The sequence below is a fragment of the Burkholderia orbicola genome, assembly GCF_900100915.1.
Lineage (GTDB): Bacteria > Pseudomonadota > Gammaproteobacteria > Burkholderiales > Burkholderiaceae > Burkholderia > Burkholderia orbicola.
Genome location: NZ_FNKW01000003.1, coordinates 114285 through 170536 on the forward strand (window position 1 = coordinate 114285; position 56252 = coordinate 170536).

Sequence of the window (56252 nt, forward strand, 5' to 3'; positions counted from 1 at the left end):
AAAAGGCGACAAGGCATTCCAAATTCTGATGCCATGCGCACTCGATGAAATGCGTCAAGGAAAAGAACAATGCGTGTTGTCAAATTGCGTTTGAAAAATTTCCGTTCCTTCGTCGACTCAGGGCAGATCGAGCTAGGTGCGATGAATGTGCTTGTCGGCGCAAACAACGCCGGCAAGTCATCGGTATTGCGTGGGTTATACCTCATGCAGGACGGCGTGGGCCCAGCGTTCGGCGACGTGCGAGTGGGCGCTGGTACGGCGACTGTCGAAATCAGCGTAGCGGATGTGCAAGAGCCTGGCCCATTCGGCTTACCGCCCTATGGCGAAAATGGCCTGCGCATCAGTATCCAAAGCGCCGACCGCCGCACCGGGATCTTTCAGCTGCATTCGCGCATTGGAGTGGGGCTGATAGAAACGAATCCATTGCCGAGCTCGGACCCGAACCACTTCGTGGTGCCATACCTTTCGAAGCGTAAGACTGCAGGTTACAACGAAGACGTGCGTTACCAGACCGCAATGCAAGTATCTCCGAGCTTGGCAAACCTCGCGGCCAAGCTCTCGCGGATTTCGAGCCGGTCGTTTCCTGGAAGCGAGGCATACGCGACGGCTTGCGAAGCCATACTTGGTTTCGTGGTGACTGCAATTCCCTCAGATAACGGCCAACGACCCGGAATCTATTTACCCAGCCAGCACATGGTGCCCATCGATCAGATGGGCGAAGGTGTCCCCAACATTGTTGCGTTGTTAGCAGATCTCGTTGCTTCCAGCGGGAAGCTGTTCATAGTCGAGGAGCCGGAAAATGATTTGCATCCTGAAGCGCTTAAGGCGTTGCTCGAGCTAATGATCGAGAGCTCACAACGAAATCAGTTTGTGGTGTCGACCCACTCCAACATTGTTGTTCGCTACCTGGGGGCGCCGAAAGACAGTCGAGTCTTTTATGTTAGTGCCCCGAAGGGAGCGTTACCTACGACAGCGAAGATCGAAGAAGTGCCGAGCAGCGCTCAGGCCCGGCTAGAAATCCTGCGTGAGCTTGGTTACTCCTTCTCTGACTTCGATCTATGGGATGGATGGCTGATCCTTGAAGAGTCGTCGGCGGAACGCATTATCCGCGATTACCTGATCCCTTGGTTTGCGCCGAAGCTATCGCGCGTGCGGACACTGGCTGCGAATGGAACGAGCAAGGTAGAAGCGACATTTGCCGACTTCGATAGGCTGATGAAGTTTACCCACCTTGAGCCAATGTATTTCAAGGCCGCGTGGGTGAGAGTGGATGCGGACGCCTCAGGGCAGGCAGTCGTGCAAAAACTGCGGGACAGATACAAGACGTGGCCGCAGGATCATTTCGGCTGCTTCTCGCAGTCGCAATTCGAACGGTACTATCCGGAGCACTTTGCCGATCAGGTGACGCAGGCGCTTGCTGTCTCTGACCACCAAAAGAAACGGGAGGCAAAGCGCTTGTTGCTCGACGACGTGCGCAAATGGCTCGATGAAAACGAAGAGCGCGGCCGCGCTGCGCTCGAGCTCTCAGCGAAGGACATCATTGAAGAGCTTAAAAAGATCGAGGCTCAGTTGGCGGGGAGATAGGCGCCATTTCGGACTCCGGCGAGGCCTTTCGCAGTGACCCAATCGGTCGTTACTGGCTGAGGTAAAGCCGACGTTCAAGTGGCCGCGTGGGTGCCCACAGCAACGACGGTAGCTGGCCGATCGCCGACGTTTCTTGCCGGTTGTCGGCCGAGGACTCCGTGATTTTCCACGCAGGCGCCGATGAACGCATTCTTGCTCGATGCGTCAATGGCGGCGAAATGACTGCACGCGAGCGCACAGCCCTGCGCGTCGCGTCATCCCCCCGTCACCGGCGGAAAGAACGCGACCTCGCTGTCCTCCCGCACGATGAATTCTCCGGTCACCATTTCGAGGTTCACGGCCGCCCGCACGGGGCGGTCCATCCGCAACGCGTCCGCGCTGCGCGCGTCGCGCGCGGCCAGCGTGCCGCGCAACGCGTCGACGGTGAGTTCGCGGGCATCGATTTCGACGGTTTCTTCATCGAGCGCCAGTTGTTCGCGAATGCTCGCGAAGTATTTGATCGTCAGTTTCATTGGAATGTCTCGAGCAGGAGCGGCGGAATCGGAAAACACGAAGCGGGTGCGCTCAGCCCCAGCGCCGCATCGCCTGGTCGTCGTGCGCTTTCGCCTCGACCCAGCCGGATTCGCCGTCGTGCCGGATTTCCTTCTTCCAGAACGGCGCGTGGGTCTTCAGGAAATCCATCAGGAATTCGCACGCATCGAACGCGGACGCGCGATGCGCGGCGGCCACCACGACCAGCACGACCGGCTGGCCGAGCGGAATGCGGCCGACGCGGTGCACGATCCTGACCGCTTCGAGCCGCCAGCGCGCGGTGGCCTCCTCGACGATGCTCCACAGCGCCTGTTCGGTCATCGTCGGGTAGTGCTCGACTTCCAGCGCGACGACGTCGTCGACGTCGCCTTCCTTGCGCACGACCCCGAGAAAATTCACCACCGCACCGACATTCGGATTGCGAACGATCGGTGCAAGCTCCGCGCCCGCGTCGATCGGCGCATGCTGCACGCGCACTTCGAAGCCGGCGGCGATCGCGGGCGCCGATTCGGGGTGCGGGTCGGTCGCGTCGACGGGCGGCGGGGCGCTGCCGGCACGCGGCGGATCGTCCGGCAGCCCGGTGCGGGATTCGGTGAAGGTCGTCATGACAGGTTCTCCAGTGGGCGGCGCATCCTGTATCGCGGGGCGGCCCGTCAGCCGCCGACGAGCGACATGCGCACGGTCGGATAGGTCTTGCCCGGCGCGCGGGCCGGCCGTGCGGCCCGGCGCTCGGAATAGCGGTCGTCGCGCTGCGTCCAGCGTGCGCGCACGGCGGCGGCGAGGTCGGCGGTCGACGCGGCGTCGTCGAGCCACGGCCGCAGGTCGGTGCCTTGCGTCGCGAACAGGCACGTATAAAGCTGGCCGTCGGCCGACACGCGGGCGCGCGAGCAGGTGCCGCAGAACGGATGCGACACGCTCGCGATGAAGCCGACTTCGCCTGCGCCGTCGATGTGCGCGCAACGGATCGCGGTGGCGTCGTGCCCCGGTTCGCCGACGAGCACGAGCGGGTAGTGTTCGTCGATCAGCTCGCGCATCCGCACGGCCGGGACGACCTTGTCGCCGGACCAGAAGCTGGCGCCGCCGACATCCATGTATTCGATGAAGCGCACGGCCACGCCCGTATGCCGGAAGTGCCGCACGAGCGGCAGGATCTGGTCGTCGTTCACGCCGCGCTCGATCACTGCGTTGACCTTGACCGGCGCGAGCCCGGCCGCATGCGCGGCCTCGATGCCGGCCAGCACGCGCGCCACCGGCACGTCGGCGTCGCTCATCCGGCGGAATAGCGCGTCGTCGAGCGCATCGAGGCTCACGGTCACGCGCGACAGCCCCGCATCGCGCAACGCGCGTGCCTTCGCGGCGAGCAGCGAGCCGTTGGTCGTCAGCGCGATTTCGACGGGCTTGCCGTCGACGGTCGTCAGCGCGGCCAGCCGTTCGATCAGCGCTTCGAGATTGCGGCGCAGCAGCGGCTCGCCACCCGTGATGCGGATCTTCTCGACGCCGAGCGACGTAAAGGCGCGGGCGATCTTTTCCAGTTGCGCGAACGACAATCGCTCGGACGACGGCATGAACGCGTAGTCGGCGCCGAAGCTCTCGCGCGGCATGCAGTAGCCGCAGCGGAAATTGCACTGGTCGATGACGGACAGGCGCAGGTCGCGCAGCGGACGGCCGAGCGTGTCGGACGGGCGGGGGAAAGCGCCGGGCGATGCGTCGCCGGATGAGGCGGCGGCGGCCGGCGCGGCGGAAACGATGGCATTCACGATCGGGTCGTCGGCCTGCATGAAGTAAGCGAAGGGGCGTCGCCGCTCGGCCGTGCGGATGCCGACGTGTCGGCGCACAGGTCGTGACGAGCCTCATCGTGAGCATAGTCCGCGGGGTTTGGCCGGCAGAGACACAATCCCGCCCGAATTGCAGGAATACAGTTCGCCGCGCGGGAGGCGCGACAGGCGCGGCGAATCGGGCGAAGAAAGGGGCGAAGGCGCCGCATCGGGCGGCTATCCGGCGTCGCGCTCATGCGAGCCAGCGCGCGAATTCGTAGTACGGAACAGCGTCGCCGCGCGCGATGGTGCGCCCGGCCGGCAGCCGCGCGAGCCCGCTGGCCAGCACGAGCGACTGCAGCGTGCCGGCGCCTTGCTGGCGCAGCGTGTCGAGCACCGGCGCGCCGTCGGCGCCTACCGTACAGCGCACGCGCACGAAGCGCTCGCGCTGGGCATCCGGCTCGAAGCCGGTGTCGATCGGCAGCGACGGCACGCCCGGCAGGTACGCGTCGCGCCCCTGCAGGCGGCGGATCAGCGGCGCGACGAACAGCGCGAACGCCGTCATCGCGGCGCCCGGATTGCCGGGCAGCAGTACCACGGGCCGCGCATCGAGCGCCGCGAGCGCGACCGGCTTGCCTGGCTTCATGCGCACGCCTGTGACGATGAACGATGCGCCGAGCGCGGTCAGCGCCGGACGCAGCAGGTCCTTGTCGCCGACCGACGCCCCACCGACGCAGATCACGAGGTCGCACTGCGCGTGCAGGTCGCGCAACGCCCGATCGACGGCGGCCGCCGTATCGGCAGCGTGCAGGCTCAGCGCGACGTCGGCACCGGTTCCGGCGACCAGCGCGGCGAGCATCGGCGCGTTGCTGTTGTAGATCTGCTGCGGCGCGCGCGGCTGGCCGCATGCGACCAGCTCGTCGCCGGTCGTCAGGATGCCGACGCGCAGCGCCGCACGCACGTCGATCCGCGCGAACCCTTGCGCGGCGGCCACGCCGACGTGCATCGCGCGCAGGCGCACGCCGGCCGGCACGAGCAGATCGCCGGCGCGTACTTCCTCGCCGCGGCGGCGGATGTGCGACCCGCTGCGCTGGGGGGCGTCGAACGTGACGTCGCCCGCCTGTTCATGCGCATGCTCCTGCATCACCACCGTGTCGGCGCCGGGCGGAATCAGGCTGCCGGTGAAGATGCGTGCGGCCGTGCGCGGCGCGAGCGGCGCGGGCGTGTCGCCGGCATAGCAGCGCTGCGCGACGCGCAGCGGCGCGCCGTGCGCGAGGTCGGCGTGGCGCACGGCGTAGCCGTCCATCGCGCTCTGGTCCGCCGGCGGCTGGTCGAGCACCGCGGTCAGCGGCGCGGCCAGTACGTGGCCGGTCGCGTGCGCGACCGGCACGGACGCGGCGGCCTCGAGCGGTGCGAATGCGCGGGCGAATTGTTGCTGCGCGGTGTCGAAATCGAACAGGTGTTTCATGACGAGTGGGCCGGCTGCGCCGGTGCAGGCGATGGGTCGAGGTGAACGGCGGCGGGCGACACGTATTCGACGAAGCCGTCGTTGCGGCAGAAGCCGAGCAGCCGCACGCCGGCTTCGCGGGCGACCTCGATCGCGAGCGACGTCGGCGCCGAGATCGTCGCGATCATCGGGATGCCGACCCGCGCGGCCTTGCGCACCAGTTCGTAGCTCGCGCGGCTCGACAGGAACACGAAGCCCGCGCGCAGGCCGGCGCGGCGGCGTGCGAGCTGCCCGATCAGCTTGTCGAGCGCGTTGTGGCGGCCGACGTCCTCGAACACGTCGAGCACGGTGCCGTCGCGGTCGCACCACGCGGCCGCGTGGATGCCGCCCGTCTCGCGCATCAGCGTCTGCCGGGCCGGCAACGCATGCGCGGCGCGCGCGATCGCGTCGGCGCCGATGCCCGCGGCCGCGCCGGCGGCCGCGATACGTGGCGGGTGCAGGTCGAGCTGCGCGATGCTTTCGATGCCGCACACGCCGCAGCCCGTGCGGCCGGCCAGCGCGCGGCGGTGCGCCTTCAGCGCCATGAACGCCTGCTGCGACACGGTGAGCCGCACTTCGGCGCTGCCTGGCCGGTATTCGCTTTCGATGTCGAAGACGTCCGACGCGCGCTCGACGATGCCTTCGCTCAGCGCGAAGCCGAGGCCGAACGCGTCGAGGTCGATCGGCGTCGCCATCATGACCGTGTGCGAGATGCCGTTGAACACGAGTGCAACCGGGGTTTCGTCGACGACGCGATCGACGGTGTCGCGCGCGTCGCCGGCACGGTGGCGCGTCACCTGACACGCGGTGCTGCCGGTCGGATCGTCACGGCGAGTGCAGGACTCCATGCGGTTTTCTCCAGGCGGGGCGGCCGGCGGGCCGGCCGGGCTCGGCGCGCACGCCGAACGACGGGAATCGATGCCGCCGGGCGGGCGCCGAAGGGCGCACTACCGCCGCGGGCAGGCGTTGCATAAGATGTTAAGTGGAGTGAACAGTGCGCCGCAGACACAGCGCCGCCACGCGGAAAGCAGTACAGCTGAGCGTCCCGCCGGCGCCGAATATGTTTTCCGTGCACACATCTTCGGCGGCGCAAGCAGCACAGTTTCAGCGCACGTTCGAGTGATTGCGAGTATCGTGGCAAACGCGATATCGTCATTCACGCTTCGATGCCGTGCGAGCGATCGTTTGTGTTCGCATGTGTTGTCGCCAAGCCGTCGCGCGATTTCCTGCTTCGAGCGTACGTCCTCACAACCACGAGCAAATTACGGTCATGGAAATCTTCGATGCGTTCCATCTCGCCCGATTGCAATTCGCATTCACGGTGTCGTTCCACATCGTGTTCCCCGCGATCAGCATCGGCATGGCGAGCTTCCTGGCAGTGCTGGAATGGCGCTATCTCGTCACCGGCGACGCCGCCTACAAATCCATGTTTCAGTTCTGGTCGAAGATCTTCGCGATCGGCTTCGGGATGGGCGTGGTCTCCGGCGTCGTGATGGCGTACGAGTTCGGCACCAACTGGGCCGGGTTCTCGCGCGTCGCGGGCAACATCACGGGGCCGCTGCTCACGTATGAAGTGCTGACGGCGTTCTTCCTCGAAGCCGGCTTTCTCGGCGTGATGCTGTTCGGCTGGCAGCGCGTCAGCCCGCGCGCGCACTTCTTCGCGACGCTGATGGTCGCGGTCGGCACGCTGATCTCGACGTTCTGGATTCTCGCGTCGAACAGCTTCATGCAGACGCCGCAAGGCTACAAGATCGAGAACGGCCTCGTCGTGCCGGTCGACTGGTTCAAGATCGTCTTCAACCCGTCGTTTCCGTACCGTCTCGTGCACATGACGATCGCGGCGTTCATCGTCGCGGGCTTCATCGTCGCCGCGTGCGGCGCGTGGCACCTGCTGAAGGGGCGCCGCGACGAGCCGGTGAAGCGCAGCTTCTCGATGGCGCTGTGGATGCTGCTGGTGCTCGCGCCGATCCAGATCGTCGTCGGCGACGCGCACGGGCTGAACACGCGCGAATACCAGCCGGCGAAGATCGCGGCGATCGAAGGGCTGTGGGAAACCGAGAAGGGCGGCACCGCGCTGAACCTCGTCGGGCTGCCCGACATGCAGGCCGAAACCACGCGCTATGCGATCCAGGTGCCGCACCTCGGCAGCCTGATCCTCACGCACAGCTGGGACGGCGAGATCCGCGGGCTGAAGGAATTCCCGCCGCAGGACCGCCCGTATTCGCCGATCATCTTCTGGACGTTCCGGATCATGGCCGGCCTCGGGATGCTGATGCTGCTCACCGCGCTGCTCGGGCTGCTGCTGAGAAAGGGCGGGCGCCTGTATGAAACACGCTGGTTCCAGTGGTTCGTGGTGGCGATGGGGCCGTCGGGCATCGTCGCGCTGCTGGCCGGCTGGATCACGACCGAGGTCGGGCGGCAGCCGTGGACCGTGTACGGCGTGCTGCGCACCATCGACTCGGTCTCCCCGCTCACCGCCCAACAGGTCGGCGTGTCGCTGCTGGTCTTCGTGGTCGTGTATTTCCTGGTATTCGGAACGGGTATCTACTACATGATGAAACTGATGAAGCGCGGGCCGGCGGCCCAGGCCGGCTACATCGAACTGCACCGGCATCCGGGGCTGCGCAAGAGCGCGCTGTCCACGCCGCTGAACGTCACCGAGGCGGAGTAACCATGCATATCGATCTTCCTGTCGTCTGGGCCGCGATCATCGGCCTCGGCGTATTCATCTACGTGATGCTGGACGGCTTCGATCTCGGCATCGGTCTGCTGTTTCCGTTCTTCGATGCGAAGGCCGAGCGCCAGGTGATGCTCGACACCGTCGCGCCGGTGTGGGACGGCAACGAGACGTTCCTCGTGCTCGGCGGCGCGGGCCTCTATGGCGCGTTCCCGGTCGTGTATTCGACGCTGCTGCCGGCCAACTACCTGCCGCTGGTGCTGATGCTGGTCGGGCTGATCTTCCGGGGCGCGGCGTTCGAGCTGCGCGCGAAAGCCACCCGCACGCAGCACATGTGGGACCTCGCGTTCATCGGCGGCTCGGCGCTGGCGGCGTTCTGCCAGGGGATCGTGCTCGGTTCGCTGCTGCAGGGCATCAAGATCGAGAACAATCAGTTCGCGGGCGGGCCGTTCGACTGGCTGTCGCCGTTCAGCATGATGTGCGGGATCGGCGTGCTCGTCACCTATGCGACGCTCGGCTGCGGCTGGCTGATCCTGAAGGTCGACGGCGAACTGCAGCGCAAGATGCGGTTGCTGATGAAGCCGCTCACGGGCGTGCTGCTCGCGGTGATGGGCGTGGTGAGCCTGTGGACCGTGATCGGGCTGCCGGCCGTCGCGCACCGCTGGTTCGGCAGCGGCAACCTCGGCTGGTTCCTGCCGGTGCCGATTCTCGTTGTCGCGTGCGTGTGGGGCATCTTCCACACGGTGAAGCGTGCGCACGAGGCCACGCCGTTCCTGCTGACGCTCGCGCTCGTGTTCCTCGGCTACACGGGACTCGTGATCAGCATCTGGCCGAACATCGTGCCGCCGTCGCTGACGATCTGGGACGCGTCGTCGAGCCATTCGAGCCAGTTGTTCGCGCTGGTCGGCACCGTGATCGTGCTGCCGATCATCCTCGTGTACAACGCGATGCAGTACCGCGTGTTCCGCGGCAAGGTGCGCGAGGGCGATATCGGTTATCACTGAGCGGCTATCACTGAGCGGCAAGCGAGGTGACGGGGCGCGGCGCTCGCGTATCATCACGCGCAGCGCGGCGCCCGGCACGGCACCCGATAGAAAGCGGCCCGCCACGCGCGGGCCGTTGCACATCGGGTGAGCGCGCAACGGATTGCGCATTTCCTTGGCAGTCGAGAAAACATCATGATCGTCAGACCACGACAGAACTGGCTCAGGATGCTGTTCGTATGGAACGGCTCCGTGCTGCAATCCATCATTCCCCAGCTCGTGTTCATGGCGATCGTCAGCACGCTGGCGGTCTTCACGAACGGGCGCATCTTCGGCGAGAAGATTCCGCTGAACACCGCGCCGTTCACGCTGTTCGGGCTCGCGCTCGCGATCTTCCTCGGGTTTCGCAACAATGCGAGCTTCGAGCGCTTCAAGGAGGCGCGGCATCTATGGGGCAACCTGCTGATCGCCGCACGCGCCGTGACGTCGCAACTGCATCGCTACCTGCCCGACAGCGTGAGCGACGCCGAGCGCAACCGGCTCGCCGATCTGCTGATCGCGCTCGCGTATGCGCTGAAGCACCAACTGCGTCACACCGATCCCACCGACGACCTGGTGCGCATTCTCGGGGCGGAGCGCACGGCCGCGCTCGGCGGCAAATGCTACAAGCCGGTCGCGATCCTCGACGAACTGCGCGGCGGCATCGTTGGTGCGCTGGGGCGCGGGCCCGGCAGTGACGCGACGTGCTGGATGTTCGAGACGCAACTCGATGAACTCGGCAAGTCCGTCGGTGGTTGCGAGCGCATCCTGTCGACGCCGATTCCGTTTTCGTACAGCGTGCTGCTCCATCGCACCGTGTATGCGTATTGCGTGCTGCTGCCGTTCGGGCTCGTCGATTCGACGGAGTTCTTCACGCCGCTGATCTGCGTGTTCATTTCCTACACGCTGATCGCGCTCGAAGCGATCGCGAACGAAGTGGCCGAGCCGTTCGGCCTCGCGCCGAATGCGCTCGCGCTCGATGCGATCACGCGCACGATCGAACGGTCGGTGCTCGAACTCGGCGATCGGCCGCTGCCGGAGGAGTTCGTGCCGGCGTCGACGTATCAGATCACGTAGGCGGCGTGGCCGGTAGTGTAGTCGCCCGTAAGGTTGATCGGCCGGACCGGGGAGAGGTGTGTAGACTCGGGCTCGTTCAACGGAGCCCACACCATGCAATTGCTTGATCACGTGTCGATCGGCGTGCCGGATATCGACCAGGCACGCCCTTTCTACGATGCCGTCATGGCTGCGCTGGGCGCAGCGAAGGTCTACGACCGGCCCACTGCGCTCGGTTACGGCGAACGTTGCCATGCGAACGACGTCGCATCGACCTTTCTGGCGGTGTATCTGGATCCCGCCGAAGTCGGGACGAGCAAGCGGCACTGGTGTTTCAAGGCCGCATCGCGCGAGCAGGTGCATGCGTTTTTCGAGGCCGGCCTCGCGACGGGCGGCCAGTCCGACGGCGAGCCCGGATTGCGGCCGCAGTACCACGGCGACTACTACGCGGCTTTTCTGATCGATCCGGCCGGCAACCGGGTCGAGGCCGTGTGTCATGCGGCGGCGGCGGAGCGCGGGCGGCCGTGACGGTGGCGATGCCCTGCGGTCAGTGAATGTGTCAGGATTAACCGCGCCTGCGGATTCCCACCTTCTCAATCCCGATACGACGGCTCCTCGACGTCCAGGATGCGCTTCATCTCGTCGAAATGCGCGATCGAGAAGTCACGGAAGCCTTCCCAGTCACGCGCGGTCTTCTCGGCCACTTCGTCGGACAGCACGTTGAGCGGCTTGCCGGTCGCGTACGCGTTGACGAGAATCCGGCACGCGCGCTCGAGCGTGTACATGTCGTCGAACGCCTCGCCGATCGTCGGCGCGGTCACCAGCACGCCGTGATTGCCCATCAGCAGACGGGACTTGTCCTTGAGCAGCGACACGAGGCGGGCGCCTTCGTCTTCGGTATCCGCCATGCCGGAGAATGCGGTGTCCAGCGCGACACGCTTGAAATAGCGGGCGGTGTTCTGCTCGATGGGCGGGATGGTCGGATCGGACAACGTCGAGATCGCGGTGACATGGACGGGGTGCAGGTGCATGGCGACGCGCACGTGTGGCAGTTGCTGGTGCAACCGACCATGGATTGCCCACGCGGTCGGATCGATGCTGCCGTTTTCAAGGCTCGAGCGATCATCGGCATCCAGCAGCACCAGGTCGCTCGCGCGGATTCGCGAGAAGTGCATCCATTTGGGGTTCATCAGGAAGCGACGGCCGTCGTCGGAAACGGCGACGCTGAAGTGGTTCGCGACCGCTTCATGCATGCCGAGGCGGGCGAAGCAGCGGAAGGCGGCGGCGAGATCGGTGCGAAGCCGGGTTTCGTTCATATCGAAGTACGTGAGCGCAAGCGTTTCAAAAAGGGGCGCCGGCAGGGGCGCGGGCCGCAAGTTCATGGTTGGGTGCAGCGGAGTTGCCGAAAAGGTTCGACCGGTCGGGCGGCCGAGCGCCGGCCACGCCTCGATGCGTCGACCCGCTTGCTGTCTCAGGGCGGTCCTTCCGCGTCGGCCGTTGCGTCGTCCGATTTCCAGAACGCGTTGCGATCGCGATAGTTCTGCAGGAACTGCTGCAGCCGGGGGTTCGTGGAGCGGCGGAACACCTCGCCCGGCGCGCCGCTCACCGCGATCCGGCCATGGTCGAGAAACACGACGCGATCGGCCATCTGGGCGGCGAAGCCCATCTCGTGCGTGACGACGACCATCGTCATCCCGTCGCGCGCGAGCTGTTTCATGACCTGCAGCACTTCGCCGACGAGTTCCGGGTCCAGTGCGGAGGTCGGCTCGTCGAACAGCATCAGGTTCGGCTCCATCGCCAACGCGCGGGCGATCGCCACGCGCTGCTGCTGGCCACCGGACAGTTTCGACGGATGGGCATCCGCCTTGTGGGACATGCCGACCATTTCGAGCATGCGGCCGCCGATGGCGTTCGCCTCGGCAACCGGCAGGCGGCGCACCCGCCGCAGCGCTTCCGTGACGTTGCCGAGCACGCTCATGTGCGGCCACAGGTTGAACTGCTGAAATACCATGCCGATGTTGCGGCGCACGCGGTTGATCTCGGCGTTCGACGCGCGCACGCGCACGCCGTTGCGTTCGACGTAGCCGAGCATCTCGCCTCCGATCCGGATCTCGCCGTGATCGTAGGTTTCGAGGGCGGCCATGCAGCGCAGCAGCGTGCTCTTGCCGGACCCGGACGGGCCAATCAGGCAGACCACTTCGGATTGCGCGATCGACACATCGATTCCGCGCAGCACGTCGGTCTCGCCGAAACGTTTGTGCAGACCCTTGATTTCGACGAGCGGCATTGCGGACGCCCGGGCGAGCGTGGCGGCGGGTACGCTTGCGGGGATGTCGCTGACTGCGTTCATGATTGCCTCGATCGGTTCGGGTCGTCGCGCCGTATTCACTCGTGTCACGCGAAGGACGCAACGCAAGTTCGATGAGTGGACTTTACGTGGCCAATATTGAGCGGGAAAAACTCTTTTCGAATGTCATTCGCAGGTTTTTCCAATGCAGCGCGCCGGTGCCCGCCGGTGCGCTCGACGGAATCGAGATCAATCAGTCTCGCGATCGGTCGCTTCGGGCGGGGCGAGATGTTCGGCCAGCCGCCGCAGCATCGCGTCGCAACCCTGCAGTTGGTCGACGCTCACGAACTCGTCCGGCTTGTGCCCCTGGTCCATGCTGCCCGGTCCGCACACGACGGTCGGAATGCCCGCCTGCTCGAACAGTCCGCCTTCCGTGCCGAACGCAACGGTGCCGAACGCGCTCGATCCGCTGAGTATCGACAGCAGGCGGGCCGCGTCGCCATCGTCCGGTGTTGACAGGCCCGGGTAGGCGGACAGCGGCTGCATCCGGATATCGCAATCCGCGTGAACCGCGCGCATCTTCGGCGTCAGGTGTTGCTCCGCATAGGCCTGCAATTCGCTGGTCACTTCATCGGCGTCGAAGCCCGGCAGCGTGCGGACCTCGAAATCGAATTCGCATGCATCGGGAACGATGTTCAACGCCTTGCCGCCGTGGATCAGACCCGTCTGGACCGTCGAGAACGGCGGATCGAAGCGAGGGTCGTGATGCTCCGGTTGCGCGAGGCGCTCGCCAATTTCCTCCAGCCGGTTGATCAGACGCGAAGCATACTGAATCGCATTGACGCCATACGGCGCATACGCGGAATGACACGCGGCGCCTTTGACGTGGCAGCGCATCGCCAGTTTGCCCTTGTGGCCGAGCACCGGCTTCAATTCGGTCGGCTCGCCGATCACGCACAGCACCGGACGATGCGGGCGCTTCGCGAGTTCGGCCAGCATCGGCCGCACGCCGAGGCAGCCGATCTCCTCGTCGTACGAGAACGCGAGATGGATCGGCAACGACAGCCGACGCGCGACGAACATCGGTACCGCGGCCAGTACCGACGCGAGAAAGCCCTTCATGTCCGCGGTGCCGCGGCCATAAAGCCGGCCGTCGCGTTCGCTCATCCGAAACGGCTCGACGGTCCATGCCTGGCCGTCGGCGGGCACCACGTCCGTATGACCCGAGAGCACGATACCGCCGCGCTCGCGCGGTCCGATCGTGGCGAACAGGTTCGCTTTGCTGCGCGCGTCGTTGTAGAACAGTTCGCTGTCTACGCCGTAGCCCGCCAGATAGTCGCGGATGAACTCGATCATCGCGAGGTTCGAGTGCCGACTGACCGTATCGAAGCCGATCAGTTCGGCGAGCAGCGTGCGGCTGGTCGGGTCACTCATCGCCGGGTACGCCGTATTTCGGTGCGGTCGTCGGATCGAGTGCACGCGTCACGTAGTCCTGCATCTGTGGACGGTATGCATGCCACAGCGCGGCGAGCGCCGCGATTGGGGCGTCGTCGGTCCAGTCGATCCGCAGATCGACGAGCGGCCATACCTGCGTATCGACGATCTTCAACGCGGCCGAATGCACCGGGCCGGCTTCTCCGCCTGTGTCGATCGCCGCCTGCATCGCCGCGAGCAGACGGTCGGCGAGCGGGCCGGGCGTCGTCTCGAATGCAGGCACCATCGCGGAGATCACGTCCTGACTGGCGAGCATGTTGCCCGCGGCGACACACTGTCTGCCCGCCACCGCGTGATGCAGGCCCAGCGCCTGCGCGCCGGTCTGGAATGCCGTGCGGCCCTGCGCATCGACGACCGTGACCTGCCGATAGTCGCGCCAGCGATCGGTGGCGAGCGCGGCTTCGAGCGCCTGCGCGGGATCGGTCGCGCCGTCGCCGAGCAGGTTGAGCACCTGCGGGCCGAGCGACGGCAGCGTGACGTTCTGCGTCGCCACGGCGCCCGCCCCGGTGCGAACCCACGGGCAGCGTGCGCCCACTGCGATGCTCGAGGAGCTGATTGCGACGCCGAGTTGTCCGGTTTCGGCGCATCTTCCGACGATCGAGAATGTCATGTCAGGCTCCGGCAGCAGGGGTCGGCTGCCAGTTGTCGGGAATCACGGCGATGACGTCGATTTCCATCAGCCACTCCGGCTGGCCGAGCGCGCTGACCACGAGGCCGGTCGAGATCGGATAGACGCCCTTGAGCCACTTGCCGACGACCTGATAGACCGGCTCGCGATAACGCGGATCGATCAGATACGTGGTGGTCTTGACGATATGCGAGAGGTCGCTGCCGGCTTCCTCGAGCAGTTGCTTGACGTTCTTCATGGCCTCTTCGGTCTGCGCGCGCGGATCGCCCAGGCCGACCAGATTGCCGTCGAAGTCGGTGCCGATCTGGCCGCGCACATAGACCGTGTTGCCGGCCCGGACGGCCTGGCACAGATCGTTGTCCAGCGTCTGGTTCGGATAGGTATCTTTCGTGTTGAACATCCGGATACGGGTGTGGGGCGGCTGGCTCATCGTCATGCATTCCTGAAGGAGGGTTCGGTGGACGGTACGGTGCGCACCGGTCGGGCGTTCAGTGCGCGGCGGCGCTGGTCGGCATCGGGCTCGGGACTACCGGCTCGGCACCATGATCGCCGGCGAGCGGCGCGGCGGGGATGTTCCGGTGCGCGGCGGCCTCGTGATAGTGCTGGTAGCTGCGCTGCGTCGCGATATGTCCGGCCACATGTTTGGCGTCGTGCCAGACGCCCCAGATGAACGCGGAGCCGCGCCGCGATAACCACGGCAGACCGAGAAAATAGAGTCCGGGCTCGCTTGCGACGCCGCGCTGATGTTTCGGCTTGCCGTTCTCGTCGAAGGCGTCGACCTGCAGCCAGCCGAAGTCGTTCGCGTAGCCGGTCGCCCAGATGATCGACGTGACGCCTGCCGCGGCGAGGTCGAGCTGCGTGAGCGGTTCGGTGAGGCATGGCGGATCGGCGGGAATGCGACGGGCTTCGGGCTCCTCCGGTAGATCGAGACCGTTGCTGGCGGCGTACGCATCGGCGGCGTCCAGCAGCGACAGATAGTTTTCGTCGCCGGCCGCGATGTTGGCCGCGAGATCCGCTTCGAACGTGACGGTGCCCCGATCGAAGGCGCGGGTCACGCCGACCAGCGTCACACCGTCGTGCGCGAGACGGCGGAAGTCGACCGTGTGACCGCCGTCCGCGCCGCTCACGGCGATCGTCACGTGCGACCGGCCGGGGCGCATCGTTTCCATGTCCCACAGACCCAGTACGCCAAGCCACCAGCAGAAATCGCGACCGCGATACGCGCGCGGCGGACGGTCGTGAGGACCGACGGACAGATAGACCTGACGGCCCGAGCGTTGCAGTTCGGCCGCGATCTGGACGCCCGACGAACCCGCGCCGACGACGAGCACGTTGCCGGCGGGTAGTTGCGCGGGATTGCGGTAGTCGGCGGAATGAATCTGCGTCAGGCGCGCGTCGGTGGGTGCGATGGCCGGAATGACCGGGCACTGGAACGGGCCGGTCGCGACCACGACGCGGTTCGCATGGAAGGTGCCATCCGATGTCTCGACGACAAAGCCCTGCCGGCCGCTCTCGCGAACCACGCGCTTGACGTCGACGCCGGTGCGAATCGGCGCGTCGATCATGCGCGCGTAGTCGACGAAATACTCGGCCATCTGATCCTTCGTTGCGAACCCGTCCGCATCGACGCCGCGGATATGCATGTTGGGAAAGCGGTCATGCCATGCCGGGCCGTTGGCCACCAGCGAATCCCAGCGTGCGGTGCGCCAACGCTCGGCGATGCGATCGCGTTCCAGCACGAGATGCGGCACGCCGAGCGCACCGAGGTGTTCGCTCATCGCGACACCGGCCTGTCCGGCGCCGACCACCAGCGTATCGATTGATGTGACTTCGACGGTCATGTTGGTTCTTCCTGGTGCGTATCGATTTGGTATTCATGGACTGACAAGTCCGTTTCACCGCAATTTGCCGCAACGGTCGCGATACGATCGCGTGACGCAATCGCGCCGTTCAGGCGCAGAATCTGAAATGCCTCGGTAGTCCGAAGCGATGTGCGTCGTGTTGAAGAAAATCTACGCCGGTACACTGAATCTGAAAAATATATTTAAAAAATGAATTGCATCCGGTTTGCCTATGCAGATGCGTGCGTATCGACCGGTAATGAACGGAACGCAGGCGCGTGGCCGCGGCAAAAAGACGCCGGGGTCGCCATCGAATCAGGGAAAAGGAAGGAGGCGGACGCAACCCAACGTACGACACCGACGGCATTGGCTCAGGGTGACTTCCACCTGCGCGGCAGACGGCGGCTAGGCCGCTTCGCGCGCCGCGCTCGAGGCCTGCGCGCGGCCACGCAGCCAGTTGATGCTGGTGAAGAGCAGAATGGCGAACACGATCAACACGGTGGCGACGGCGAGGATCGACGGATCGATCTGGTCGCGAATGCCGCTCCACATCTGCCGGGGCACGGTGCGTTGATCGGGACCGCCGATGAAGAGGATCACGATCACTTCGTCGAACGACGTCGCGAATGCGAACACGGCGCCAGTGGCAACCGCCGGCAGGATCAGCGGCAGCGTCACGCGGCGAAAGGTCGTCCACGGTGCGGCCCCGAGATTGGCGGCGGCGCGCAGCAGGCTCTGGTCGAACGACAGCAACGACGCGGTCACGGTAATCACGACAAACGGTGTGCCGAGTGCCGCATGCGCAAGGATCACACCCGGGTAGGAGTTGACGAGCCCGAGCGGCGCGAAGATCAGATAGAAGCCGGCCGCGACCACGACGATCGGTATGATCATGGGCGAAATCAGGATCGGCATGATCAGTGAGCGGAACGGAAAGTTGTCGCGCGCGAGACCGATCGCGGCGAGCGTGCCGAGACTCGTTGCAATCGCGGTCGACGCCGCGCCGATGGCCATGCTGTTCAGAAATGCCCGCTGCCAGTCAGGGCTTCCGAATGCCTGCGCGTACCAGCGCAGCGAGAAGCCTTCCATCGGGTATGAAAAATACGAGCCCGAATTGAACGACAGCGGAATGATCACGAGGATCGGCGCAACCAGGAAGAACAGCACGATCGCGCAGTGGATGCGCACACCGGCAGTGGCAATGCGCGTCGACGGCAGGCTGTTGGGATTCACGGACACGATGCGGCTCCAGTGACGCCGGGCGTCAGCCGAACCGGAGCCGGTCGATGCCGACGAGCCGGTTGAAGATGAAATAGAACACGGCGGTGAAGATCACGAGATACGCGGACAGCGCACCGGCCAGCCCCCAGTTGAGCAGATCGTTGGTTTGCGACGCGATCAGCTGGCTGATCATCTCGTCGCCTGCACCGCCGAGCAGGGCGGGCGTAATGTAGTAACCGAGCGCCAGCACGAACACGAGAAAGCACCCGGCGCCGATGCCCGGCAGCGTCTGGGGCACGTACACGCGAAAGAACGCGACGACCGGGTGCGCCCCGAGCGATTGCGCGGCGCGCATGTAGATCGGCGGCACGCTTTTCATCACCGAGTAAATCGCGAGAATCATGTAGGGCAACAGCACGTGCGTCATGCCGATCAGCACCCCGGCGCGGTTGAAGATCAACGGCAGCGGATGGTCGACGACATGCAGCGCGAGCAGTACGCGGTTGACCACGCCGCCCGGTTGCAGCAGTACGTACCACGCGGTCGTGCGGACCAGCAGCGAGGTCCAGAACGGCACGATCACGAACAGCATCAGCAGGTTGCCCTGCTTCGCAGGGAGGTTGGCGAGCAGCCACGATACCGGGTACGCGAGCAGCAGGCACAGCAGCGTGACCGTGGCGCTGATCGACACCGTGCGCATGAACGCGGTGCGGTAGACCACGCTGTTCGCAGGCACCGAATGGACGGCGCCGTCGGGGGATACCTGTGCGTCGAGCCCGTTCAACAGATAGTCCGGCGTCCATGACGATGCCGCGCGTTTCAGCAGGCGCCAGGTTTCGGGCTGGTTCCAGCGCTCGTCGGCGGCCAGCAGGACGGGCTTCCATGCCGTGACCGCATCCTGAGCGCGTACCGTGCGTGCCGACTTCAGCAGCAGCGTGCGGAACTCGGGCTGGTAGAAGTTCATCCGGCGCGCCACGTCGCCGAGCGTGCCGGCGTCGCCGGCGCTTTTCAGTCCGCCGGCGAGGGCGGCGAACACCGGCTCGTCCGGCACGCCGTGGCCGTCCCAGTGTCGCAGCGTTTGCGCGAACGACGGCATCGCGCCGGACAGTTCCGGATTGCGCACGCTGCGGGCCAGCAGCGAAGCAATCGGCGCGATGAACGTGGCGAGCAGGAACACGAGCAGGGGCAGCGTCAGCAGCAGCGCGCGTAACGCCGCCTTGCGCCGCGCCTGCCGGTATTTGACGGCGTGCTCTGTCGCGAGCGCGGGGCCTGCCGCCGTCATGGGAAGCATTGACGAGTTGTTCATCGGGACTCCGGAGCGACGCGCCCGGCACGGGACGCGTCGCGTAATACCACTACGACGTCATGGAGCGGCGCATTACTGGCCGAGCCATGTCTGGAAGCGCTTGGTCAGCGCATCGCCGCTGTCGGCCCAGAAGTTCGCGTCGATCTGGATCGGTCGCTTGAAGTTGGCGGGCGCGGTCGGCAGGTCGGCAAGGCGGGCCTTGTCGATCAGCGGCAACGATGCCTTGCGCGGCGGCGCGTAAGCGATGTACTTCGACAGATCCGCGTATGCCTGCGGCTGCGCCGATGCAGCGATGAACTGCTTCGCGGCCGCGGCGTGCTTCGCACCCTTCGGCACACCCCACCATTCATAGTCGTACACCTGCGCGTCCCAGACGATCTTGAACGGCTTCTTGTCCTGGTGAACGGCGCTGTCGATGCGGCCGTTGTAGGCCTGTACCATCGTCACCGCGCCGTCCGCGAGCAACTGCGGGGCTTGCGCACCGGCTTCCCACCACACGATGTTCGACTTGATCGTATCGAGCTTCGCAAACGCACGGTCGACGCCGGCCGGGGTCGCGAGCACCTTGTAGACGTCGGCCGGGGCCACGCCGTCGGCGACCAGCGCCCATTCGAGCGTGACCTTCGGCGACTTTCTCAGGCCGCGCTTGCCCGGGAATTTCTTCAGGTCGAAGAAGTCCGCGATGCGGGTCGGGGCGGTCTTCAGCTTGGACGCATCGTACGCATACACGGTCGACCAGACCATCGCGGCCACCGAGCATTCGCGCAGCGCGCCCGGCAGGAAATCCGACGTGTTGCCGATCGTCTTGCTGTCCAGCTTGTCGAGCAGACCTTCGTCGCAGGCGTTGATCGCGTCGTTGGTCTCCATGTCGATCAGGTCCCAAGTCGGGTTCTTCGCCTGTTCCATGGCCTGCAGCTTGGCCAGGCCGCCGTCGTACGACTCGGTCTGGAACTGGGTGCCGGTCTTCGCGGTGAACGGCTCGAACCATGCGTGGCGAGCGGCCGTTTCATAGGCGCCGCCGAATGTCACGACGGACAGCGTATCCGCGGCGTGAGCGGCAGGCAGCGCGGAAAAGGCGCCGAGTGCGGCGACAGCCGCGATCGTGCGGCGCAGGGACGCGTAGCGAGGGTTTTGCATTATCAGGCTCCAGAGGCGATGGGCACGGCAACAGGCGGGATGGGTAAGCGAACGGCGGAGCTTGCGACGCGGGGGATGGCGGATGGCGACAGCACCTTGCAGTCGTCCGGGCGCCATACGATCGTCGCGGTTGCGCCGACCGGCGGCAGCGCGACGAGGCGCGTGTTGGGGACCTTGACGACCATCGTGTCGCCGCTGTCGAGTTGCAGCTGCACGCGATGATGATCGCCGCAATACACGATGTCGCGCACGGTCGCGGCGAGTGCGTTCGATCCCGCCGGCACGTTCGCGGTTTCGGCGATACCGAGGACCTGCGCGCGCTCGGGGCGCAGCGCGAGCGTGGCGTCGTCGCCTGCCTCGACCTGGTTGCCGCGGCGACCGCGGATCGTGATACCGCCACGAAGCTGAAGCACGGCCCATTCGCCATCGAGCGCGCTGATGCGCCCGGCGAGACCGTTGTTCTCGCCGACGAAGTTCGCGACGAAGGCGTTCTGCGCGTTTTCGTACAGCTCGGTCGGTGTCGCGGCCTGCTGGATGCGTCCGTCGGAGAACACGGCGACGCGATTCGACATGGTCAGCGCTTCGTTCTGATCGTGCGTCACATAGACGATCGTGAGCGACAGATCGCGATGCAGCCGCATGATTTCGTACTGCATCGTTTCGCGGAGCCGTTTGTCGAGCGCGCCGAGCGGCTCGTCCATCAGCACCACGCGAGGCTCGAATACCAGTGCGCGGGCCAGCGCGACGCGCTGCTGCTGGCCGCCCGACAACTGCGCGGGACGTCGCGATGCGAGATGCGACAACTCCACCATGTCGAGCGCGCGTTGCACGCGCTGCTTGCGCTCCTCGCGAGCAGTCTTGCGCACCGATAGCGGAAACGCGACGTTCTCGGCGATCGTCAGGTGCGGGAACAGCGCGTAGTTCTGGAACACCATGCCGATGTCGCGCTGGTGCGGCGGCTTGTCGTCGAGGCGATGACCGTCGAGCAGGATGGTGCCGTCGGTCGGGGTCTCGAAACCGGCGAGCATCATCAGCGTGGTGGTCTTGCCGGAGCCGGACGGTCCCAGCAGCGAGACGAATTCACCCCGGGCGATGTCGAGATCGAGACCGTCGACAACCGCATGCCGGCCGTCGTAGGACTTGCTGACGCCGACGAACGAAATGTAGGGTTGACTGGTCATCGTGAGCTTCAATGAGGTGACGTGGGTGGCGAGTCGTTTGCGTGCGGCTTCAGATGGCGACGTGCGACGCCAGATAGCGCGCGAAGTCGTAGTTCGGCCGTTCCAGATGACTCAGGTGACCGGGCTTCGCAAGCGGGGCATGCACGCCGCGGAACACGGCCTCGACGCCGCGCCGGTCTTCGAGATTGACTTCGTCGAGCAGCTTCTTCAGCGTCGCCATGTATTCGGCCGCCTTCGGGTCGTCGATGAATTCCGGCGACAGGCCGCCGCCGAAGCGGATATGCACGCGATCCACGCCCAGCGGCTGAAGCACGAGATACCAGAAATAGCCCGGCGTCAGCGTGACGAGATGGGTCGGGTAGATCGCGAGGAGCGCTGTCGTCTTGCGCCATTGGCCTTGCAGGCGCGTATTGTCCGGATGCGCATTGCCGATCGGCAGCGAGGCCTCTTTCGTGATCCAGTGATAGTTGAATGCAGGAAGTCCGGGCGGGCATTCCATCTCGTCGAGCCTCGAATGCGGGCCCACCGTCGCGCGATGCAGCATCGGCAGGTGATAGCTCTCCATGAAATTTTCCGCGAGGATCTTCCAGTTGGTGTCCCACACGTGTTCTTCGTGGAAGGTCTCGACATACGACGCCATGTCGTAATTGACGATCAATTCGTCGAGCTCCTTCAATCGGGCGGCGACAGGTGACGCCTCCTCATTGAGCGTGACGTAGACCCAGCCCTGCCAGATCTCGCAGCGAACCTGCGGAAGCTTGTAGCTGTCCTTACAGAAACCGTCCTGCCTGTCCATCATCGGGGCACCGCGCAGATCGCCGTCCAGCGAGTAATTCCACGCGTGATACGGACAGACGATCCGGCGCACATTGCCCCGGCCTTCGAGCAGGGTGGACATGCGGTGCAGGCATACGTTCGACATTGCACGTAGTGTGCCGTCGTCGCGGCGGATCACGATAATCGGCTGGCCGGCGATCTCCGCGGTCAGGTAGTCGCCCGGATTCGGCAGTGCGCTTGAGCGGCCCATGCACAGCCATTCGTTGCGAAAGAGGGTTTGCTGTTCCCGCTCGAGGAATTCGGGTGATGTGTAGACTCCCGGCGGCATCGCACGAGCGTCGCCGAAGTCGCGTTCACAATTGGTTTTCAGGTCGCGGACGATCACGTCGATAGACGGCGCTGCCGTAGGGATGGAACGCATCGCGCCTCCTGGAAACGTTGAAACCGATCACATTGGAGACCAATTTAACAAGTCCAATAAAGAGTCGAAATATTCTTTTCGGATGCAACAAGAAGTTTTTCCCTATGCAGTCGGCGTTGCCTGGACGTGCACCTGAGGGATGTAGGTTTCGCAGAATTGCGCGAAGCGCGTGACGAGCTGGCGGGGTTTCATGCTGCGCGACATCGCGATGCCGAGGGTGATCGCCGCGACCTCGTCGCGAAACGGACGGACCGCGAAAGTCGCGCCATCGACGGTGCGGGTCGAACGAAGCGGGAAGTTCAGGATGCTGTAGCCGAGGCCGTTGGCCACCATGCCGCGCACGACTTCCGGCTGCGACGAACGGAACGTCGGCGACGGGCGGCGGCCAAGCGGATCGAACAATCCGGCAAAGTACTCGCGACTGTGCGGCAGGTCGAGCAGAACATACGGTTCGTTGAGCAAATCGGCGAGGGCGACTTTCTTGCTGCGAGCGAGCTTGTGTTCGAGCGGCAGAATGGCATACGGCGGCAGCGTGACGAGCGGCGTGAACGAAATGTCGTCGGCAATATCGAGGCTATAAGTGAGCGCCATGTCCAGCGTGCCGTTGCTCAGTGCCGACAGCAGGTCGTCCTGGTTTGCCTCCATCGTGCGGAAGCCGATACCGCTGTGCTCGGAAACGAAGCGGCTCATCAATGCCGGCATCAACGGCGGCGCCAGCGAGACGAGGCAGCCTAGCGCGATCGTGCCGGACATGCCGCCATCCATCTCGCGTGCCATCGTCTGCAGTTCTTCCGCGTTCTTCAGCAGGTTGCGAACCTGACCGAGCACGTCGCGTCCCGCGGGCGTCAACGACACACCGCTCGCACGATGGCGGATAAAGAGCTGAATGCCGAATGAAGATTCCAGTTCGCCTATCGATGTGGAGATCGACGGCTGGGAGATGTGCAACTGGCGTGCGGCGGCGGTAAACGACAGTGTTTCCGCGGTGACCACGAAGTAGCGCAATTGGCGCAACGAATAGCGCAACGCAATGTTTTCCATGAAGCGTGGCTCGCAAAGTATCGGATCGGAAACGGCTCGCAACGCGAGGCGCGCTGCCATTTTGCATAGTCAAAAAGAGGCTTATCGAAAATCTGCATCATTTTTTCCCATGCGCATTGGTGCGGGCGTTCGAGGGGCGGCTGGATGCTTCTGTTCGTGCACCGTGTGATCAAAGGGATGAGTCGCGCTGGTGCATGGCGCGACAAAACCGTGCAAGCCGTTCACCACGCAATGAATCGGCAGACGATCGACGGTATGTGCGATACGCGTCGCCGACACCGCGAGGCGGCGCAGCGTCGCAGAAGACAGTGTGCATAGGGAAAAGCTTTTCGGTGGATCGGAAAACAATATTTCTGGCGATAAATTGACCGCATAAATTGCGTTGACGGCGGATGCGCCGGGCGATGACCAGGCAGGCGTCAATCCGGTCATCCAGTCACTTTTCGATTCGAACGGAACACGTCAGATGAAACGATCCAAGTCCTGTACTTCGCTGTTCGTGGCATTGATCCTCGCGGCAGCCAGCGTGGCCGCACATGCCGAGAGCCTGCTCGATCGCGTCAAGCAGCACGGCGAGCTGGTGGTGGGGACCGAAATGCAGTTCGCGCCGTTCGATTTTCTCGAAAACGGCCAGCAGGTCGGCTTCAACAAGGCGCTGTTCGCGGCCGTCGGTCAGATCATCGGCGTGAAGGTACGCTTCATCGATCTGCCGTGGGAAAGCGTGCTGCCCGGGCTCGACGCGGGCAAGTTCGACATGGTTGCAGGGCCGCTGACCGTCACGAAGGCGCGCATGGAACGCTATGCGTTCTCGTTGCCGATCGCGGAAGCCACCGATGCATTGCTCAAGCGAACCGGCGACGGCAGTCTCAAGACCTCTGCCGATATCGCGGGTAAAGTGGTTGGCGCAGGCAAGGGCAGCGCGCAACTCGAGCAGTTGAAGAGCTACGCGGCGACACTGCCGAAGCCGCCGACGATCCGCGAATACGTCGACAACAACCAGGCGTATGCAGACCTCGCAACCGGGCGCATCGTCGCCGTCGCCAACTCGCTGACCAACATCGCGTATGTCGCGAAGCAGCGCCCGGCGGTGTTCTCGGTGGTGCAACCCGCGTTCGGCGCAAAAGTCTACTTCGCCTATGCGCTGCGCAAGGATGCGGACAGCGCGTCGCTGGCCAATGCGTTCAACGCGGCGCTCGTCGCGTTGAACGAGAACGGCACGCTTGCGACACTGCAGCACAAGTGGCTCGGCGTCGCGACCGCAATGCCGGCCGAGATGCCCACGCCGAACTATTGAGCGCCACGTCCGGGCAGCAGCATCGATGCGCTACCGCCGGGCAACCCTACCGGGCAACCTGCCATGTTCAGCCTGAACACCTTCATCGACGGCCTGCCGTTGCTGTTCCACGCGGCGCTGATGACGCTCGAAGTCTCCGCAGCCGGGCTGGTGCTCGGCTTCTGCATCGGCCTCGTGGTCTGCTGCGGACGGCTTGCACCGCACGTTGCGATTCGTACCGCTGCCGGCGCGTATGTTCGGGTGTTTCGCGGGGTGCCGCTGCTCGTGCAACTGCTGCTCGTCTACTACTTCCTGCCGTTCGTGGGCCTCAATGTGCCGCCCGTGATGGCGGCTGTCAGTGCCGTGTCGCTGTGCTCTGCCGCGTATATCGCCGAAATTCTCCGTGGCGGATTCGCGAATCTCCCGAAGGGACAGCTCGAGGCGGCGACGATGCTCGGGTTCTCGGCAACAGATCGTCTGTGGAGGATCCAGGTGCCGCAGGCCGTGCGGATGACTCTGCCCTCGCTCGTCAACGAAATGGTGCTGCTGATCAAGGCGTCATCGCTCGTCTCCGTGGTCGGGGTGGCGGAGATCACGCGAACCGCGCAGAACATCGCCGCCAGCACGTATCAGCCGCTCGAGGCGTATGTTGCGGCCGGGATGATCTATTTTCTGCTCTGCGGTTCGTTGGCATTGATCGCGCATGGCGCGGAGCGACGCCTGCGCGCGGCATGACGCGTCAGTGACTTGCCGGAGACCCTCATGCTGACTTTCCATCCCGATGTGCTCGTGAACAACTTGCCGGAGATCGGCGCGGGTCTCGCGATGACCGTGGCGACCTGGGCGGCCAGTACGCTCGCCGGGGCGGCGATCGGTTTCGGTGCGGCGCTTGCGCAGCAGGCGGGCGGCCGCTTCGTACGCGCGGCGATTCGCGTCTATGTGGAGCTGTTTCGCGGCACGCCGTTTCTCGTGCAACTTTTTCTGCTGTACTACGGCGGCCCCGCATTCGGATTGACGTTCGATCCGTTGACGGCAGGTGTGGTCGGCCTTGCGCTCTATGCGGGTGCCTATTTCACCGAGGCATTTCGTTCCGGATTTTCAGCCGTGCCGCAGGGGCATGTCGAAGCGGCATCCTGTCTGGGCCTGAGCCGCTGGCAAACGACCTTTCGCGTGCAATTGCCGCAGATGATGGTGCTGATCCTGCCGGCGCTCACCAATCTGGCCATCGTGCTGAGCAAGGAAACCGCCGTCCTGTCGATCGTCACCGTACCGGAACTGACATTCGTACTGACCGGTATCGGCTCGGCGAGCTTCGCGTTCGTCGAGACATTGCTCGCACTATCCGTGTGCTACCTGTTGCTTGTCGAAATGGCGACGTGGGCCGGCACGGCCGTCGAGCGGCGGGTCGCGCGACGGCTTGCATGATGCGATACACCGCGTCGCTTTGCTTCCCCTGATCCGGGCCGATTGCAGCATCGCGCAGCCGATCTTTTGCTTCGACGGAATGCCCGCGACGGAAGGTGTTCGAATCGTTGCCGGTTACGCTCCCTGTCGATGTTCATGTCGGGCGTGCATGGCGCGGTGGGTGCAATGCACGCCGGCATCGCCGCTCAATCGAAATACGTCAACCCCATCGCCCCCTTCACCTCCGCGAGCGTCGCCCCCGCCACTTCCCGCGCATGCAGCGTGCCGCGCTTCAGGATCGCCATCACTTCGGCCTTGTCGGCTTCGAACTCACGGCGGCGCGCGCGGATCGGCTCGATCAGTGCCTGCAGCCGCTCGTTCAGCACGCGCTTGACGACGCTGTCGCCGAGGCCGCCGCGGCGATAGTGCGCCTTCAGCTCGTCGACCTTCGCCACGTCCGGCTCGAACGCATCGAGGAACGTGAACACCACGTTGCCCTCGACCTGACCCGGGTCGCTCAAGCGCAGGTGGTTCGGGTCCGTGTACATGTCCTTCACGGCCTGCGCGATCTCGTCCGGCGTCGAGCCGAGCGTGATCGCGTTGCCGAGCGACTTGCTCATCTTCGCCTTGCCGTCGATCCCCGGCAGCCGCGGGACCGCCGACAGCACGGCCTCGCACTCGACCAGCACCGGCTGCTCGACGGTCGCGTTGAAGCGGCGCACGAGTTCGTTGGTCTGCTCGATCATCGGCAGCTGATCGTCGCCGACCGGCACGTGGGTCGCCTTGAACGCGGTGATGTCGGCTGCCTGGCTCACCGGGTAGGTCAGGAAGCCGGCCGGGATGTCGCGTTCGAACCCGCGCAGGCGGATTTCTTCCTTGATGGTCGGATTGCGTTCGAGGCGCGCGACCGTGACGAGGTTGAGCAGGTATTGCGACAGTTCGGCGAGCTCGGGCACCTGCGACTGCACGACGATCGTCGAGATCGCCGGATCGATGCCGACGGCGAGATAGTCGAGCGCGACCTCGATCACGTTCTCGGTGACGCGCTGGCGGCGGCCCATGTTGTCGGTCAGCGCCTGCGTATCGGCGAGCAGCAGGAATTGCGTCGCCTCGTGCTGCATCTGCACGCGTGCGCGCAGCGAGCCGATGTAGTGGCCGAGGTGCAGCGGGCCGGTCGTGCGATCGCCGGTGAGGATGATCGGGCGGGTGGGTTGCGTCATGGTCGTCGTTGGCTCCGGGTTGTCGAAGCCGCCAGCCATGACGTCAGCGCAGAAACGCAAATGCCGCCATGGCTGGCGGCATCACGTTTGGGACATGCAAAAGGAAACGGGCCGCCTGGGTCAGGCGCGCCACCAGCAATGCACGATCGGCGAGGCGGGTCGGGTTTCCATCGCGGCAGTATAGCGTAGTGCGCGGTTGGCCGCGCGCGTCAGCGGATCACCGAGTCCACCGCGAGGTAGGCGGTTTCGGCGGACGGCCACAGCAAATACAGCAGGCCGGCCATCAGCAGCCACGCGCCGGCGCGTACGAGCGGCGTGCGGTCTTTGTCGCGTGGGGGACGGGTGGGCTGCTTCGATTTCTTCATGCTTGCAGGCGCGGGGTGCGCCACTCCAACGGTTACTGCAACGGGTCGCGCGGGGCGAGCCGGGGTGTTGCGGGGAAATGGGACATAAGTCCGTGGTTCGCCGTTTGACTGCAGTCGGTATGTGTGTCAGCCCGGCGCGCGACGATCCCGGTGGATCGGTCATGCGACACGCATGCTATCAGCTAGGCTGGCCGCGAACCGTAAAGAATTGTCCGGCAATGGCCTAGGCGCTTTGCGTTGAGATATGACGGCGTTTGCCGTCAATCATCCGAAAGAACATTAAAAGTTAATAAAATCAATGGATTGGTATTTATTTTATTGAAGGGGACGGATCAGCCGGCAACACATCGAGCATTCGTTGCACCTTCCATCGCGCTAACTAGCACGGCGCGATTGTTTTTGTGTGAACGTTGCACTTAAAATCGGTGACCAAATAATTAAGCGCAGGTGGCTTGGCGGTCTGAGAGCGCCGTTGCCGAATGCCCATTGACAAGTGAACGTGACCGAAATGCTGCGCGCCTTCGTTGGCGCGCTCGATCAGAACAATCGTGCGATCCGGTTTCATTGGGGCCGTCATCAGGATGCGCTGGCGCATGTCCTGGTGCCACAGAGCATCGATTTGACGGAAGGTCTCTGTGTCGGCATCGAAGGGCACCTGACCTGCCTGTCGTCACGCCCGGATCTGCCGCTCTCCGCCTTTCTGGGGTTGCCGCTTTCGGTGCAACTGATGACGGATCGAGGCAAGCCATATCCGATCAATGGGATCATCACAGATGTCCGCGCCGGTCAATCGGACGGCTCCCTCACGTGCGTACAACTGACATTGAGAGATGCGCTGAGTATTCTCGATCAGCGGATCAACAGCAGAACGTTCCGTTCGATGAGTGTTCCAGACATTCTGGAGACACTGCTGCACGAATGGCAGCAACGCAGTTCCGCGTTGGCGCAGGCTTTCGATTTCGAACTCGTGCTGGATCGCAACCAGTATCCAAAGCGCGAGCAGACGCGCCAGGCGGGTGAATCGGATGCGGCCTTCATTCGACGGCTGTGTCGACGCGACGGTATTTTCTGGTACACCCGGGCTGGCAAGCATGATGGTGCGGCCGCCGACACGCCGGTCCATACGCTCGTGTTCTGCGACGATCCGACGAAGCTGCCACAGGCGGCGGCAGGCCATGTGCCTTACCACCGGGGTACGCAGTCGCGGGAGCGTGACTCGGTCACGCTATGGTCCGCGGCCCGTGCGTTGACGCCCGGAAGTGTGCGGCGTGCCAGTTGGGATTACAAGACCGGCAGGATCGCGCAGTCTGAGCAGGAGACGATCGTCGATCAGGGCGAGGCGGGCAACGATCTTGCGAAGCTGCTGGCCGACTCGGTCATCGACGTTCCGCATGCGGCGGACTCGGATGCCGACCACGAGCGTTTGGCGAAGGCTCGGATTCTGGCACATGAGCATCGCGCCGAATGCGTGCATGCGTCGAGCGATGTCCGGGATGTCTCGCCGGGCTTCTGGTTCACGCTGGCTGGGCATCCGGAGGTCGATACCCGGCCCGAGGAGCAGCGGCAGTTCGTCGTTACCAGCTTGCACCACCGGGCGACCAACAATTTTTCGAAGGCGCTCGACGAGCGGGCCCAAGTGCTGTTTGCCGCGAGTCGCTGGAGTTTCGACGCGTTGCCGGTCGAAGAGGGGGCCGGGGTTCGCTACGAGAACACATTCGTTTGCGTGCGCCGCGGTGTGCCGCTGACACCTGCCTACGATCCGCGCGTCGATTTGCCGCCCGTGCATCCGTTTACCGCGAAAGTGGTTGGCCAGGACGGCGAGGAAGTGCATTGCGACGAATTGGGGCGCATCAAGGTGCAGATTCTCGGTTTGCGCGCCGACGATCATGCCCATGCGCAAGGTGCCGGCACCAGCGGAACCGAGCGGGACAGCGCGTGGGTGAGATGGGTCAGCCCCTGGGCCGGGCCGAACTACGGCATGGACATGCTGCCGCGCGCGGGAATGGAAGTGCTGATCGACCATTTGCACGGCGACCCCGACAAGATGGTCGTGACCGGGGTGCTGCACGGCGGTCCCAACATGCCGACCACGTTCAGCCATACCGGTTCGCTTCCGGGCAATCGATATCTTTCCGGCATCAAGACCAAGGAGGTCAAGGCGGATCGCTACAACCAGTTGCGTTTCGACGATACACCTGGCCAGATCAGCAGTCAGCTTGCTAGCGAACATACCTATACCCAACTGAACCTGGGCTACCTTACGGAGCCTCGAAACGATGGCAAGGGAGCGCCTCGCGGTGACGGTTTGGAGGCCAGAACCGATGCCCAGGCGGTCATTCGTGCCGCGAAGGGCGTCTACGTGACCGCGCAGCAGCAGGGGCGTGCCGAAGGCAAGATGCTCGAACGCACGGCATTGCAGACGTTGATCGAACAATTGCAGGAACTGGTACGAAACCTCGGTGATGCGTCCGCCGCGAACGACGCCGACAACACCGACCTCGCACGCATCGAGAAGATCACCTCGCAGATCAAAGGCTGGGATGCTGGCAGCAACGTTGATCAAGGTGGCGGCGGCTCCGGCGGTGCGCCGATGGTGGCAATCGAGGGGCCGGCCGGCGTGACCGTGGTTAGCCAGGACGCGATGGTGCTCGGGGCCCAGACCAACATCGATGCGGTGAGTGCCGGCAACACGCAGATCAGCGTGGGACGTCGTCTGTTGATGCGCGTCGGCGATTGGATGAGTGCTTTCGCGGCCAAGGGCATGACGCTGGTGACGGCAGACGGGAAGCTGCGTATCGAGGCGCACAAGGAGGACGTGGTTGTGAAGGCCGCCAAGCGCATCATCCTGGAGGCAGGCGAAGAGATCGTGTTCCGCTCGCCGAAGGTCAATACGCAGGCGAGCGACGAAGCGTCGATCAATGGCGGGTCGAGCTACAGCCAGTGGAATGGCGGCGGCGTCGTGCATGGCACGAGCGGCGTATGGCGCGAACACGCGGCGTCGCACAGTCTCGTCGGGCCGGACAACAAGCCTGTGAAAGCGCCCGACCCCCTGACGTTCAAGGAGCTGGAGCAACAAGACAGCCTCGCGGTGGTGCTCCGTTCCCATCCCAACGATGGGCGGCCGCTTGCTTACGAGCCGTACACCCTTTACAAGGGAGCGGCCAAGATTGCGGACGGCGTGACCGACGAGCATGGTCAACTGATCATTGCGAATCACCAGAAGGGCACGTCTTCCTATACGGTCAAGCTGCACAACGGGCACGAGATCGAGGTGCCCGTGATGGAGGGAGGGTTGAGCGACGATGATCAACTGGCCGCGCAGGGATGGCGGGCAGTCGACGGCGATCCGGAATCGCGCCAGCGCCACGCACAGGGCTGACCGGCGATTCGCTACAGTTTTCGACGAGAAACGTGATGTCCGATACCAATACTCAAAACAAAACGAAGGCGCCGGTCGATGTCGACAAGCGTCAGGCGGTCGCCAGTGCGCAGTGGTTTCTGGAAAAGCAGGCGGACTACTACGCGCCGCCGTATGAAAAGAACAATATCGACGTATTCATTTGCGGAGAGGACGCGTTTACGCAGATTGCGGCCGACTTGAAGGCGGCCAAGCATAGTGTCGAAATCATTTGCTGGGGCTTTGACCCCGGGATGGAACTGATCCGCAAGGGCACGGTCTGGCCGCGAGGAGATACCTGGGGCGGGCTGCTGCGCGATGTCGCGGCCGGGAAATTCAATAACGGCAAGCCGGTGCAGGTTCGCTTGCTCTCGTGGTATGGCGTGATCGGAAGTACCCTGTCGAACAACATGCCGGGCTACAGCGGCGGCCGCCTTACGTACGAGCAGAAGATGGCCAGGGAGGTCGGCAAGGCGGGCGGCATCTATGTGCAGTTGGGCAATGCGCCGCAGCCGCTGACCCCACAGGACCGGCGCGAGGACTTCAATGCGCGATGGTACGACGACGCGTTTGCCGGCCGCCTGCCCAACCTGTCTCTTCGTACGCGGGACGGCAGCAGCAAGGACGTTCACGAAAGCCTGGCGCACGAGCCGGGCAAGCGCGACAACCTGGAAGATTTCGGCCTGGAGAAATTGGCCACCGACCATCAGAAGACTATCCTGATCGACTACGACCACGAGGGCGGTACACAGGCGGTCGGCTACGTGATGGGGCTGAACAGCGTGACGGACTATTGGGATACGCAGCAGCATCTCTTCAATGATCCGCGTCGTGGTGAAGGATGGGAGGGCGCCAACGACTCGCAACCGGGGTTGAAGCCTTATCAGGACTACGCGAGTCGGATTCGGGGCGAAGCACTGGTGGCGGTAAGCAAAAACTTTACCGATGCGTGGAACCGGGCCAAGGGTCAGGGCGCGAACCTGTCGCGAACACACGATTTCAAGAAGGTGCCTCCGGGTTTGACGCAGAATCTCGGCACGCCGTGCCAGCGTGCGCAAATCGCTCGTACGCAGCCCGAAGAAAAGGACAAATCCATCAAGGCCTTGTATATCCAGGCGACGTCGTTTGCGCGCAACTATATCTACATCGAGAACCAGTATTTCCAATATACCGAGTGGCCGACGAAGCTGAAGGAATTGCGAACCGAGTTTCTGTCGTGCAGCCAGGCAGCGGGAAGGAGTCCTGCCGACGTACCGAATTTGCACGTGATGGCCGTCATCCCCACGCCCGAGCGGCCACAGATGGTGCCGCGCACGCACGATACCGTTAAGGTTCTGGGCTATGGCACCTCGATGCCCAATCAGGACAAGGCGGTCGAAGACGAACTCGCGCGCAATCGCCAGCAACAGGCGACCTGGGACGCCTACGTCAAGCGGCAGAAAGCGAGCGGCGCAAGGATCGACCCCGACTACTACCCAGCTCCGCTGTCGCCTGCGGCGCAAAGCGCCAAGGACCTTGGTGACAAGGCGTCGCTCACGAAATCGCTCGATCAGATGGGCATCCGTGCGCTGGTCGGCAGCCTGTGGTCCTTTGACTACAATTGGCGCAGCTCCAAGCTGAATACCGAGACGGAGAAGAAACAGGCCCGCTGGGATGACTACGTAAAAAAGCAGCAAGCCAAAGGCGAACTGCCCGACCCGGACTTGGCGCCGATGCTGCCGTTGCCGGCGCAATCGTTCGCGGCCCGGTACAGGGAAATCTACATCCACAGTAAATTGCTGATGATCGACGACAGTTTCTTCACGTTGGGCAGTGCCAATCTGAACTTGCGGAGCATGGCAGTGGATGCCGAGATCAACGTGGGAACCGACGACCGCGCCAAAAGCGAAGATCTGCGCAAACGGGTGTGGAAGCTTCACACAGGAAATGCAGCGGATTGCAACCCGTCTTCGCTGACTCCGCCGGCCATGTCGAAGGCGTTCCGCAACTGGGTGCAATTGCTGCGGGCCAACGAGCTTGCCCGAAAGAAGGGGGACGCGCCAACCGGCTTCCTGCATCCGTTCCACGATGACCGTGTGACAGGTATTCGCTTATCCTGAGTAGGCTCCCTAAATCGTGCTAAATCAATTGCGTTCGACCCTCGCCAACCGTATCGGCTTCGCCCGGTTAGTTTCTGCTTTCCTGTTCCTTGCATGTGCCGCCTGCTCAATGAACGATTCTCTTCCTCGCAACATGTCGCTGACCGCCTTCGATCCGCATCGCACAGCATTCGAGTGCAAGCACGAGGTTGACGCGGTTCCTCCGCTGGATCCGGAGGCCGATCGCTGGAATCAGCAGGCAATGGCGCTGACCAGTTCGCTGTTGTGGCCGAACCAGCGCGACTACAAGGGGGCTGTCGATTTGTGGACGAAGGCGGCCGAGCGTAAGCACTGGAAAGCCATGCTGAATCTGGCGAATGCCTACGCTCAGGGGCAAGGTGTGGAACGTGATTCGGAACATGCCGTTCAGATCACCGAACAGGCGATGAAACTGGGTATTCCGGCAGCCTACGATTTGATGGGCACGTACCACATGAACGGGATGGGGGTTAAGCAGGATGCAAGCCGCGCCTATGCGTTCTGGCAACTGGCCGCCGATATGGGTAGTCCAAGTGCGATGGCGTATCTGGGTGGCAAGATGGATGCGCTCTATGACGACCCGAAGGCAGGCTTCTGGGGTAACCGAAAGATCGCGCTCAAGATGCTTGAATGTGCGGTCGCGCAGGGCAACGGACTTGCTGCATATGAGTTGGGAACGACGATTGTGGGAGATCGAGCCGAGTTGAGCGAGAACAACGAACGCGCACTCAAGACCCTGCATGCGGGCGTGAAATTCGGCAGCGCCGAGAGCGCGGGGTGGTTGAGTGCGTCGTTTGGCAAGGGGGACGCCCTGGTCGGCCATGTCAAGGATGAAGCCCGCGCCGAACGCTACAGCGTCCTTGCCGACCGCCTCGAGCGCGACCCCGACCTGCGTCTGCCGAATCTGGACAAGGTCGTGCCGCTGCCGCCCGCCAAGCTGCCCAAGTGGGATGGCAACAAAGAGACGTTGATCGACGCGGCGAAAGCGGTGACGTCCGTGCCGGTATCGCCGGTCAAACCTGCGGCGCACCCCGTGTCGCTGCGTACGGGGCGCGCGCACGTGCCCGATGGCTACATGCTGCCGGAGAAGCCGCAGGTTGCCGTTCCTCCGCAGGCGGAAACGACGGCTGCTCCTGTCGGTGGTTACTGGCTCGCTCAGCTGAAGTATCCGAGCGCCGAACGTCACTTCGCATGGAATGCGGCTCAGGTACCGATGCATTACCGGAATGATGAACTGTTCGATCGGAGTCGCCCCGGCCTGATGCCCGAGGACGGTCGCATCTTCTTCCACTATGTCGGCGATGCGATTCCGATGCCCGTGCAATCGGCGGAATCGCATCCGCGTGTGACACAGGGCATTGCGCGCGCCGCCGAATTTCCCGACCCGGCTATCCGGTGTCGCGGCATCCGCGCGTGCCCGGTGACCGGTATTTGGCAGGCTGTGGTGGCGGACGATCATCCTCGGGCGGCCACGTTCAATCAGTGGTATCGCCAGGCCTATGTGTTGCAAGGTGATGCGTTTCCCGATCCACGGGTCATGCATCTGGACGTGTCGCCGGCGGACGTGACGTGGACGTGGTGGAACGAAGCCAATCACCTTGGATTTGCGAAGCTGCCTCAGGTCAGCCTCGGCAACCCTTCCGAGAACGCTTGACGGAGCAGAGATGCGCAAATCGACGATTGCCGCGACGGTGTGTGTCGGAGGGATGATCTTGGCTGCCTGGGGGGCGGTTGCAACAATGGGGGCCGTGGCCCAGATCAGCGGAGGTAGCTACGGTTCGCACGATGTAGGCGATTTCGCGATCGAGAATTTCCTGTTTCTCGGTCCGCTACTGGCGTTGGGGGGGCTGGTCGCATGGTTCGCCAGCCGGAGTTCGCCAACCTCCGACGACGAGGGCGGTGAACAGCCTTCGGGCAAGGATGAGCGCGATCCGGCTGCTCTCGCGCACCGGGACGCAGACCGATGAGCAGTGCTGAAATCATCTACAAGCACGATCAGTGGCGCAAGGGCGCGGGCGGTATACCCGCAGGACTGTCTGGTCAGGCAGACAGCTCGGCCTATGCCGGCCTCGATCTGGGTCTCGCGCAATTTGCCGATAGCAGTTTCAGCGGTAGCAGCTTCGCCGGAACGTCATTCCGGCAGGCCGGCTGGACGGGTTGCCGGTTCTCGGCATGCACGTTTACCGGTTGCGATTTTGCAGAGATTGCGATTTCCGGATGTACATTCATGGATTGTAGCTTCAATGACGCCGCTTTTCAGGGCAGCACTTTCAACGGTGTGAAATTTCTCGGATGCAAGTGGAACGGCGTCAGGTTCGACGGCAACACATGGCATTCGGTGCAGGTGCTGGACTGTACCGGCACCACGGTTGAAGCTCATGGCCTCAAGGGACTCGACGTCGACTTCACCGGAAGCTATTTCGAGCATCTGGCTTTCGAGGATACGGAAATCAACGGCGGACATTGAGTTGAGACGGCTACCGTTGCGGGGGGCGTCGACACAGTGGTGAGTCGGCCAGCAACGGTTACCTGCTCCATCTGGGCGGCGCGATAAGCCCGGCGCCGTCCGACGCGATCAAATGAAACGGCCGCCGCATCGGTTGCGATGCGACGGCCGCGAGCGCGAAGCGCAGGGTAGCAGGCGGGCCGAGGGCGCGGCGTGTGCCCGCCGCGCCCCGCCCGCCCGCGGATCACACCACCGCCGAGCGCGCGACGCGCACCGGCACCGACTTGTACGACGGCGTGCCGCTTTCCTTGTCGATGTAGTCCAGCGGCACGAGCACGTTCGCTTCCGGGTAGTACGCGCCGACCGAGCCCGGCGCGATGTCGTACTCGATCGCGGTGATCTTCTCGAGGCGCAGCGTGCGGCCCGACGCGGTGACCGTCTCGATGTCGACGAGGTCGCCGTGTTCGAGCCCGTACTTCTCGAGATCGGCCGCGTTCATGAACAGCACGTCACGCCGGCCGAACACGCCGCGATAGCGATCGTCGAGCCCGTAGATCGTCGTGTTGTACTGATCGTGGCTGCGCAGCGTGATCAGGCGCAGCACCTGCTCGGCGCCGAGCACGTCCGCGTCTTCCTTCACGCCCTTGTAGACCGAGAACATCGCCTTGCCGGTCGGCGTCGGCCACACGCGTTCGGTGGGCGGCAGCGGCAGGCGGAAGCCGCCCGGCGTGCGGATGCGCTCGTTGAACGCCTCGAAGCCGGATACGGTCTTGTCGATCAGGTCGCGGATGCGGTCGTAGTCGGCGATCAGGTCGAGCCACGCGATCTTGCTGTTCGGCAGCGTCGCATGCGCGATGCCGGCCACGATCGCGGGCTCCGAGCGCAACTGGTCCGACGCGGGCTTGAGCTTGCCGGCCGACGCATGGACCATCGACATCGAATCCTCGACGGTGATCGACTGCCGCCCGGTGGCCTGCATGTCGAGCTCGGTGCGGCCGAGCACCGGCAGGATGAAGGTTTCCTTGCCGACCAGCAGGTGCGAGCGGTTCAGCTTGGTGCCGAGATGCACGCTCAGGTCGAGCTTCGCCATCGCCGGGAACGACAGTTCCGGATCGGGCAGCGCGACCGCGAAGTTGCCGCCGAGGCACAGCAGCGCCTTCGCGGTGCCGTCGATCATCGCCTGCATGGCCTGCACCGCGTCGTGCCCGTGCTGCGCGGGCGGTGTGAAGCCGCACACGTCCTCGATCTTCTTCAGGAATTCGGCCGACGGCTTCTCGGTGATGCCGACCGTGCGGTTGCCCTGCACGTTCGAATGGCCGCGCAACGGGCACACGCCGGCGCCGGGCTTGCCGATGTTGCCGCGCATCAGCAGCAGGTCGGCGATCAGGCGCACGGTTGCCGTGCCCTTGTTGTGCTGCGTGACGCCCATCCCGTACGTGACGATCGTCGCGTTCGACTTCGCATACGCGATCGCGACCTGTTCGAGCTGTTCCTGGCTCAAGCCGCTCGCGCGCTCGATGTCGTCCCACGACGTGGCTTCGAGGTCGGCCGAGAACGCGTCGAAGCCGTTGGTGTGCTGCGCGATGAAGTCGCGGTCGAGCACGTTGCCTTGCTCGGCTTCGAGCTTCAGCAGCGCCTTCATGATGCCCTTCAGCGCGGCCGCGTCGCCGCCCGCGTCGACCTGGTAGTACGTCGACGCGATCCGCGTGGAGCCGAACGACGCCATTTCGATCATGTCCTGCGGATCGGCGAAGCGTTCGAGCGCGCGCTCGCGCAGCGGGTTGAACACGATGATCGGCACGTTGCGGCGTGCGCACTCGTGCAGCGTGCCCATCATCCGCGGATGGTTCGTGCCGGGATTGTGGCCGATCGAGATGATCAGCTCGCAGTGGTCGAAATCCTCCAGCGACACGGTGCCCTTGCCGATGCCGATCGACTGCGGCAGGCCGACGCTGGTCGGCTCGTGGCACATGTTCGAGCAATCCGGGAAGTTGTTGGTGCCGAGCTCGCGCGCGAACAGCTGGTACAGGTACGCGGCTTCGTTCGACGCGCGGCCCGACGTGTAGAACTCGACCTGCTCGGGCGGCAGCGCGCGCAGCACTTCGCCGATGCGCGCGAAGGCGTCGTCCCATTCGATCGCGCGGAACGTGTCGGTCGCGCGGTCGTAGACGAGCGGATGCGTGAGCCGGCCCATGTTCTCCAGTTCGTAGTCCGACATGCGCAGCAGCGACGACACGGTGTTCGCCGCGAAGAACTCGGGCGTCACGCGCTTGGTCGTCGCTTCCCACGTGACGGCCTTCGCGCCGTTCTCGCAGAACTGGAACGTCGACTTGTGTTCCTTGTCCGGCCACGCGCAGCCGGGGCAGTCGAAGCCGTCGGGCTGGTTGGTCCGCATCAGCACGATCGGCGCCTCGATGGTTTCCATCTGCGTGCGCACCGCATCGGCTGTCGCGCGAAGCGCGCCCCAACCGCCGGCGGGCCCATCGTATTTCCTGATGCCTGGCACTTCGCGTCGATTTGTCATGGTGAATCTCCAATAGCCGGGCCCGGTGCGGGTGGCTCGGTTGCGCCGTGTCGCGGCGTGGGGCGGCTCCGTCCGGCGGACGGAGCCGGTCATGCGTGCCCCGGGTTGCAGGGCAAGCGTTGTTTTAGTGTGCGTCCTTCTTCGTGCCGGACGACTTCTTGCCGGGCTTCGCCGCGGGCGGCGGGGCGTCGGCGGGCGTGTCGTCCTGCTTCGCGTCTGCTGCCGCCTTGGCGGCCTTGCCGTTGGGTTTGGGCTTGCCGTCGGCGTCCGGTTTCCCGTCCTTCGTATCCTTCGCTTCAGGCGCGGCGAGCGTGTTGAACTTCACTTCGTCGCTGTCCTTGTCGTAGTCGACCTCGCACTTGTCGCCCGATTTCAGCCGGTCGGCGAGGATCTCCTTCGCGAGCCGCGTCTCGATCGTCTGGCGGATCTGGCGTTTCAACTCGCGCGCGCCGAATTCCGGCTGGTAGCCGACTTCGGTCAGGTGGTCGACGAGCGAGCTGCCCATCACGAGCGTGATGTCCTGCGCGGCGGCGGTACGCACCACGCGATCGAGCTGGATCTGCACGATCGAGCGGATGTTGTCCTTCGACAGCGCGTGGAAGACGATCACCTCGTCGATCCGGTTCAGGAACTCGGGCCGGAAATGCCCCTTCAGCACCTGCATCAGTTCCTCGCGGATCGCCTTGTCGGTCTTGCGCGCGGCTTCCGGCTGCGTGAGGTTGTCCATGATGATCGCCGCGCCGAGGTTGCTGGTCGCGATGATGATCGTGTTGCTGAAATCGACCACGCGGCCCTTGCCGTCGGTCAGACGCCCGTCGTCGAACACCTGCAGCAACACGTTGTAGACGTCCGGATGCGCCTTCTCGATCTCGTCGAGCAGGATCACGCTGTACGGGCGGCGCCGCACGCGTTCGGTGAGCTGGCCGCCTTCGTCGTAGCCGACGTAGCCGGGCGGCGCGCCGATCAGCCGCGCGACCGCGTGGCGCTCCATGTATTCGGACATGTCGATGCGGATGATCGCCTGCTCGTCGCCGAACACGGTCTCGGCCAGTGCCTTCGCGAGCTCGGTCTTGCCGACTCCCGTCGGCCCGAGGAACAGGAACGTCGCGATCGGCCGGTGGGTCTGGCCGAGCCCGGCGCGCGACAGCCGCACGGCATCGCTGACGGCGACCACCGCGTCGCTCTGGCCGACCACGCGCTCGCGCAACTGTTCTTCCATCTTCAGCAGCTTCTGGCGTTCTTCCTGCGTGAGTTCGGATACGGGGATGCCGGTGAGCCGCGACACGACCTCGGCCACCGATTCGACGGTCACTTCGAGCGTCTCCGAGCCGGTCTTGCGCTGCCACGCCTCCATCATCTCGTCGACGGCCTTCTGCTTCGCGTTGATCTGCTCTTCGAACTGCTTCGCTTCGTCGAAGCGCTTGCGCGAGGTCGCATAGTCCTGCTCGCGCTTCAGTTGCGCGATCTGCGCTTCGCCTTCCTGAATGTCGACCGGGCGCGACGTCGCGCCGATCCGCACGCGCGCGGCGGCCTGGTCGATCAGGTCGATCGCCTTGTCGGGCAGGAAGCGCGACGTGATGTAGCGGTCGGCGAATTCGGCGGCCGCGACGAACGCGTCGTCGGCGAACGTCACCTGGTGGTGCGCCTCGAGGCTGTCGCGCAGCCCGCGCAGGATCACGATCGTCTGCTCGACGCTCGGCTCCGGCACGAACACGGGCTGGAAGCGGCGTTCGAGCGCGGCGTCCTTCTCGATGTACTTCTGGTATTCGTTGAGCGTCGTCGCGCCGATCAGGCTCAGCTCGCCGCGCGCGAGCGCGGGCTTCAGCACGTTCGCGATGTCGAGGCCGCCTTCGCCGCCGCCCTGGCCCGCGCCGACGATCGTATGCAGCTCGTCGATGAACAGGATCAGTTCGTCCTGCTTCGCGGTCACTTCGTCGATCAGCTGCTTCGCGCGTTCCTCGAATTCGCCGCGATACTTCGCGCCGGCCACCATCGAGTTGATGTTGACTTCGACGAGCCGTTTGTCGCGCAGCACTTCGGGCACGTCACCGTTGACGATGCGCTGCGCGAGGCCCTCGACGATCGCCGTCTTGCCGACGCCCGGCTCGCCGATCAGCACCGGGTTGTTCTTCTTGCGGCGCGCGAGCACCTCGATCGTGCTCTCGATTTCCTGCGCGCGGCCGAGCACCGGATCGAGCTTGCCCTGGCGCGCGATCGCGGTGAGGTCGCGGCCGAACTTGTCGAGATTCGGCGTGCCGGTCGGCGCATCGACGCGGCCGTCCTCCGCGCCCTTGCCGACCACTTTCACGACCTTCTGGCGCAGCGCCTCGGGCGTCACGCCGTATTTCTTCAGCAGCGTGCCGGCGACGCTGTCCGGCACCGATGCGAGCCCGATCAGCAGGTGCTCGGGGCCGATGTACGAGTGGCCGAGATCGCGCGACGCCTGGAACGCGTACTGCACGGCCTTCTTCACGCGCGGCGAGATCGACAGCTTGTCGAGCGGCGCATCGGGGTCGGCCGTGCCGGTCTGCGCATGCGCGTCGATGTACGACTTGATGTCTTCCGGCGACAGCTTCAGTTCCTTCAGCAGCGCGGCGCACACGTCGGTGTCCGCGAGCGCGTACAGCAGGTGCTCGGAATCGAGCTCGCTGCGGCGCAGCTCATGCGCCTTCTCGGCCGCGCGCTGCAGCAGTTCGAGCGTCTGTTCGCTGAATGCGTCGGTCGGGTCGACCGATTCGCGCGGAATCTCGGCGGCGAGCGGCGAGTCGTCGCCGAGGCCGCCGAACAGCGATGACGGTCCGCCACCGCCCAGCAGCGAATCGAACGGATTCAGCATGCTCTGATGCCGCATCAGCTGTCGGAAGTGGTAATCGCAGATCGAGATCGTCTTGCGCTCGCCGTCCTGCATCACGGTGGCGCGCGCGACGGCCGGCCGGGCGTGACAGATATCGCAAAGTGCGGGCATGGTGGTCTGGCTCCTGTCTGTGAAGGTGGGTCGAAGGGTGAAGCCCGATGCGGTGCGGCGCTCGTGCATCCCGATCGCGATCGCACGACGCGCACGACACACGCTGCGGCGGCGCGCGTGCCGCACCGGTGCGATCGCGCAACGCGCGCCGGCGTGGCGCACGGTCGCGGTCGGGGCGGGAGGCGCGAGCGCTGAGAGGAGCCCACGGCATCGCTTCGACTGCGTTCAAAATAGCGAATCGGCGCGGGCCATCCAAGACACAGTTCCCAGCCGGGCCGGCCGTGAATTGCACCCTCACATGCGTGCGCGATCCGGCGGCAAGGAGTACAGACGCGCACGCGCGCGGCGGCGCGGGCATGCGCGGCGCGTACGGCTTGCGGTGGACGGGGGCAGGAAGAGGTGGCGCGCGAACGGGGCGAGGTGCGACATCGGCGCGCAGGACGCAGGCAGCCGGCAAACGGCGGGCGAGACGGGACGCAGGAGGGCGCGCGACGCGCGGCGCGGGCGCGAGGCGGTTTCGGCCGACCCCACACGCACCGCAGCCGATGCGTGCCGGAGGGCCGGCGAGGGCGAGGACGGGTTGCACGGTACGCGCCGGACATCGCGCAACCGTGGCGAACCGCGATCAGTCCGACAGGTTCATCGCGAGCCGTTGCCGTGCGATCTGCTTCACGTCGGCCGACAGCGCCGCATTCTGCAGACCATTGGCCCAGACGGAGAACGAATCCTCGATCAGGTTGCGCGTGTCGGGCGGCAGCTCGGCCAGCATCAGCGACACGACGGTAAACAGCACGGCGGTGTCGCCGGCCTGGCTGCTCGCGTGTGCGTCCACCGTCTGCTTCAGGGTAGCGACAGACGCCTGCAGCGCCTGTAATGCGTCATTCGATTCGCTCATACATCCTCCATGCAAGATGGGCGGGATCGGCGACGAACCGGCGGCCGGCGGTACGGCCGTCGCGCGCGACGCCCGGGCGGGCAGCGCGCGCCGGCAACCGCGCTCAGGCGGCCGCGTTGCCCTGCGGCGCCACGGCCACCGATGCCTCGCTCGTCAGCATCAGGAACGTGAACGTTTCGCGCAGGTACAGGCGGACGCCCTTGTCGGTGTGGCTCGTGTAGCCGATCGACACGTCTTCCCCGAGGTGCAGCTCGTAATCGCCGCCGCGCGTGGACAGCACGCAGCCGCCGCTGATCGCCGGCGCCCAGATGATCTCGCCGCTGACGATGCGTTTGATATGGCCGAGGACCGGATAGCCCTGGTCGCGCGCTTCGCTGAGCGCGGTGTATGCGTCCGAACCGAGCACGACCGAGTACGGGCCGTCGACGCCGGCCAGGCGCAGCGCTTCCAGCGCGTCGCTGATCGCGTCCGGATAGGCGCCGACGTCGGCCGGCAGCGTGAGCCGGCGGTTCGACGTGCCTTCGCGGATGCCGACGATGCCGGCCGCCCGGTAGCCGTCGAAGATCGCGCCGTCCTCGGCGAACGCGAGCCGCTGCGCGGCTTCCTTCGCCGGCTGCCAGTCGGCGTCGCGCGCGCCGCGCTCGACGCTGTCGATCGCGTCGCGGCTCAGCTCGAACGGCACCGTCAGCTCGACGATCGTGCGCGCTTCGCGCAGCCGCGCGTTCACGAGCTCGCGCGGCGCGGCCACGTCGAGCAGGTGCCCGGTGCCGACGGCCGACAGCTCGGGGCCCGCGGGGCCGTCGACGTCGACGACGCGGCGGCCGGCCACCGAGCGCTTGAAGGTGCGCGCCACTTCCTCCTCGATTTGTTCCCAGGCGGCCGACGAGATCGGCGCGAGTTCGCGATGCAGGTTATTCATAGGTCGGGGTTCCTTTCAGCGAGCCGATGTTCAGCGAGCCGTCGCGATGCGGTGCGGCAGGCGCGGACGGCGTGGATTCCGGTTGGGTGGCTTCGGCGGGCGGCGCCGGGCGGTCGGCGAGCGCTTCGAGCAGGTCGGCCGACGGCACGAAGAACAGCGAGCCGGTGACCGCGCGGCTGTAGTCGAGCAGGCGGTCGTAGTTGCCCGGCGGGCGGCCGACGAACATGTTCTCGAGCATCTGCTCGATCGGCGCCGGCGAGCGCGCATAGCCGATGAAATAGGTGCCGAATTCGCCGGCGCCCGGGCGCCCGAACGGCATGTTGTCGCGCAGGATCTTCACTTCCTGGCCGCCTTCGTCGAGCGTGGTCAGCGAGCTGTGCGAGCACGACGGCTTCACGTCCGGCGCGAGCTCGATGTCGGACAATTTGGTGCGGCCGATGATGCGCTCCTGCGTTTCGACCGCGAGCGCGTTCCAGCCGGCCATGTCGTGCAGGTACTTCTGCACGAGCACGTAGCTGCCGCCCGCGAATTCGGCATCCTCGTCGCCGATCACCGTGAAGTCGACCGCCTCGCGGCCTTCCGGGTTCTCGGTGCCGTCGACGAAGCCGATCATCGCGCGCTGGTCGAAATTGCGGAAGCCGTGCACCTCATCGACGACCGTGACCGCGTCGCCGAGCGCATTGAGCAATTGCGTCGCCAGTTCGAAGCACAGATCCATCGCTTCGGCGCGGATGTGCAGCAGGATGTCGCCGGGCGTCGCGACCGCGACGCGCTGGCCGGCGCCGAATTCGCGGAACGGATGCAGCGACGCGGGGCGCGGCTCGCCGAACAGCGTATCCCACGCGTCGGAGCCGAAGCCGCACACGCAGGTGAGGTTGCCGCCCGGTACGCGCTTGCCGACCGAGCGCACCAGCGCGGCGATGTCGCCGCACCACGAACGGATCGTGTCGGCGTGATCGGCGCCGGGATTGATCGTCGCCACGAGAAAGATCGCGCTGCGCGTGATCGTGCTGTGAACGGCCTGGGAGAGCGGGGGAGGAGTGGTCTGCATCGCGGCCTGCCGGTCAGTCATGTCGGGACGGACGGGCCGCGGTAGCCGCGGCGCGCGAAGGCGAACGGTTGAACTGTGTCATGCGACTGTTCTCTGTGCTTGGTGACATGCGGATGAAGGACGTTGCGCGGGCATCGCGCAACGGGCCGCAGCGGCGGCGGCCGGCCCCCGGGGCGCGAAGGGGAGGCAGGCGGGGTGGCCGCGCGTTCGCCCGGCGCGTAAGGCTGGCCGCACCGCGTAACGTCGTCGAGCATGCAATCTAGCAGCTTCGGCGGGTCTTTGGAACACGTATCGACGATCTGTCATTCGAATGGATCAAACCGGGCCGGGTTTTGTGCGGCGCCCGCTCAGCTGTACTCCTGGCGGCCGCGGCGCTGTGCTCTTGAGCGGGTGTGTCGCGTGCAGTAGATTAGGTTTCGCTCCGCGCGACCACGGCCATCATGATGAACCTTTTGGAAGCGATGCGTATTTTCGGTGCAATCGTCGAGCATGGCGGGCTGTCCGGCGCGGCGTCCGAACTGAAGCTCGACGTTGCACAGGTCGGCGCGCGGCTCGATGGGCTCGAACGCTATCTCGGCTGCCGATTGTTGCTGGACCGCTCGGGCGACGCGGTCGCATGCACCGAGGCCGGCGTCGCGTTTTACGCGTGTTGCCGGCGCACGCTATCCGCGGTCGCGCAGGCGACCGGCGCGAGCGGAGCCGGTGCGTGCACAACGGTTTCCCGTTCGCCCGTCGCGGGCTTGCCGTTGCCCGAGACCACTCGCTGCAGCGACGGAGCATCGATCGCCGCGCCCACGACACTACACCGGTTAACGCGTTGAATACGTCCACTGCATCCACCGATACGACCGCCGAGCGCATCCGTCGCCGCTTCGGCCATTTCCTTCACGCGGCCGAGCTCGCCGGGCTGGTCGTGATCGGGCTGGCGACCGCGTTCGCGATGGCGCAGGAAGCGTGGAAGGTCGTGCTCGCGGGCGAGGTTTCGCTGACCGACCTGCTGCTGATGTTCCTGTATCTGGAAGTGCTCGCGATGGACCTGCGCTACCTGCGGCTCGGCCGGCTGCCGGTGCGGTTTCCGCTGTTCATCGCGATGACGTCGCTCGCGCGCGACCTGATCCTGCGCGGCGCGACGGACAGCCCCGAGCGGATGCTGATGACGACCTTCGGGATCGTGCTGCTCGCGGTCGGCGTGCTGATCCTGAGCTTCGGCCAGCATCGCTTTCCGGCGGACGTCGACGATGTCGAGGACGACGTGCATGTCCGCAAGTAACGCGGCCCGGGCGGCATGCGAAGCGAACCCCGGCGCGCCGTGCGCGGTGCGGCGGTCTCCCCATCATTCCATCGAGCGAGGTGTCGCATGACCAGGCAATTGATCGTCGCCGTGTTCGGCAGCGTCGAGACGGCCCGCCAGGCCGCGAACGATTTCGAGGCGCTGTCGGAGAAGAACGAAGGATTCCACATCGAGAACGGCGTCGTCGTCGAGAAGGACGCGAACGGCAAGCTCGCGGTGCTCGACGCCGAATCGCGGCCATTCAAGGGCGGCGTGATCGGGGCGATCGCGGGCGGCTTGCTCGGCCTGCTCGCCGGGCCGATCGGCATGGTGACCGGCATGGCGGCCGGCGCGGGCGCGGGCATTCTCGCGCAAGCGGCCGGCAACGCGCTGCTCGACGGCACGTTCGTCGAGACGGTCGCGGCGCGGCTCGTGCCGGGCAGCGTCGCGGTCATTCTCGAGGCGAAGGAGGACACGCCGTTCTCGGTCGACAACGTCGTGACGGGATTCGGCGGCAAGGTCTTTCGCCAGACGCTCGACTGAGCCCGCTCTTTTCGAACCGATTCGGGAGAACCGCATGCGCATCGATCAATCGTACCGGCGCTTCGACATCGCGGCGACGTTGTCGCCGCTGCCCGGCAACCGCGCGATCGCGAGCGTCGACGTGACGACCGACGATCCGGGCCGCCTCGCCGATCTCGGCACCGGCCAGTTCCTGCAGATCCGCAAGTGGCTCGAGTCGAACGACGTCGCGTTGCTGACGGTGGTGTTCGACGAATGCAAGGTCGCGATCGACCACTACGCGGACAACGTCGACGACGCTTGAGTGCGAGCGGGCCCGCATGGCCGGGCTTCGCTTCGCCGTCGCCCCCTCTGCTACCGCAATACATCATGACGTGCGCCGGACGAACGGCTGCCGTGCGAGCGCGCGCGGCCGCGCCGTCGCGTTCGCATCATCTGTTCACCACGCTGGCCGGATTTGACGTTTCCTCGCCAAACTGTCACTTACATTCGCCGAAATGACGCAGTAGGATGCCGAACCTTGTCTTGATGAGATTCGCATTGCTATCCGCCTTCAATTTCGATAACGGACGAGGTTCCAGCCGGGACACCCGCCCCCGGCGACGGCTATCCGGCTTCGTGCGTCGGTGCGGCGGTGCCGCCCATGCGGCGCAGGCCGGTTCATCGCTGGCGGGGCGAGGCGGATGAAGCTCTACGAGAAATTTGCGAACGACGTAGAGCGACTCATTCGGCAAGGCGTATATCGACACGGCGACCGTGTGCCGTCGGTGCGGCAGGCGAGCCAGCAGCACCGGATCAGCATCACGACCGTGCTGCATGCGTATCTGCTGCTGGAAAGCCGCGGGCTGCTCGAAAGCCGGCCGCAGTCGGGCTATTTCGTGAATCTGCGGCGCGACGACGGCCATGCGCCGGTGCGCGAGCTGCGGCCGTCGAAGCCGATCGCGATCTCGTCGTCGGTGGACGTGAGCCGGCTCGTGCTGTCGACGTTGCGCTCGATCGGCACGGACGACGCGGTGCCGCTCGGCTCGCCGTATCCGGACCCGAGCCTGTTTCCGTTCGAGAAGCTGAACCGCTACGCATACGCCGCCGGTCGCGACAAGTCGCTGTGGGGCGTGACCGACGGGCTGCCGCCGGGCCATCCGCGGCTGATCCGGCAGATCGCGCGCCGCTACCTTGAAAACGGGATGTCGGTGGACCCGAACGAGATCATCGTGACGGTCGGCGCGACGGAGGCGATCAACCTGTGTCTGCAGGCGGTGGCGAAGCCGGGCGACACGATCGCGGTGGAGTCACCGACGTTCTACGCGATGCTGCACGCGATCGAGCGGATGGGGATGAAGGCGATCGAGGTGGCCACACACCCGGAATACGGAATCGACATCGCGGCGCTGGCCGCGATCGCGAAGTCGCAGCCGATCGCAGCGTGCATGGTGATGCCGAACTTCCAGAACCCGCTGGGCTTCCAGATGCCGGACGAGCGCAAGCGCGAACTGGTGGCGTTCGCAACGAAAGCCGGCATACCGATCATCGAGAACGGTGTGTATAACGAACTGTATTTCGGCAACATGCATCCGAGCACGCTGAAGTCGTTCGATCGCCATGACATCGTGCTGCATTGTTCGTCGTTCTCGAAGAGCCTGACGGCCGCGTACCGGATCGGCTGGGCGTTGCCGGGCCGCTATCGCGAGCAGGTCGAGAAGCTGAAGTTCCTGAATACGCTGGCGACGCCGTCGTTGCCGCAGCTCGCGATCGCGGAGTTTCTCGAACGCGACGGCTACGAACATCACCTGCGGCGGGTTCGCAAGGCGTATGCGCAGCAGGCGAACCTGATGCGCGCGATGGTGTCGCGGTTCTTTCCGGAGGGAACGCGCATTTCGAGTCCGGCCGGCGGCTACGTGCTGTGGGTCGAATTGCCCGCGCAGGTCGACGCGATGCGGCTGTACCAGCTCGCGCTGGAGCAGGGGATCACGATCGGGCCGGGCTACATGTTTTCGATCGCGGACACTTACCGGAACTTCATCCGCCTGAACTACAGCAGCCCGTGGTCGCCGGAGATCGAGCGCGCGGTCGTCACCGTCGGCAAGCTCGCCGCATCCTGCATCGACTGACCGCGCCGCGGCGCACGGCGCACGACGTCATGTCAGCCGGTACGACTGCGCGCCGGTGCCCGCGAGCGTGCCGCCGTCGACGATCAGGTATTCGTTGCGGATCGGCCTGCCGTCGAACCAGCATTGCAGGATCTCCAGCGTGCCGGCCGCATAGCGCGCCTGCGCGGACAACGACGTGCCGGAGATGTGCGGCGTCATCCCGTTGAACGGCATCGTGCGCCACGGGTGATCGGCCGGCGCCGGCTGCGGAAACCACACGTCGCCGCCATAGCCGGCGAGATGGCCGGACGTGAGCGCATTCACGACCGCGTCGCGGTCGACCAGCTTCGCGCGCGCGGTGTTGATCAGGTACGCGCCGCGCTTCATCCGCGCGATCATCGCCGCGTCGAACAGGTGCTCGGTCGACGGGTACAGCGGAATCTGCAGGTTGACGATATCGACGGCGCTCGCGAGCGACACCACATCGGCGTGATACGTGAGCGCGAGCGCCTGCTCGATCGACGCATCGAGCCGGTGGCGCTGCGTGTAGTGCAGTTGCAGGCCGAACGGCTGCAGCCGGCGCAGCACGGCGAGACCGATGCGACCCGCGCCGACCGTGCCGAAATGCATCCCTTCGACGTCGTAGCTGCGTGACACGCAGTCGGCGATGTTCCAGCCGCCCTGCTGCGCGACCGCATGCGACGGCAGGTAGTTGCGCACCAGCGCGAGCGTCGTCATCACCACGTGCTCGGCGACGCTGATGCTGTTCGAGCCGGTGACTTCGGCAACCGTGATGTGCGCGCGTGCGGCGGCGTCCAGATCGACGTGATCGGAGCCGATGCCGGCCGTCAGCGCGAGCTTGAGCTTGGGCGCGCGGGCGATGCGTTCGGCGCTCAGGTACGCGGGCCAGAACGGCTGCGAAATCACCACGTCCGCTTCGGGCAGCCGGCACTCGAATTCGGAATCGGGGCCGTCCTTGTCACTCGTGACGATCAGCGTATGGCCGTGCGCTTCCATATAACCGCGCAAGCCGAGCGCGCCGGACACCGAGCCGACGAGTTCGCCGGGCCGGAAGCCGGGCGGGCCGGCCGGCGTCGGTGCGGTTTGACCGTCCGCGTAGTGCGTGATGACCGGGATCGTGTCGCGCACGTAGCGCGGCGGATAGCCGTCGACGGGATCGGGGTAGAGCACGCACAGGACGGTAGCCATCGGGTAGTGCTCCTTTGACAGGTGAAGGCGGCACGCGGCTTGCGCGGGTCGCGCCGTGCCCGTCGCAGGCGGCCGCCGTGTTGCGCCGCAACGTTGATCACGTTCTACGCCGGTCGCGAATCGCGTACAAGCTACAGTCCGCGTTTGCGTGCGCTGCGGGGCGTCTGTACCTGTTCTTTTCAGGAGGGATGTCGATAATGGGATCGTTACCTGACTTTTCGGGAGCCACGTCATGACTGGAAGCGATGCGTCCTCACGCCCCGATCTCACGCAAGGGATCGCGCTCGACGATCTCGCCGACGGCGCGATGATCGAGGGCCATGTCGGCGACGCGGCGGTGCTGCTCGTGCGCCGCGGCAACGAACTGTTCGCGGTGGGCGCGCAATGCCCGCACTACGGCGGGCCGCTGGCCCAGGGCCTGCTGGTCGGCGACACGATTCGCTGTCCGTGGCATCACGCGGCGTTCTGCCTGCGCACCGGCGAGATGGAGCGCGCGCCGGCGCTCGACGGGCTGCCGTGCTGGCGCGTCGAGTGGCGCGACGGCCGCGCGGTCGTAGTCGATGCGCGGCCGGCCGCCGCGCCGCCTGCGCCGAAGGAAACCGGGCTGCCCGCATCGGTCGTGATCGTCGGCGGCGGCGCCGCCGCGATCGCAGCCGCGGTGACGCTGCGGCAGGAAGGCTATCCGCACGCGATCACGCTGCTGAGCGCCGATGCCGATCCGCCGTACGACCGGCCGAATCTGTCGAAGGATTACCTCGCGGGCACGGCGGAAGCCGACTGGCTGCCGCTGCGCGCGCCGTCGTTCTATGCCGAGCAGCGGATCGACGTGCGTTGCAATACGCGGGTCACGCGCATCGATCCCGCGCAGCGGTCGGTCGAGCTGGCCGACGGCAGCCGGGTCGAATACGGCGCGCTGCTGCTTGCGACCGGCGCCGAGCCGAACCGCCTGAACGTGCCCGGTGCCGATCTGCCGCACGTGCGTACGCTGCGCTCTCGCGCCGATTGCGATGCGCTGATCGCGAAGCTGAAAACCGCGCACCGCTGCGTGGTGGTCGGCGCGAGCTTCATCGGCCTCGAAGCGGCTGCGGCGTTGCGTACGCGCGGGCTCGACGTGCACGTCGTCGCGCCCGATCCGCATCCGATGGGCCGCGTGCTCGGCGATGCGCTCGGCGACACGATCAAGGCGCTGCACGAAGCGCACGGCGTGGTGTTCCATCTCGGCGCGACGCCCGCGCGGATCGGGCCGGACAGCGTGACGCTGTCGAGTGGCGACGTGCTGCCGGCCGACGTCGTGCTGGTGGGTATCGGCGTGCATCCGAACGTCGAACTCGCCCAGGACGCCGGGCTCGCGGTCGAACGCGGCGTGACGGTCGACCGCTTCCTGCAGACGAGTGCGCCCGGCATCTACGCGGCCGGCGATATCGCGCGCTGGCCCGATCCGCTGACGGGCGAGCGGATTCGCGTCGAGCACTGGGTCGTCGCCGAGCGGCAGGGCATCGTCGCGGCGCGCAACCTGCTCGGCCAGCAGCGGCCGTTCGATGCGGTGCCGTTTTTCTGGAGTCAGCATTACGACCTGACGCTCCGCTATGTCGGGCATGCGGAGCAATGGGATCGCGTCGAGATCGACGGCGACCTCGGCGCGCACGACTGCTCGATCGCGTACTGGCGCGGCAACACGCGGCTCGCGGTCGTGACGATAGCTCGCGATCTCGACAACCTGAAGGCCGAGGCGGCGTTCGAGCGGCAGACGGCTTCCGCATGAAAGCATCAGACGACACCCACCGAACCTTGAATGGAGGCGAAATGAACCCTGACGTCCGTGCCCGTTTCGAAACCGAGTTCGCGCCGCGCATCGCGACGCGCTTGCGCGACCTGTATCAGCCTGGCGAAGTGCAGGTCGACGTCGTGCCGCACGACGGGCAGGGCAGCCCGACCTGCGTCGACGTGATCGGCCTCACGTCGACGGTCGGCTTGCCGAACCGGTTGAACGCGCGGCTCGCGTGGCGCGACGATGCGATCGCCGGTCTGCTGGCCGAGCCCGACCACAGCCGCTTCGATCGCTATCTCGCGGTGCTGCCGGTCACGATCGAGCGGTGGCAGATGGAGTTGCCGGTCGATTTCAGCAGCCGGACGCAGCGCGATCGCGAGATCCTGATCGGCGACCTCGATTTCGATGCGTGACGTGCGTCGCGCGATGTCGGCCGATGGCGTGCGGCCGAACCGCGCGCGGTTACCGATCGCGCGTTCGGATGATCACGCGCCCCTGGTCGATGCCGCCGCGCAGCGCCTCGTCGCACGTCAGCCATTCCGGCGTGACGAGTTCGGGCGCGGGCAGGTCGACCGGCGCGCCGTCGCGGAAGATCCGCACCTGCGCGACCCACGCGCCGTTCGCGTTGCGCGTCGCATCGACGCGAATCTCGTGACCCATGAAAGTGTCGGTGGCTTGCATCGAACGGGGCCCTCCGTCGTGAATGAACGTGGTGCGTGGATCGTATCAGCATGGCGTGCGCCGCGCATCGAAAACGAACCGGCGGGTGCGTGTCACGTGCCGCGCGAGACGGGAGCGACCCTGTGGCCTTCGACCTGACCTTTTCCATCAAGGTGTTCGCGGCGCTGTTCGCGATCATGAACCCGATCGCGAACATTCCGGTGTTCCTGTCGCTGACCGAAGGCGCGGCGGACGGCGTGCGCCGCAAGGTCGCGCTGACGGCCGCGATCGGCGTGACGGTCGGCTGCATCGTGTCGGCGGTCGCGGGCGGCGCGATCCTGCACGTGTTCGGCTTGACGATCGACGATTTCCGCCTCGCGGGCGGGCTGCTGGTGCTGTTGATCGCGTTGTCGATGCTGCATGGCGCACCGAGCCGCCAGCATGCGCCGGGCGCCGACGAAGGCGCCGATCCGGCGGCGGCCGACAGCGTCGCGATCTATCCGCTGACGATCCCGTTGCTGGTCGGCCCCGGCACGATCGCGACGATGATCGTGCTCGGGCACGGCGCGGTATCGAGCGGGCAGGAACTTGCATTCGCGCTCGGGCTGGCCGCGTTTCTCGTGCTGCTGGCCGTGTCGCTGCTGTCGGCGCCATTGATTGGCCACTACCTGTCGCCGCGCGTGACGGCCGTCACGCAGCGCCTGATGGGGATGATTCTCGCGGCGATCGCGATGCAGATGATCGTCGCGAGCCTGAAAGCCGCGTTCGGGCTGCCGCATTGAGCGCGCCCGTTCGACTGCCTGGAGTCGCTGAATGAACACGCTGATCGTCTTGTCCTATCCCGATCTCGACGCGGCGCGTCGCGCGCTGGCCGAACTCGGCACGCTGCGCGACCGGCACGTCGTCGCGCTCGCGGGTGTCGTGATCGTCGAGTGCTCGACCGACGGACAGTTGCGCACGCATGCAGTCGATCCGAGCCGCGTGTCGTCCGGATCGCTGCTCGACAGCGTGGTCGCGCACGGCGAATCGTCGCTCGACGCGTGGCGCGAGCGGCCGGTGGACGATGCGCTGACCGACCGCGTCGCGCGCAAGGCGCGCCCCGGCACCGTGTCGCTCGGGCTGGCCGCGACGCAGCTCGACATCTATGCGCTGAGCGCGGCGCTCGCGCCGCTGGGCGGCGAAGTGGCCGACACGACGCTGTCGATCGACGACGAACTGAAGCTCGTCGAAGCGATCTCGAACGCGCGCGACGGCGGCGGCGAGCGCGGTCCGGCGACGGACTGACGCGCCGGCCCTTCCCGAAAGCGAAGCGCTTCCCGTCTGCTCTCCAACGGCGCGCCGCGCGCGCCGCACAGGCGCATGCCTTGCTCGATCGGCTCGACGGTGACCTTCACCGTTTCCGCTTTCGACAAGGAGGGCCTGACATGAAAGCAGTCGTATTTCACGGCATCGGCGACATTCGCATCGACACGGTGCCCGATCCGGAAGTCTCCGCGACGACCGACGCGGTCGTGCGCCTGACCGCCAGCGCGATCTGCGGCACCGATCTGCACATGGTGCGCGGCACGCTCGGCGGCATGAAACCGGGCACGATTCTCGGCCACGAAGGCGTCGGTATCGTCGAGGCGGTCGGGCGCGACGTGCGTAACCTGCGGCGCGGTGATCGCGTGCTGATTCCGTCGACGATCGCGTGCGGCAGTTGCGCCTACTGCCGCGCGGGCTATACCGCGCAATGCGACGTCGCGAATCCGGGCGGGCCGCGCGCGGGCACGTCGTTCTTCGGCGGGCCGGCCGAAACGGGCCCGGTCGACGGGCTGCAGGCCGAATACGCGCGCACGCCGCTTGCGCATGCGAGCCTGATCCGGCTGCCCGATGCGATCGACGACGATCGCGCGATCCTGATGTCGGACATTTTCCCGACCGGCTATTTCGGCGCGCAGCTCGCGGAAGTGAAGCCGGGCGATACGGTCGCCGTGTTCGGCGCGGGGCCGGTCGGGCAGTTCGCGATCGCGAGCGCGAAGCTGATGGGCGCCGGGCGCGTGATCGCGATCGACCGCATCGCGTCGCGGCTCGAGATGGCGTGCGCGCAGGGCGCCGAGATCGTCGATTTTTCCGAGGACGATCCGGTCGATACGGTGCTGCGGCTCACCGGCGGGATCGGCGTCGATCGCGTGATCGACGCGGTGGGCGTCGACGCGATGCGCGCGACGCACGGGCCGGCCGCGGCCGATCGCGACGCCGCGCGTGCGTTCGATGCCGAAGTCGACGCGATCGTGCCGCACCGCAAGCCGGACGGCCGCAACTGGGTGCCGGGCGACGGGCCGTCGCAGGTGCTGCAATGGGCGGTGCGCGCGGTCGCGAAGGCCGGCACGATCTCGGTGATCGGCGTGTACCCGCCGGCCGCGCGCGTGTTTCCGATCGGCGAGGCGATGAACCGCAACCTGACGATCAAGATGGGCAACTGCAATCACCGGACGGTGACGCCGCCGCTCGTCGAGCTCGTGCGCAGCGGCGCATTCGATCCGCTGTCGGTGCTCACGCGCACCGAGCCGCTGACCAACGCGATCGATGCGTATCGCGCGTTCGACGTGCGCGAGCCGGGCTGGATGAAGGTGAAGCTCGCGCCATGACGACGACACGAACCGAAACCGGGAGCACTGCGATGACCGATCAATACGACAACTGCATGGCCGCGTGCGACGCCTGCGCGCACGCATGTGATACCTGTGCGGCCGCCTGCCTCGCGGAGCGCGACGTGCACACGCTCGCGACCTGCATCGCGCTCGACATCGAATGCGCGCAGCTGTGCCGCTTCGCGTCGGGCGCGATGGCACGCCGCAGCGGGCTCGCGCCGCGCATTTGCGCGCTGTGCGCGCACGCATGCGACCTGTGTGCGGCCGAGTGTTCGCGGCATGCGCACGAGCATTGCCGCCGCTGCGCGCTCACGTGCGAGGCGTGCGCGGCGATGTGCCGCGCGATGGCGTGAGCCCTACGGCGTCCCTTGAACCTGGCGCGCGACGCGCTGCAGCAGCGCGTCGAGCACGGCCATCTCGACGGGCTTCACGAGATGATCGTCGAAGCCCGCCTGCGCGGTGCGTTCGAGGTCGGACGCACGCGCGTGGCCGGACAGCGCGACGCAGGTCGTGTCGCGCAGCGCATCGATCGCGCGCAGTTCCTGCAACAGCGTGAAGCCGTCGACGTCCGGCATCGTCAGGTCGAGGATCATCAACTGCGGTGCGTAGTCGCGGGCGAGCGCGAGCGCTTCATTCGCGTCGTACGCGACGCGCGGCGCGTGCCCTTTCAGTTGCAGCAGCACCGCGAGCGTATCGGCCGAGTCGCGGTTGTCGTCGACGATGACGATGCGCAGCGGCTCGACGGCCGGCTGCCCGGGCGCGGCAGGCGCGGGCGGTGCGGTGTGCTCGTTGCGCGCCATTTGCGTGATCGGCAGCCATACCGTGAACGTCGCACCGTGGCCGGGCCCGCCGCTTTCCGCAGCAATCCGCCCGCCGTGCAGTTCGACGAACGACCGGCAGATCGCGAGCCCGAGCCCGAAACCGCCGGACGGGGAGCGGCCCGTCGCACCTTCCTGTTCGAACAGGTCGAAGATCGTTTCGAGCGCGCCGGGTGCGATGCCGACGCCGTGATCGACGACGCTGATCGCCACCAATGGCCCTTCGATTCGCGCGCCAACGTCGATCCGGCCGCCGTGCGGCGAGAATTTCGATGCGTTGTCGAGCAGGTTGTGCAGCACCTGGACGAGCCGTGCGTCGTCGCCGTGCAACACCACGGAATCGTCCGGCAGGTCGACGCGGATCCACTGCCCGCGCGCGGCCAGTTTCGGCTGAATGCTCTCGACGCCGCGGCACACGACGTCGCGCACGGTGACCGGGCGAGCGTCGAGCTCGACCTTGCCGGCCGTGATGCGCCCGACGTCGAGCAGATCGTCGACGAGCCGCGTCAGTTGCCCGACCTGGCGGTTCACGGCATCGCGACACTGCGCGAGCACGGGCGCCGGATCGGGCAGGCTCTGCAGCACGCCGACCGAATTGCGCAGCGGCGCCAGATGGTTGCGCAGCTCGTGCGCGAGCATCGCGATGAATACGCTGAGCCGCTGCGTCGATGCCTCCAGCTCCTCGAGCCGCTTGCGCTCGGTCATGTCGCGCGTGATCTTGATGAAGCCGCACAGCTCCTGCATCGCGTCGCGCACCGGCGTGATCGTCACGCTTGCCCAGAACTGCGTGCCGTCCTTGCGCACGCGCCAGCCTTCGTCCTGGAAGTGGCCGTGCGCGGCGGCCAGCGCGAGCCCTTGAGACGGCCGGCCGGCCGTGATCGCGTCGATCGGATAGAACAGCGAGAAATGGTGACCGACGATCTCGGCGGCGTGGTAGCCCTTGATGCGCTCCGCGCCGGCATTCCACGTCGCGACGTTGCCGTACGGGTCCAGCATGAACACCGCGTAGTCGGTGATCGATTCCACGACGGTCTGGAACCGGAATTCGGCGAAGCGGTGCTGCAGGTCGCGCGCGTCGGGCGGGCCGGGCGGCGGATGCGGGGGGAAATCGGCGTCGTCTTTCTTCATCGGAGCGGCAGGTCGGAAATACGGGCGGCCGCAGGTCGCCGGACCGCCGCCGGACAGACGGCGGCCGCGCGGATCGAATTGGCACGTCCGAAAGAATAAAGGAACTCGATTCGGCTGATCAATGGGTGCGCATCGGC

The 56252-nt window shown here is 65.6% G+C and carries 52 protein-coding genes; 24 read left to right on the forward strand and 28 right to left on the reverse strand.

Translation table 11 applies throughout. From position 1 onward, the window contains the following. The first annotated feature begins 69 nt into the window (after positions 1–69). Positions 70–1584 carry an ATP-dependent nuclease gene (locus BLS50_RS30385; protein WP_074807063.1) on the forward strand — a complete coding sequence of 505 codons (1515 nt, stop codon included), beginning with the start codon at positions 70–72 and terminating at the stop codon, positions 1582–1584. Between the two features lie 254 nt (positions 1585–1838). Here BLS50_RS30385 and moaD read toward each other — a convergent pair whose 3' ends face one another. From moaD to fdhD, 5 genes are all read right to left on the reverse strand, one after another. After that, positions 1839–2096, reverse strand: coding sequence for a molybdopterin converting factor subunit 1 (moaD, locus tag BLS50_RS30390; protein WP_012337515.1), 258 nt, complete (start codon positions 2094–2096; stop codon positions 1839–1841). A 52-nt stretch (positions 2097–2148) separates the two neighbouring features. Then, positions 2149–2721, reverse strand: a complete 573-nt coding sequence (locus BLS50_RS30395) for a molybdenum cofactor biosynthesis protein MoaE (protein ID WP_074807066.1) — start codon at positions 2719–2721, stop codon at positions 2149–2151. A 47-nt stretch (positions 2722–2768) separates the two neighbouring features. After that, positions 2769–3893, reverse strand: coding sequence for a GTP 3',8-cyclase MoaA (moaA, locus tag BLS50_RS30400; RefSeq protein WP_074807069.1), 1125 nt, complete (start codon positions 3891–3893; stop codon positions 2769–2771). A gap of 229 nt (positions 3894–4122) precedes the next feature. Then, complete coding sequence (locus BLS50_RS30405) at positions 4123–5337, reverse strand: molybdopterin molybdotransferase MoeA (RefSeq protein WP_074807073.1); 1215 nt, start codon at positions 5335–5337, stop codon at positions 4123–4125. Continuing rightward, a complete protein-coding gene (gene fdhD / locus BLS50_RS30410) occupies positions 5334–6203 on the reverse strand; it encodes a formate dehydrogenase accessory sulfurtransferase FdhD (RefSeq protein ID WP_074807076.1) in 870 nt (289 codons plus the stop codon). The genes BLS50_RS30405 and fdhD overlap by 4 nt, the downstream gene beginning before the upstream one ends. 422 nt (positions 6204–6625) lie before the next feature. On the opposite strand from fdhD, the gene BLS50_RS30415 reads away from it, so the two are divergent. The 4 genes from BLS50_RS30415 (at position 6626) to BLS50_RS30430 (ending at position 10638) form a co-directional block, all read left to right on the forward strand. Next, entirely contained in the window at positions 6626–8026 is a 1401-nt protein-coding gene (locus BLS50_RS30415) for a cytochrome ubiquinol oxidase subunit I (protein ID WP_027807757.1), read from the forward strand. Between the two features lie 2 nt (positions 8027–8028). Then, positions 8029–9036 (forward strand): cytochrome d ubiquinol oxidase subunit II, encoded by a 1008-nt coding sequence (gene cydB, locus BLS50_RS30420; RefSeq protein WP_011545622.1) that lies wholly within the window; start codon positions 8029–8031, stop codon positions 9034–9036. A 174-nt stretch (positions 9037–9210) separates the two neighbouring features. Continuing rightward, positions 9211–10131, forward strand: a complete 921-nt coding sequence (locus BLS50_RS30425; protein WP_027812217.1) for a bestrophin family protein — start codon at positions 9211–9213, stop codon at positions 10129–10131. 93 nt (positions 10132–10224) lie between these two features. After that, the gene (locus BLS50_RS30430; RefSeq protein WP_074807079.1) at positions 10225–10638 is read left to right on the forward strand and encodes a VOC family protein; all 414 of its coding nucleotides are present in this window, start codon (positions 10225–10227) and stop codon (positions 10636–10638) included. Between the two features lie 65 nt (positions 10639–10703). On the opposite strand, the gene BLS50_RS30435 is transcribed toward BLS50_RS30430, so the two are convergent. From BLS50_RS30435 to BLS50_RS35710, 13 genes are all read right to left on the reverse strand, one after another. Beyond that, a complete protein-coding gene (locus tag BLS50_RS30435; RefSeq protein WP_074807082.1) occupies positions 10704–11426 on the reverse strand; it encodes a class II aldolase and adducin N-terminal domain-containing protein in 723 nt (240 codons plus the stop codon). A gap of 155 nt (positions 11427–11581) precedes the next feature. Then, positions 11582–12460, reverse strand: coding sequence for an amino acid ABC transporter ATP-binding protein (locus tag BLS50_RS30440; RefSeq protein WP_074807085.1), 879 nt, complete (start codon positions 12458–12460; stop codon positions 11582–11584). Between the two features lie 186 nt (positions 12461–12646). Then, entirely contained in the window at positions 12647–13831 is a 1185-nt protein-coding gene (argE, locus tag BLS50_RS30445) for an acetylornithine deacetylase (protein ID WP_074807088.1), read from the reverse strand. Further along, positions 13824–14501, reverse strand: a complete 678-nt coding sequence (locus BLS50_RS30450; RefSeq protein WP_074807091.1) for a DUF1028 domain-containing protein — start codon at positions 14499–14501, stop codon at positions 13824–13826. The genes argE and BLS50_RS30450 overlap by 8 nt, the downstream gene beginning before the upstream one ends. Before the next feature lies 1 nt (position 14502). Beyond that, positions 14503–14949, reverse strand: a complete 447-nt coding sequence (locus tag BLS50_RS30455) for a RidA family protein (protein ID WP_074808624.1) — start codon at positions 14947–14949, stop codon at positions 14503–14505. Positions 14950–15007: 58 nt separating this feature from the next. Beyond that, complete coding sequence (locus tag BLS50_RS30460) at positions 15008–16360, reverse strand: flavin-containing monooxygenase (RefSeq protein WP_074807094.1); 1353 nt, start codon at positions 16358–16360, stop codon at positions 15008–15010. A gap of 405 nt (positions 16361–16765) precedes the next feature. Then, positions 16766–17599: an ABC transporter permease gene (locus BLS50_RS30465; protein ID WP_027812224.1), complete on the reverse strand. Its 834-nt coding sequence runs from the start codon at positions 17597–17599 to the stop codon at positions 16766–16768. 25 nt (positions 17600–17624) lie between these two features. Then, positions 17625–18872: an ABC transporter permease gene (locus BLS50_RS30470; protein WP_074807096.1), complete on the reverse strand. Its 1248-nt coding sequence runs from the start codon at positions 18870–18872 to the stop codon at positions 17625–17627. An 87-nt stretch (positions 18873–18959) separates the two neighbouring features. Then, on the reverse strand, positions 18960–20024 hold the full coding sequence (locus tag BLS50_RS30475; RefSeq protein ID WP_074807098.1) for an ABC transporter substrate-binding protein: 1065 nt from the start codon (positions 20022–20024) through the stop codon (positions 18960–18962). Positions 20025–20026: 2 nt separating this feature from the next. Continuing rightward, positions 20027–21205, reverse strand: a complete 1179-nt coding sequence (locus BLS50_RS30480; protein ID WP_074808627.1) for an ABC transporter ATP-binding protein — start codon at positions 21203–21205, stop codon at positions 20027–20029. A 49-nt stretch (positions 21206–21254) separates the two neighbouring features. Next, entirely contained in the window at positions 21255–22403 is a 1149-nt protein-coding gene (locus BLS50_RS30485; RefSeq protein WP_074807101.1) for an SRPBCC family protein, read from the reverse strand. Between the two features lie 102 nt (positions 22404–22505). Next, positions 22506–23444, reverse strand: a complete 939-nt coding sequence (locus BLS50_RS30490) for a LysR family transcriptional regulator (protein WP_027812229.1) — start codon at positions 23442–23444, stop codon at positions 22506–22508. Positions 23445–23525: 81 nt separating this feature from the next. Next, positions 23526–23876, reverse strand: coding sequence for a hypothetical protein (locus BLS50_RS35710; RefSeq protein ID WP_143028393.1), 351 nt, complete (start codon positions 23874–23876; stop codon positions 23526–23528). 34 nt (positions 23877–23910) lie between these two features. On the opposite strand from BLS50_RS35710, the gene BLS50_RS30495 reads away from it, so the two are divergent. The 3 genes from BLS50_RS30495 (at position 23911) to BLS50_RS30505 (ending at position 26142) form a co-directional block, all read left to right on the forward strand. Further along, entirely contained in the window at positions 23911–24738 is an 828-nt protein-coding gene (locus BLS50_RS30495) for a transporter substrate-binding domain-containing protein (protein WP_074808630.1), read from the forward strand. 63 nt (positions 24739–24801) lie between these two features. Next, positions 24802–25452: an amino acid ABC transporter permease gene (locus BLS50_RS30500; RefSeq protein WP_034175498.1), complete on the forward strand. Its 651-nt coding sequence runs from the start codon at positions 24802–24804 to the stop codon at positions 25450–25452. A 27-nt stretch (positions 25453–25479) separates the two neighbouring features. After that, on the forward strand, positions 25480–26142 hold the full coding sequence (locus BLS50_RS30505; RefSeq protein ID WP_006481301.1) for an amino acid ABC transporter permease: 663 nt from the start codon (positions 25480–25482) through the stop codon (positions 26140–26142). A 185-nt stretch (positions 26143–26327) separates the two neighbouring features. On the opposite strand, the gene trpS is transcribed toward BLS50_RS30505, so the two are convergent. Continuing rightward, positions 26328–27341 (reverse strand): tryptophan--tRNA ligase, encoded by a 1014-nt coding sequence (trpS, locus tag BLS50_RS30510; protein WP_074807104.1) that lies wholly within the window; start codon positions 27339–27341, stop codon positions 26328–26330. A gap of 209 nt (positions 27342–27550) precedes the next feature. After that, the gene (locus tag BLS50_RS36120; protein WP_176934352.1) at positions 27551–27706 is read right to left on the reverse strand and encodes a hypothetical protein; all 156 of its coding nucleotides are present in this window, start codon (positions 27704–27706) and stop codon (positions 27551–27553) included. A 508-nt stretch (positions 27707–28214) separates the two neighbouring features. Here BLS50_RS36120 and BLS50_RS30515 point away from each other — a divergent pair. The 5 genes from BLS50_RS30515 to BLS50_RS30535 all read left to right on the forward strand — a co-directional run bounded on the left by BLS50_RS30515 (position 28215) and on the right by BLS50_RS30535 (position 35687). Beyond that, positions 28215–31085, forward strand: a complete 2871-nt coding sequence (locus tag BLS50_RS30515; RefSeq protein ID WP_074808632.1) for a type VI secretion system Vgr family protein — start codon at positions 28215–28217, stop codon at positions 31083–31085. Between the two features lie 35 nt (positions 31086–31120). Further along, positions 31121–33202, forward strand: a complete 2082-nt coding sequence (locus BLS50_RS30520) for a phospholipase D-like domain-containing protein (protein WP_074807108.1) — start codon at positions 31121–31123, stop codon at positions 33200–33202. A 109-nt stretch (positions 33203–33311) separates the two neighbouring features. Then, positions 33312–34874: an SEL1-like repeat protein gene (locus tag BLS50_RS30525; RefSeq protein WP_074807111.1), complete on the forward strand. Its 1563-nt coding sequence runs from the start codon at positions 33312–33314 to the stop codon at positions 34872–34874. Between the two features lie 10 nt (positions 34875–34884). Beyond that, entirely contained in the window at positions 34885–35187 is a 303-nt protein-coding gene (locus BLS50_RS30530) for a hypothetical protein (protein ID WP_074807114.1), read from the forward strand. After that, entirely contained in the window at positions 35184–35687 is a 504-nt protein-coding gene (locus tag BLS50_RS30535) for a pentapeptide repeat-containing protein (RefSeq protein WP_074807117.1), read from the forward strand. Before BLS50_RS30530 ends, BLS50_RS30535 begins: the two co-directional genes overlap by 4 nt. Positions 35688–35910: 223 nt before the next feature. Here BLS50_RS30535 and BLS50_RS30540 read toward each other — a convergent pair whose 3' ends face one another. The 5 genes from BLS50_RS30540 to BLS50_RS30560 all read right to left on the reverse strand — a co-directional run bounded on the left by BLS50_RS30540 (position 35911) and on the right by BLS50_RS30560 (position 44041). Next, complete coding sequence (locus BLS50_RS30540) at positions 35911–38190, reverse strand: FdhF/YdeP family oxidoreductase (protein ID WP_074807120.1); 2280 nt, start codon at positions 38188–38190, stop codon at positions 35911–35913. A gap of 124 nt (positions 38191–38314) precedes the next feature. Further along, the gene (locus tag BLS50_RS30545) at positions 38315–41155 is read right to left on the reverse strand and encodes an ATP-dependent Clp protease ATP-binding subunit (protein ID WP_074807125.1); all 2841 of its coding nucleotides are present in this window, start codon (positions 41153–41155) and stop codon (positions 38315–38317) included. A 625-nt stretch (positions 41156–41780) separates the two neighbouring features. Next, positions 41781–42050 carry a hypothetical protein gene (locus tag BLS50_RS30550; RefSeq protein ID WP_074807130.1) on the reverse strand — a complete coding sequence of 90 codons (270 nt, stop codon included), beginning with the start codon at positions 42048–42050 and terminating at the stop codon, positions 41781–41783. A 103-nt stretch (positions 42051–42153) separates the two neighbouring features. Then, positions 42154–42969 carry a family 1 encapsulin nanocompartment shell protein gene (locus BLS50_RS30555; protein ID WP_012337541.1) on the reverse strand — a complete coding sequence of 272 codons (816 nt, stop codon included), beginning with the start codon at positions 42967–42969 and terminating at the stop codon, positions 42154–42156. Beyond that, positions 42962–44041 (reverse strand): Dyp-type peroxidase, encoded by a 1080-nt coding sequence (locus BLS50_RS30560; protein ID WP_006481295.1) that lies wholly within the window; start codon positions 44039–44041, stop codon positions 42962–42964. The genes BLS50_RS30555 and BLS50_RS30560 overlap by 8 nt, the downstream gene beginning before the upstream one ends. A 422-nt stretch (positions 44042–44463) precedes the next feature. Between BLS50_RS30560 and BLS50_RS30565 the strand changes: the two genes are divergently transcribed. The 5 genes from BLS50_RS30565 (at position 44464) to BLS50_RS30585 (ending at position 47920) form a co-directional block, all read left to right on the forward strand. Continuing rightward, positions 44464–44841, forward strand: coding sequence for a LysR family transcriptional regulator (locus BLS50_RS30565; RefSeq protein WP_027814601.1), 378 nt, complete (start codon positions 44464–44466; stop codon positions 44839–44841). Further along, on the forward strand, positions 44838–45290 hold the full coding sequence (locus BLS50_RS30570) for a phosphate-starvation-inducible protein PsiE (protein ID WP_027813452.1): 453 nt from the start codon (positions 44838–44840) through the stop codon (positions 45288–45290). Before BLS50_RS30565 ends, BLS50_RS30570 begins: the two co-directional genes overlap by 4 nt. Before the next feature lie 87 nt (positions 45291–45377). Further along, entirely contained in the window at positions 45378–45833 is a 456-nt protein-coding gene (locus BLS50_RS30575; protein ID WP_011545603.1) for a DUF1269 domain-containing protein, read from the forward strand. A 34-nt stretch (positions 45834–45867) separates the two neighbouring features. After that, a complete protein-coding gene (locus tag BLS50_RS30580) occupies positions 45868–46116 on the forward strand; it encodes a hypothetical protein (protein WP_006481293.1) in 249 nt (82 codons plus the stop codon). Positions 46117–46495: 379 nt separating this feature from the next. Beyond that, positions 46496–47920, forward strand: coding sequence for an aminotransferase-like domain-containing protein (locus BLS50_RS30585; RefSeq protein ID WP_074807133.1), 1425 nt, complete (start codon positions 46496–46498; stop codon positions 47918–47920). 27 nt (positions 47921–47947) lie between these two features. Here BLS50_RS30585 and BLS50_RS30590 read toward each other — a convergent pair whose 3' ends face one another. Then, positions 47948–49108, reverse strand: coding sequence for an NAD-dependent formate dehydrogenase (locus BLS50_RS30590; RefSeq protein WP_074807135.1), 1161 nt, complete (start codon positions 49106–49108; stop codon positions 47948–47950). 232 nt (positions 49109–49340) lie between these two features. On the opposite strand from BLS50_RS30590, the gene BLS50_RS30595 reads away from it, so the two are divergent. Further along, on the forward strand, positions 49341–50870 hold the full coding sequence (locus BLS50_RS30595) for an FAD-dependent oxidoreductase (RefSeq protein WP_074807138.1): 1530 nt from the start codon (positions 49341–49343) through the stop codon (positions 50868–50870). A 41-nt stretch (positions 50871–50911) separates the two neighbouring features. Next, positions 50912–51289 (forward strand): DUF5594 family protein, encoded by a 378-nt coding sequence (locus BLS50_RS30600; RefSeq protein ID WP_053526165.1) that lies wholly within the window; start codon positions 50912–50914, stop codon positions 51287–51289. Positions 51290–51338: 49 nt separating this feature from the next. Here the strand turns inward: BLS50_RS30600 and BLS50_RS30605 are convergent, their stop codons facing one another. After that, the gene (locus BLS50_RS30605) at positions 51339–51557 is read right to left on the reverse strand and encodes a DUF6566 family protein (RefSeq protein ID WP_006481288.1); all 219 of its coding nucleotides are present in this window, start codon (positions 51555–51557) and stop codon (positions 51339–51341) included. 122 nt (positions 51558–51679) lie between these two features. Here BLS50_RS30605 and BLS50_RS30610 point away from each other — a divergent pair, with 122 nt between their 5' ends. From BLS50_RS30610 to BLS50_RS30625, 4 genes are all read left to right on the forward strand, one after another. Further along, positions 51680–52318 (forward strand): MarC family protein, encoded by a 639-nt coding sequence (locus BLS50_RS30610; RefSeq protein WP_012336578.1) that lies wholly within the window; start codon positions 51680–51682, stop codon positions 52316–52318. A 31-nt stretch (positions 52319–52349) separates the two neighbouring features. Then, positions 52350–52820, forward strand: a complete 471-nt coding sequence (locus BLS50_RS30615; protein WP_074807140.1) for a hypothetical protein — start codon at positions 52350–52352, stop codon at positions 52818–52820. A gap of 140 nt (positions 52821–52960) precedes the next feature. Further along, complete coding sequence (locus BLS50_RS30620) at positions 52961–54166, forward strand: zinc-dependent alcohol dehydrogenase (protein WP_011545596.1); 1206 nt, start codon at positions 52961–52963, stop codon at positions 54164–54166. Between the two features lie 32 nt (positions 54167–54198). Then, positions 54199–54522 carry a four-helix bundle copper-binding protein gene (locus tag BLS50_RS30625; protein ID WP_074807142.1) on the forward strand — a complete coding sequence of 108 codons (324 nt, stop codon included), beginning with the start codon at positions 54199–54201 and terminating at the stop codon, positions 54520–54522. Between the two features lie 3 nt (positions 54523–54525). Here the strand turns inward: BLS50_RS30625 and BLS50_RS30630 are convergent, their stop codons facing one another. Further along, positions 54526–56115, reverse strand: a complete 1590-nt coding sequence (locus BLS50_RS30630; RefSeq protein WP_074807144.1) for a hybrid sensor histidine kinase/response regulator — start codon at positions 56113–56115, stop codon at positions 54526–54528. Positions 56116–56252 lie beyond the last annotated feature (137 nt).

What these genes read in the sequence shown, in the direction of transcription:
- BLS50_RS30385 (WP_074807063.1), top strand. Translation starts at nt 70, where the DNA reads ATGCGTGTTGTCAAATTGCGTTTGAAAAATTTCCGTTCCTTCGTCGAC.
- moaD (WP_012337515.1), bottom strand. Translation starts at nt 2,096, where the DNA reads ATGAAACTGACGATCAAATACTTCGCGAGCATTCGCGAACAACTGGCG.
- BLS50_RS30395 (WP_074807066.1), bottom strand. Translation starts at nt 2,721, where the DNA reads ATGACGACCTTCACCGAATCCCGCACCGGGCTGCCGGACGATCCGCCG.
- moaA (WP_074807069.1), bottom strand. Translation starts at nt 3,893, where the DNA reads ATGCAGGCCGACGACCCGATCGTGAATGCCATCGTTTCCGCCGCGCCG.
- BLS50_RS30405 (WP_074807073.1), bottom strand. Translation starts at nt 5,337, where the DNA reads ATGAAACACCTGTTCGATTTCGACACCGCGCAGCAACAATTCGCCCGC.
- fdhD (WP_074807076.1), bottom strand. Translation starts at nt 6,203, where the DNA reads ATGGAGTCCTGCACTCGCCGTGACGATCCGACCGGCAGCACCGCGTGT.
- BLS50_RS30415 (WP_027807757.1), top strand. Translation starts at nt 6,626, where the DNA reads ATGGAAATCTTCGATGCGTTCCATCTCGCCCGATTGCAATTCGCATTC.
- cydB (WP_011545622.1), top strand. Translation starts at nt 8,029, where the DNA reads ATGCATATCGATCTTCCTGTCGTCTGGGCCGCGATCATCGGCCTCGGC.
- BLS50_RS30425 (WP_027812217.1), top strand. Translation starts at nt 9,211, where the DNA reads ATGATCGTCAGACCACGACAGAACTGGCTCAGGATGCTGTTCGTATGG.
- BLS50_RS30430 (WP_074807079.1), top strand. Translation starts at nt 10,225, where the DNA reads ATGCAATTGCTTGATCACGTGTCGATCGGCGTGCCGGATATCGACCAG.
- BLS50_RS30435 (WP_074807082.1), bottom strand. Translation starts at nt 11,426, where the DNA reads ATGAACGAAACCCGGCTTCGCACCGATCTCGCCGCCGCCTTCCGCTGC.
- BLS50_RS30440 (WP_074807085.1), bottom strand. Translation starts at nt 12,460, where the DNA reads ATGAACGCAGTCAGCGACATCCCCGCAAGCGTACCCGCCGCCACGCTC.
- argE (WP_074807088.1), bottom strand. Translation starts at nt 13,831, where the DNA reads ATGAGTGACCCGACCAGCCGCACGCTGCTCGCCGAACTGATCGGCTTC.
- BLS50_RS30450 (WP_074807091.1), bottom strand. Translation starts at nt 14,501, where the DNA reads ATGACATTCTCGATCGTCGGAAGATGCGCCGAAACCGGACAACTCGGC.
- BLS50_RS30455 (WP_074808624.1), bottom strand. Translation starts at nt 14,949, where the DNA reads ATGAGCCAGCCGCCCCACACCCGTATCCGGATGTTCAACACGAAAGAT.
- BLS50_RS30460 (WP_074807094.1), bottom strand. Translation starts at nt 16,360, where the DNA reads ATGACCGTCGAAGTCACATCAATCGATACGCTGGTGGTCGGCGCCGGA.
- BLS50_RS30470 (WP_074807096.1), bottom strand. Translation starts at nt 18,872, where the DNA reads ATGCTTCCCATGACGGCGGCAGGCCCCGCGCTCGCGACAGAGCACGCC.
- BLS50_RS30475 (WP_074807098.1), bottom strand. Translation starts at nt 20,024, where the DNA reads ATGCAAAACCCTCGCTACGCGTCCCTGCGCCGCACGATCGCGGCTGTC.
- BLS50_RS30480 (WP_074808627.1), bottom strand. Translation starts at nt 21,205, where the DNA reads ATGACCAGTCAACCCTACATTTCGTTCGTCGGCGTCAGCAAGTCCTAC.
- BLS50_RS30485 (WP_074807101.1), bottom strand. Translation starts at nt 22,403, where the DNA reads ATGCGTTCCATCCCTACGGCAGCGCCGTCTATCGACGTGATCGTCCGC.
- BLS50_RS30490 (WP_027812229.1), bottom strand. Translation starts at nt 23,444, where the DNA reads ATGGAAAACATTGCGTTGCGCTATTCGTTGCGCCAATTGCGCTACTTC.
- BLS50_RS35710 (WP_143028393.1), bottom strand. Translation starts at nt 23,876, where the DNA reads ATGACCGGATTGACGCCTGCCTGGTCATCGCCCGGCGCATCCGCCGTC.
- BLS50_RS30495 (WP_074808630.1), top strand. Translation starts at nt 23,911, where the DNA reads ATGAAACGATCCAAGTCCTGTACTTCGCTGTTCGTGGCATTGATCCTC.
- BLS50_RS30500 (WP_034175498.1), top strand. Translation starts at nt 24,802, where the DNA reads ATGTTCAGCCTGAACACCTTCATCGACGGCCTGCCGTTGCTGTTCCAC.
- BLS50_RS30505 (WP_006481301.1), top strand. Translation starts at nt 25,480, where the DNA reads ATGCTGACTTTCCATCCCGATGTGCTCGTGAACAACTTGCCGGAGATC.
- trpS (WP_074807104.1), bottom strand. Translation starts at nt 27,341, where the DNA reads ATGACGCAACCCACCCGCCCGATCATCCTCACCGGCGATCGCACGACC.
- BLS50_RS36120 (WP_176934352.1), bottom strand. Translation starts at nt 27,706, where the DNA reads ATGAAGAAATCGAAGCAGCCCACCCGTCCCCCACGCGACAAAGACCGC.
- BLS50_RS30515 (WP_074808632.1), top strand. Translation starts at nt 28,215, where the DNA reads ATGCTGCGCGCCTTCGTTGGCGCGCTCGATCAGAACAATCGTGCGATC.
- BLS50_RS30520 (WP_074807108.1), top strand. Translation starts at nt 31,121, where the DNA reads ATGTCCGATACCAATACTCAAAACAAAACGAAGGCGCCGGTCGATGTC.
- BLS50_RS30525 (WP_074807111.1), top strand. Translation starts at nt 33,312, where the DNA reads ATGAACGATTCTCTTCCTCGCAACATGTCGCTGACCGCCTTCGATCCG.
- BLS50_RS30530 (WP_074807114.1), top strand. Translation starts at nt 34,885, where the DNA reads ATGCGCAAATCGACGATTGCCGCGACGGTGTGTGTCGGAGGGATGATC.
- BLS50_RS30535 (WP_074807117.1), top strand. Translation starts at nt 35,184, where the DNA reads ATGAGCAGTGCTGAAATCATCTACAAGCACGATCAGTGGCGCAAGGGC.
- BLS50_RS30540 (WP_074807120.1), bottom strand. Translation starts at nt 38,190, where the DNA reads ATGACAAATCGACGCGAAGTGCCAGGCATCAGGAAATACGATGGGCCC.
- BLS50_RS30545 (WP_074807125.1), bottom strand. Translation starts at nt 41,155, where the DNA reads ATGCCCGCACTTTGCGATATCTGTCACGCCCGGCCGGCCGTCGCGCGC.
- BLS50_RS30550 (WP_074807130.1), bottom strand. Translation starts at nt 42,050, where the DNA reads ATGAGCGAATCGAATGACGCATTACAGGCGCTGCAGGCGTCTGTCGCT.
- BLS50_RS30555 (WP_012337541.1), bottom strand. Translation starts at nt 42,969, where the DNA reads ATGAATAACCTGCATCGCGAACTCGCGCCGATCTCGTCGGCCGCCTGG.
- BLS50_RS30560 (WP_006481295.1), bottom strand. Translation starts at nt 44,041, where the DNA reads ATGACTGACCGGCAGGCCGCGATGCAGACCACTCCTCCCCCGCTCTCC.
- BLS50_RS30565 (WP_027814601.1), top strand. Translation starts at nt 44,464, where the DNA reads ATGAACCTTTTGGAAGCGATGCGTATTTTCGGTGCAATCGTCGAGCAT.
- BLS50_RS30575 (WP_011545603.1), top strand. Translation starts at nt 45,378, where the DNA reads ATGACCAGGCAATTGATCGTCGCCGTGTTCGGCAGCGTCGAGACGGCC.
- BLS50_RS30580 (WP_006481293.1), top strand. Translation starts at nt 45,868, where the DNA reads ATGCGCATCGATCAATCGTACCGGCGCTTCGACATCGCGGCGACGTTG.
- BLS50_RS30585 (WP_074807133.1), top strand. Translation starts at nt 46,496, where the DNA reads ATGAAGCTCTACGAGAAATTTGCGAACGACGTAGAGCGACTCATTCGG.
- BLS50_RS30590 (WP_074807135.1), bottom strand. Translation starts at nt 49,108, where the DNA reads ATGGCTACCGTCCTGTGCGTGCTCTACCCCGATCCCGTCGACGGCTAT.
- BLS50_RS30595 (WP_074807138.1), top strand. Translation starts at nt 49,341, where the DNA reads ATGACTGGAAGCGATGCGTCCTCACGCCCCGATCTCACGCAAGGGATC.
- BLS50_RS30600 (WP_053526165.1), top strand. Translation starts at nt 50,912, where the DNA reads ATGAACCCTGACGTCCGTGCCCGTTTCGAAACCGAGTTCGCGCCGCGC.
- BLS50_RS30605 (WP_006481288.1), bottom strand. Translation starts at nt 51,557, where the DNA reads ATGCAAGCCACCGACACTTTCATGGGTCACGAGATTCGCGTCGATGCG.
- BLS50_RS30615 (WP_074807140.1), top strand. Translation starts at nt 52,350, where the DNA reads ATGAACACGCTGATCGTCTTGTCCTATCCCGATCTCGACGCGGCGCGT.
- BLS50_RS30620 (WP_011545596.1), top strand. Translation starts at nt 52,961, where the DNA reads ATGAAAGCAGTCGTATTTCACGGCATCGGCGACATTCGCATCGACACG.
- BLS50_RS30625 (WP_074807142.1), top strand. Translation starts at nt 54,199, where the DNA reads ATGACCGATCAATACGACAACTGCATGGCCGCGTGCGACGCCTGCGCG.
- BLS50_RS30630 (WP_074807144.1), bottom strand. Translation starts at nt 56,115, where the DNA reads ATGAAGAAAGACGACGCCGATTTCCCCCCGCATCCGCCGCCCGGCCCG.